At 45.9% G+C, this 55,918-nt stretch carries 61 protein-coding genes and 7 pseudogenes (1 of these 68 cut by a window edge); 44 read left to right on the forward strand and 24 right to left on the reverse strand.

Annotated elements, in window-relative coordinates:
* Positions 1 to 833 precede the first annotated feature (833 nt).
* The 5 genes from JCM19039_RS13460 to JCM19039_RS27400 all read left to right on the forward strand — a co-directional run bounded on the left by JCM19039_RS13460 (position 834) and on the right by JCM19039_RS27400 (position 3,822).
* Positions 834 to 1,334: an MFS transporter gene (locus JCM19039_RS13460; protein ID WP_042428032.1), complete on the forward strand. Its 501-nt coding sequence runs from the start codon at positions 834 to 836 to the stop codon at positions 1,332 to 1,334.
* A 29-nt stretch (positions 1,335 to 1,363) separates the two neighbouring features.
* Positions 1,364 to 2,035, forward strand: a complete 672-nt coding sequence (locus JCM19039_RS13465; RefSeq protein ID WP_042428035.1) for an MFS transporter — start codon at positions 1,364 to 1,366, stop codon at positions 2,033 to 2,035.
* Positions 2,032 to 2,637, forward strand: a complete 606-nt coding sequence (locus JCM19039_RS13470; RefSeq protein WP_052398798.1) for a PadR family transcriptional regulator — start codon at positions 2,032 to 2,034, stop codon at positions 2,635 to 2,637. The genes JCM19039_RS13465 and JCM19039_RS13470 overlap by 4 nt, the downstream gene beginning before the upstream one ends.
* 92 nt (positions 2,638 to 2,729) lie before the next feature.
* Positions 2,730 to 3,659, forward strand: a complete 930-nt coding sequence (locus JCM19039_RS27395; RefSeq protein WP_307190260.1) for a hypothetical protein — start codon at positions 2,730 to 2,732, stop codon at positions 3,657 to 3,659.
* Entirely contained in the window at positions 3,580 to 3,822 is a 243-nt protein-coding gene (locus JCM19039_RS27400) for a GNAT family N-acetyltransferase (RefSeq protein ID WP_307190269.1), read from the forward strand. The genes JCM19039_RS27395 and JCM19039_RS27400 overlap by 80 nt, the downstream gene beginning before the upstream one ends.
* A gap of 1,172 nt (positions 3,823 to 4,994) precedes the next feature.
* On the opposite strand, the gene JCM19039_RS13485 is transcribed toward JCM19039_RS27400, so the two are convergent.
* Complete coding sequence (locus tag JCM19039_RS13485) at positions 4,995 to 6,149, reverse strand: acyl-CoA dehydrogenase family protein (protein ID WP_042428038.1); 1,155 nt, start codon at positions 6,147 to 6,149, stop codon at positions 4,995 to 4,997.
* Between the two features lie 93 nt (positions 6,150 to 6,242).
* On the opposite strand from JCM19039_RS13485, the gene JCM19039_RS13490 reads away from it, so the two are divergent.
* The gene (locus tag JCM19039_RS13490) at positions 6,243 to 6,866 is read left to right on the forward strand and encodes an HAD family hydrolase (RefSeq protein WP_307190270.1); all 624 of its coding nucleotides are present in this window, start codon (positions 6,243 to 6,245) and stop codon (positions 6,864 to 6,866) included.
* Between the two features lie 570 nt (positions 6,867 to 7,436).
* Here JCM19039_RS13490 and JCM19039_RS13495 read toward each other — a convergent pair.
* From JCM19039_RS13495 to JCM19039_RS24465, 7 genes and pseudogenes are all read right to left on the reverse strand, one after another.
* Positions 7,437 to 7,685 (reverse strand): DUF1450 domain-containing protein, encoded by a 249-nt coding sequence (locus JCM19039_RS13495; protein WP_042404436.1) that lies wholly within the window; start codon positions 7,683 to 7,685, stop codon positions 7,437 to 7,439.
* An 8-nt stretch (positions 7,686 to 7,693) separates the two neighbouring features.
* Positions 7,694 to 8,191, reverse strand: a complete 498-nt coding sequence (locus tag JCM19039_RS13500) for a hypothetical protein (protein WP_042428044.1) — start codon at positions 8,189 to 8,191, stop codon at positions 7,694 to 7,696.
* Between the two features lie 84 nt (positions 8,192 to 8,275).
* A pseudogene (locus JCM19039_RS28005) lies at positions 8,276 to 9,727 on the reverse strand (glycoside hydrolase family 32 protein).
* A 12-nt stretch (positions 9,728 to 9,739) separates the two neighbouring features.
* Positions 9,740 to 11,146: a sucrose-specific PTS transporter subunit IIBC gene (locus JCM19039_RS13510; protein ID WP_042428047.1), complete on the reverse strand. Its 1,407-nt coding sequence runs from the start codon at positions 11,144 to 11,146 to the stop codon at positions 9,740 to 9,742.
* Between the two features lie 15 nt (positions 11,147 to 11,161).
* Positions 11,162 to 11,656 (reverse strand): PTS glucose transporter subunit IIA, encoded by a 495-nt coding sequence (locus JCM19039_RS13515; protein ID WP_042428049.1) that lies wholly within the window; start codon positions 11,654 to 11,656, stop codon positions 11,162 to 11,164.
* A complete protein-coding gene (locus JCM19039_RS13520; protein WP_052398799.1) occupies positions 11,650 to 12,510 on the reverse strand; it encodes a substrate-binding domain-containing protein in 861 nt (286 codons plus the stop codon). Before JCM19039_RS13520 ends, JCM19039_RS13515 begins: the two co-directional genes overlap by 7 nt.
* 29 nt (positions 12,511 to 12,539) lie before the next feature.
* Positions 12,540 to 12,674 (reverse strand): LacI family DNA-binding transcriptional regulator, encoded by a 135-nt coding sequence (locus tag JCM19039_RS24465; RefSeq protein WP_193744241.1) that lies wholly within the window; start codon positions 12,672 to 12,674, stop codon positions 12,540 to 12,542.
* Positions 12,675 to 12,834: 160 nt separating this feature from the next.
* Between JCM19039_RS24465 and JCM19039_RS23240 the strand changes: the two genes are divergently transcribed.
* The 5 genes from JCM19039_RS23240 to JCM19039_RS13545 all read left to right on the forward strand — a co-directional run bounded on the left by JCM19039_RS23240 (position 12,835) and on the right by JCM19039_RS13545 (position 16,628).
* Entirely contained in the window at positions 12,835 to 13,428 is a 594-nt protein-coding gene (locus JCM19039_RS23240) for a DUF1259 domain-containing protein (RefSeq protein WP_193744242.1), read from the forward strand.
* An 83-nt stretch (positions 13,429 to 13,511) separates the two neighbouring features.
* On the forward strand, positions 13,512 to 13,733 hold the full coding sequence (locus JCM19039_RS13530) for a hypothetical protein (protein ID WP_042428052.1): 222 nt from the start codon (positions 13,512 to 13,514) through the stop codon (positions 13,731 to 13,733).
* Between the two features lie 810 nt (positions 13,734 to 14,543).
* Positions 14,544 to 15,356: a hypothetical protein gene (locus tag JCM19039_RS13535; RefSeq protein WP_052398801.1), complete on the forward strand. Its 813-nt coding sequence runs from the start codon at positions 14,544 to 14,546 to the stop codon at positions 15,354 to 15,356.
* 79 nt (positions 15,357 to 15,435) lie between these two features.
* Positions 15,436 to 16,296, forward strand: a complete 861-nt coding sequence (locus JCM19039_RS13540) for a serine hydrolase (RefSeq protein ID WP_042428055.1) — start codon at positions 15,436 to 15,438, stop codon at positions 16,294 to 16,296.
* A complete protein-coding gene (locus tag JCM19039_RS13545) occupies positions 16,293 to 16,628 on the forward strand; it encodes an HIT family protein (RefSeq protein WP_042428058.1) in 336 nt (111 codons plus the stop codon). The genes JCM19039_RS13540 and JCM19039_RS13545 overlap by 4 nt, the downstream gene beginning before the upstream one ends.
* A 25-nt stretch (positions 16,629 to 16,653) precedes the next feature.
* Here JCM19039_RS13545 and JCM19039_RS23880 read toward each other — a convergent pair whose 3' ends face one another.
* Positions 16,654 to 16,797 carry a lmo0937 family membrane protein gene (locus tag JCM19039_RS23880; RefSeq protein ID WP_152549159.1) on the reverse strand — a complete coding sequence of 48 codons (144 nt, stop codon included), beginning with the start codon at positions 16,795 to 16,797 and terminating at the stop codon, positions 16,654 to 16,656.
* A 182-nt stretch (positions 16,798 to 16,979) separates the two neighbouring features.
* Between JCM19039_RS23880 and JCM19039_RS13550 the strand changes: the two genes are divergently transcribed.
* From JCM19039_RS13550 to JCM19039_RS13575, 6 genes are all read left to right on the forward strand, one after another.
* A complete protein-coding gene (locus tag JCM19039_RS13550; RefSeq protein ID WP_042428060.1) occupies positions 16,980 to 17,336 on the forward strand; it encodes a VOC family protein in 357 nt (118 codons plus the stop codon).
* A gap of 163 nt (positions 17,337 to 17,499) precedes the next feature.
* On the forward strand, positions 17,500 to 18,222 hold the full coding sequence (locus JCM19039_RS13555; protein WP_042428063.1) for a class I SAM-dependent methyltransferase: 723 nt from the start codon (positions 17,500 to 17,502) through the stop codon (positions 18,220 to 18,222).
* Positions 18,219 to 18,863, forward strand: coding sequence for an HAD family hydrolase (locus JCM19039_RS13560; protein WP_042428066.1), 645 nt, complete (start codon positions 18,219 to 18,221; stop codon positions 18,861 to 18,863). Before JCM19039_RS13555 ends, JCM19039_RS13560 begins: the two co-directional genes overlap by 4 nt.
* A 55-nt stretch (positions 18,864 to 18,918) precedes the next feature.
* Complete coding sequence (locus JCM19039_RS13565; RefSeq protein ID WP_042428069.1) at positions 18,919 to 19,722, forward strand: hypothetical protein; 804 nt, start codon at positions 18,919 to 18,921, stop codon at positions 19,720 to 19,722.
* Positions 19,723 to 19,762: 40 nt separating this feature from the next.
* Positions 19,763 to 20,335, forward strand: coding sequence for a TIGR00730 family Rossman fold protein (locus tag JCM19039_RS13570; RefSeq protein WP_042428072.1), 573 nt, complete (start codon positions 19,763 to 19,765; stop codon positions 20,333 to 20,335).
* A gap of 7 nt (positions 20,336 to 20,342) precedes the next feature.
* Complete coding sequence (locus JCM19039_RS13575; protein WP_042404026.1) at positions 20,343 to 20,537, forward strand: hypothetical protein; 195 nt, start codon at positions 20,343 to 20,345, stop codon at positions 20,535 to 20,537.
* On the opposite strand, the gene JCM19039_RS13580 is transcribed toward JCM19039_RS13575, so the two are convergent.
* The gene (locus JCM19039_RS13580; protein WP_052398802.1) at positions 20,502 to 21,230 is read right to left on the reverse strand and encodes a 1-acyl-sn-glycerol-3-phosphate acyltransferase; all 729 of its coding nucleotides are present in this window, start codon (positions 21,228 to 21,230) and stop codon (positions 20,502 to 20,504) included. The genes JCM19039_RS13575 and JCM19039_RS13580 overlap by 36 nt on opposite strands.
* A 140-nt stretch (positions 21,231 to 21,370) precedes the next feature.
* Here JCM19039_RS13580 and JCM19039_RS13585 point away from each other — a divergent pair, with 140 nt between their 5' ends.
* From JCM19039_RS13585 to JCM19039_RS13600, 5 genes are all read left to right on the forward strand, one after another.
* Positions 21,371 to 21,823 carry a DinB family protein gene (locus tag JCM19039_RS13585; RefSeq protein ID WP_042428075.1) on the forward strand — a complete coding sequence of 151 codons (453 nt, stop codon included), beginning with the start codon at positions 21,371 to 21,373 and terminating at the stop codon, positions 21,821 to 21,823.
* A 214-nt stretch (positions 21,824 to 22,037) separates the two neighbouring features.
* Positions 22,038 to 22,307 (forward strand): hypothetical protein, encoded by a 270-nt coding sequence (locus JCM19039_RS13590; protein ID WP_042404027.1) that lies wholly within the window; start codon positions 22,038 to 22,040, stop codon positions 22,305 to 22,307.
* A 415-nt stretch (positions 22,308 to 22,722) separates the two neighbouring features.
* Positions 22,723 to 23,364, forward strand: coding sequence for a thioredoxin domain-containing protein (locus JCM19039_RS13595; RefSeq protein WP_042428078.1), 642 nt, complete (start codon positions 22,723 to 22,725; stop codon positions 23,362 to 23,364).
* 83 nt (positions 23,365 to 23,447) lie between these two features.
* Complete coding sequence (locus JCM19039_RS24470; RefSeq protein ID WP_193744244.1) at positions 23,448 to 23,594, forward strand: hypothetical protein; 147 nt, start codon at positions 23,448 to 23,450, stop codon at positions 23,592 to 23,594.
* A 1,211-nt stretch (positions 23,595 to 24,805) separates the two neighbouring features.
* A complete protein-coding gene (locus JCM19039_RS13600; protein WP_238545063.1) occupies positions 24,806 to 25,153 on the forward strand; it encodes an NUDIX domain-containing protein in 348 nt (115 codons plus the stop codon).
* On the opposite strand, the gene JCM19039_RS13605 is transcribed toward JCM19039_RS13600, so the two are convergent.
* Complete coding sequence (locus JCM19039_RS13605; RefSeq protein WP_042428083.1) at positions 25,150 to 26,643, reverse strand: BCCT family transporter; 1,494 nt, start codon at positions 26,641 to 26,643, stop codon at positions 25,150 to 25,152. The genes JCM19039_RS13600 and JCM19039_RS13605 overlap by 4 nt on opposite strands.
* A 292-nt stretch (positions 26,644 to 26,935) precedes the next feature.
* Between JCM19039_RS13605 and JCM19039_RS13610 the strand changes: the two genes are divergently transcribed.
* Entirely contained in the window at positions 26,936 to 28,174 is a 1,239-nt protein-coding gene (locus tag JCM19039_RS13610; RefSeq protein ID WP_042428085.1) for a dicarboxylate/amino acid:cation symporter, read from the forward strand.
* A gap of 40 nt (positions 28,175 to 28,214) precedes the next feature.
* On the opposite strand, the pseudogene JCM19039_RS22205 reads toward JCM19039_RS13610, so the two are convergent.
* Positions 28,215 to 29,149 (reverse strand): annotated as a pseudogene (locus tag JCM19039_RS22205) (arsenic resistance protein).
* Between the two features lie 79 nt (positions 29,150 to 29,228).
* Here JCM19039_RS22205 and JCM19039_RS13625 point away from each other — a divergent pair.
* From JCM19039_RS13625 to JCM19039_RS13635, 4 genes are read left to right on the forward strand one after another with little or no spacing between them, the layout of a single operon-like run.
* Positions 29,229 to 30,251: a YjiH family protein gene (locus JCM19039_RS13625; protein ID WP_307190261.1), complete on the forward strand. Its 1,023-nt coding sequence runs from the start codon at positions 29,229 to 29,231 to the stop codon at positions 30,249 to 30,251.
* A complete protein-coding gene (locus tag JCM19039_RS27405) occupies positions 30,203 to 30,598 on the forward strand; it encodes a hypothetical protein (RefSeq protein WP_307190262.1) in 396 nt (131 codons plus the stop codon). Before JCM19039_RS13625 ends, JCM19039_RS27405 begins: the two co-directional genes overlap by 49 nt.
* Positions 30,599 to 30,649: 51 nt before the next feature.
* Positions 30,650 to 31,939 carry an aspartate aminotransferase family protein gene (locus tag JCM19039_RS13630; RefSeq protein WP_042428094.1) on the forward strand — a complete coding sequence of 430 codons (1,290 nt, stop codon included), beginning with the start codon at positions 30,650 to 30,652 and terminating at the stop codon, positions 31,937 to 31,939.
* Between the two features lie 54 nt (positions 31,940 to 31,993).
* Complete coding sequence (locus tag JCM19039_RS13635) at positions 31,994 to 32,257, forward strand: hypothetical protein (RefSeq protein ID WP_042428097.1); 264 nt, start codon at positions 31,994 to 31,996, stop codon at positions 32,255 to 32,257.
* A gap of 4 nt (positions 32,258 to 32,261) precedes the next feature.
* Here JCM19039_RS13635 and JCM19039_RS13640 read toward each other — a convergent pair whose 3' ends face one another.
* Positions 32,262 to 32,669 (reverse strand): hypothetical protein, encoded by a 408-nt coding sequence (locus tag JCM19039_RS13640; protein ID WP_152550219.1) that lies wholly within the window; start codon positions 32,667 to 32,669, stop codon positions 32,262 to 32,264.
* 64 nt (positions 32,670 to 32,733) lie between these two features.
* The gene (gene smpB / locus JCM19039_RS13645; RefSeq protein WP_042428102.1) at positions 32,734 to 33,207 is read right to left on the reverse strand and encodes an SsrA-binding protein SmpB; all 474 of its coding nucleotides are present in this window, start codon (positions 33,205 to 33,207) and stop codon (positions 32,734 to 32,736) included.
* A gap of 79 nt (positions 33,208 to 33,286) precedes the next feature.
* Here smpB and JCM19039_RS13650 point away from each other — a divergent pair, with 79 nt between their 5' ends.
* Complete coding sequence (locus JCM19039_RS13650; RefSeq protein WP_042428105.1) at positions 33,287 to 33,988, forward strand: nucleotidyltransferase domain-containing protein; 702 nt, start codon at positions 33,287 to 33,289, stop codon at positions 33,986 to 33,988.
* Here the strand turns inward: JCM19039_RS13650 and JCM19039_RS13655 are convergent.
* The 3 genes and pseudogenes from JCM19039_RS13655 to JCM19039_RS13665 all read right to left on the reverse strand — a co-directional run bounded on the left by JCM19039_RS13655 (position 33,983) and on the right by JCM19039_RS13665 (position 36,937).
* Positions 33,983 to 35,053 (reverse strand): branched-chain amino acid aminotransferase, encoded by a 1,071-nt coding sequence (locus JCM19039_RS13655; RefSeq protein WP_042428107.1) that lies wholly within the window; start codon positions 35,051 to 35,053, stop codon positions 33,983 to 33,985. The genes JCM19039_RS13650 and JCM19039_RS13655 overlap by 6 nt on opposite strands.
* A gap of 429 nt (positions 35,054 to 35,482) precedes the next feature.
* Positions 35,483 to 36,360 (reverse strand): annotated as a pseudogene (gene htpX, locus JCM19039_RS13660) (zinc metalloprotease HtpX).
* A gap of 8 nt (positions 36,361 to 36,368) precedes the next feature.
* Positions 36,369 to 36,937: pseudogene (locus JCM19039_RS13665) on the reverse strand (LemA family protein).
* 145 nt (positions 36,938 to 37,082) lie between these two features.
* On the opposite strand from JCM19039_RS13665, the pseudogene JCM19039_RS27410 reads away from it, so the two are divergent.
* The 5 genes and pseudogenes from JCM19039_RS27410 to JCM19039_RS13685 form a co-directional block, all read left to right on the forward strand.
* Positions 37,083 to 37,673: pseudogene (locus JCM19039_RS27410) on the forward strand (acyl-CoA dehydrogenase family protein); the annotation flags it as partial.
* Positions 37,674 to 37,792: 119 nt separating this feature from the next.
* Entirely contained in the window at positions 37,793 to 38,239 is a 447-nt protein-coding gene (locus tag JCM19039_RS27415) for an acyl-CoA dehydrogenase family protein (RefSeq protein WP_307190263.1), read from the forward strand.
* Positions 38,240 to 38,608: 369 nt separating this feature from the next.
* Positions 38,609 to 38,995, forward strand: a complete 387-nt coding sequence (locus JCM19039_RS13675; RefSeq protein WP_042428111.1) for a DinB family protein — start codon at positions 38,609 to 38,611, stop codon at positions 38,993 to 38,995.
* 169 nt (positions 38,996 to 39,164) lie between these two features.
* Positions 39,165 to 41,204, forward strand: a complete 2,040-nt coding sequence (locus JCM19039_RS13680) for a catalase (RefSeq protein ID WP_042428114.1) — start codon at positions 39,165 to 39,167, stop codon at positions 41,202 to 41,204.
* A gap of 938 nt (positions 41,205 to 42,142) precedes the next feature.
* Positions 42,143 to 42,391: a hypothetical protein gene (locus tag JCM19039_RS13685; protein ID WP_042428116.1), complete on the forward strand. Its 249-nt coding sequence runs from the start codon at positions 42,143 to 42,145 to the stop codon at positions 42,389 to 42,391.
* Positions 42,392 to 43,738: 1,347 nt separating this feature from the next.
* Here the strand turns inward: JCM19039_RS13685 and JCM19039_RS13695 are convergent.
* Positions 43,739 to 44,029, reverse strand: a complete 291-nt coding sequence (locus JCM19039_RS13695) for a hypothetical protein (RefSeq protein WP_042403859.1) — start codon at positions 44,027 to 44,029, stop codon at positions 43,739 to 43,741.
* 96 nt (positions 44,030 to 44,125) lie between these two features.
* Between JCM19039_RS13695 and JCM19039_RS13700 the strand changes: the two genes are divergently transcribed.
* The 4 genes from JCM19039_RS13700 to JCM19039_RS13715 all read left to right on the forward strand — a co-directional run bounded on the left by JCM19039_RS13700 (position 44,126) and on the right by JCM19039_RS13715 (position 48,276).
* Positions 44,126 to 44,569 carry a MarR family winged helix-turn-helix transcriptional regulator gene (locus JCM19039_RS13700; RefSeq protein WP_042428122.1) on the forward strand — a complete coding sequence of 148 codons (444 nt, stop codon included), beginning with the start codon at positions 44,126 to 44,128 and terminating at the stop codon, positions 44,567 to 44,569.
* 175 nt (positions 44,570 to 44,744) lie between these two features.
* Positions 44,745 to 45,692, forward strand: coding sequence for a ring-cleaving dioxygenase (locus JCM19039_RS13705; protein WP_042428218.1), 948 nt, complete (start codon positions 44,745 to 44,747; stop codon positions 45,690 to 45,692).
* A 21-nt stretch (positions 45,693 to 45,713) separates the two neighbouring features.
* Positions 45,714 to 46,385, forward strand: coding sequence for an NAD(P)H:quinone oxidoreductase (gene wrbA, locus JCM19039_RS13710; protein ID WP_081829453.1), 672 nt, complete (start codon positions 45,714 to 45,716; stop codon positions 46,383 to 46,385).
* Positions 46,386 to 47,322: 937 nt separating this feature from the next.
* Positions 47,323 to 48,276, forward strand: coding sequence for an alpha/beta hydrolase fold domain-containing protein (locus JCM19039_RS13715; RefSeq protein WP_042428125.1), 954 nt, complete (start codon positions 47,323 to 47,325; stop codon positions 48,274 to 48,276).
* On the opposite strand, the pseudogene coaA reads toward JCM19039_RS13715, so the two are convergent.
* A pseudogene (coaA, locus tag JCM19039_RS13720) lies at positions 48,240 to 49,180 on the reverse strand (type I pantothenate kinase). The gene JCM19039_RS13715 and the pseudogene coaA overlap by 37 nt on opposite strands.
* A gap of 86 nt (positions 49,181 to 49,266) precedes the next feature.
* Here coaA and JCM19039_RS13725 point away from each other — a divergent pair.
* The 6 genes and pseudogenes from JCM19039_RS13725 to JCM19039_RS13745 all read left to right on the forward strand — a co-directional run bounded on the left by JCM19039_RS13725 (position 49,267) and on the right by JCM19039_RS13745 (position 54,390).
* Positions 49,267 to 49,776 carry a GNAT family N-acetyltransferase gene (locus tag JCM19039_RS13725; protein WP_042428128.1) on the forward strand — a complete coding sequence of 170 codons (510 nt, stop codon included), beginning with the start codon at positions 49,267 to 49,269 and terminating at the stop codon, positions 49,774 to 49,776.
* Between the two features lie 13 nt (positions 49,777 to 49,789).
* A pseudogene (gene lhgO / locus JCM19039_RS13730) lies at positions 49,790 to 51,006 on the forward strand (L-2-hydroxyglutarate oxidase).
* Complete coding sequence (locus tag JCM19039_RS25650) at positions 50,991 to 51,557, forward strand: hypothetical protein (protein WP_238545048.1); 567 nt, start codon at positions 50,991 to 50,993, stop codon at positions 51,555 to 51,557. The pseudogene lhgO and the gene JCM19039_RS25650 overlap by 16 nt, the downstream one beginning before the upstream one ends.
* Before the next feature lie 118 nt (positions 51,558 to 51,675).
* The gene (locus JCM19039_RS25655) at positions 51,676 to 52,071 is read left to right on the forward strand and encodes a hypothetical protein (RefSeq protein ID WP_238545049.1); all 396 of its coding nucleotides are present in this window, start codon (positions 51,676 to 51,678) and stop codon (positions 52,069 to 52,071) included.
* Positions 52,072 to 53,467: 1,396 nt separating this feature from the next.
* Complete coding sequence (locus tag JCM19039_RS26610; protein WP_255343667.1) at positions 53,468 to 53,596, forward strand: FAD-dependent oxidoreductase; 129 nt, start codon at positions 53,468 to 53,470, stop codon at positions 53,594 to 53,596.
* Positions 53,593 to 54,390, forward strand: coding sequence for an NAD(P)/FAD-dependent oxidoreductase (locus JCM19039_RS13745; protein ID WP_255343668.1), 798 nt, complete (start codon positions 53,593 to 53,595; stop codon positions 54,388 to 54,390). Before JCM19039_RS26610 ends, JCM19039_RS13745 begins: the two co-directional genes overlap by 4 nt.
* 16 nt (positions 54,391 to 54,406) lie before the next feature.
* Here JCM19039_RS13745 and JCM19039_RS13750 read toward each other — a convergent pair whose 3' ends face one another.
* Genes JCM19039_RS13750 through JCM19039_RS24475 form a run of 4 tightly spaced genes read right to left on the reverse strand, consistent with a single transcriptional unit; the run spans position 54,407 to position 55,325 of the window.
* A complete protein-coding gene (locus JCM19039_RS13750; RefSeq protein WP_042403867.1) occupies positions 54,407 to 54,607 on the reverse strand; it encodes a hypothetical protein in 201 nt (66 codons plus the stop codon).
* Positions 54,582 to 54,746 (reverse strand): YvrJ family protein, encoded by a 165-nt coding sequence (locus JCM19039_RS23245; RefSeq protein WP_152550220.1) that lies wholly within the window; start codon positions 54,744 to 54,746, stop codon positions 54,582 to 54,584. Before JCM19039_RS23245 ends, JCM19039_RS13750 begins: the two co-directional genes overlap by 26 nt.
* A complete protein-coding gene (locus JCM19039_RS13755; RefSeq protein WP_042428138.1) occupies positions 54,739 to 55,143 on the reverse strand; it encodes a sigma-70 family RNA polymerase sigma factor in 405 nt (134 codons plus the stop codon). Before JCM19039_RS13755 ends, JCM19039_RS23245 begins: the two co-directional genes overlap by 8 nt.
* Positions 55,144 to 55,148: 5 nt before the next feature.
* Positions 55,149 to 55,325 carry a hypothetical protein gene (locus JCM19039_RS24475; protein ID WP_193744245.1) on the reverse strand — a complete coding sequence of 59 codons (177 nt, stop codon included), beginning with the start codon at positions 55,323 to 55,325 and terminating at the stop codon, positions 55,149 to 55,151.
* 362 nt (positions 55,326 to 55,687) lie between these two features.
* Here JCM19039_RS24475 and JCM19039_RS13760 point away from each other — a divergent pair, with 362 nt between their 5' ends.
* Positions 55,688 to 55,876, forward strand: coding sequence for a hypothetical protein (locus JCM19039_RS13760; protein WP_042403871.1), 189 nt, complete (start codon positions 55,688 to 55,690; stop codon positions 55,874 to 55,876).
* Positions 55,877 to 55,909: 33 nt separating this feature from the next.
* Here the strand turns inward: JCM19039_RS13760 and JCM19039_RS22210 are convergent, their stop codons facing one another.
* On the reverse strand, positions 55,910 to 55,918 hold the end of the coding sequence (locus JCM19039_RS22210; protein WP_081834529.1) for a GNAT family N-acetyltransferase. Its footprint extends 312 nt past the window's final position; 9 of the gene's 321 nt are visible here — the last part of the coding sequence; its start codon lies off the right edge, out of view; the stop codon is at positions 55,910 to 55,912.

Raw genomic sequence — 55,918 nt, forward strand, 5'->3', positions numbered from 1 at the left:
CAGAGCACAAAGTGCAACATCGGTGGTCAAAGTGCGCACCCCGTGTTTTCTATGCAGTCCAGACTATAAGTGCAACATCGGTGGCCAAAGTGCGCCCGCTGTGTTTTCTTGATACTGCAGAGCACAAGGGTAACACTAGCCCACGCTTCTGGGTGCCAGATTGAGGTGCTGGAAACGTCACAAAAGCTGATTTTTGTGACGTTTCGTCGAGGGGAATGGGTAATTCTTAAACAGAATCGTCACATAAACTTCGCCAACGGTCACAAAAAGTAGCGTAAGTGACAATTGGAGTCAATGAATGCCCAATATCTGGCACGAATGGTCACATAAAATAGGTCCTTGCACTCCCCAGCCGCCATCCCGCTACAGTCGAAGGGTATGAAGTTTGTAGCAGAGTGCAGTGGCGGGCGCAAACTGTCACAAACCCCTAATTTAAGTGACAGTTCAGGAAGCGAAACGGACGAATTAGGACGGCAAATGCCTGATAAAGAGTCCGATCAGTCACAAAAAAAATATATAAGACGATTAATACCTTAAAAAGCCCCTTTTGAAAGGCAGATGGTCACATCAAAGAGTCATAAAAAGCGACAGCTCTGTTCTTAACGCGGCCCGCGGTTCACGCTTTTTCTCAAGTAGTCGAATGTCTGGTGTTTACCGTAACGAGCCTTCGGTTTCCTAAAACGAGGGTAAGGAACGGTTTTTGAGCAATCTCAACCATTAGCCCAGTGAGTTTCCTTCATTCACATGTGGAAAACAAAAATTACCTTGCTTTTTCTTTTGTTTTTATATATAAATATTTATATATAAAACTTACATAAAGAGGAGCGGTTTTCATGTGGACTTCGGCATTTAAGGTGTTATTTACGAACCGATTACTCACATTATTTGCAGATGCATTGTTATTTTTTGCACTATTAAAAGAAGTGGAACAACGTGTGAGTGACCCGACGCTGTTCGTGTGGTTTTATGTTGCGTATTACGTGCCTGTTTTGTTTTTATCGTTACCAATCGGTGCTTGGATGGAGTCCAAACAACTCAAGCGAGTCATTCGGTTTTCAAACGTGGCAAGGGCTGTTTGCTTGTTGCTTATCGTATTCCTATTACCAGTACTTCCTCTCCTTTATGTGCTCATCTTTTTAGCGGTGCTGAGCGTGTTGGATTTATTTTTCTTGCCGGCGAGCCAATCACTTTTGCCTAGAATCGTTCCCGAACCGCATCGCCCTCGAGCGAATTCATGGTTTCAAATGGCCATTACAACTGTTCGAATTATTGCACAAGTGTTTGCGGGCATAGCATTATGCTCAATGTACCTGTCACCTATTTGCTTGTCGTAGCGATGGTCTTCCTAGTTGTGGCGGGGGGGATGGCTACAAAATTACCAGCTGTTCGAAATGTTGAATCCAATTGTGAAACCCTTCGTTTGCAAATTGTTGCCGGTTTTCGTTATATGCTCTCCCACACTAAACTTAGGTGGCTATTTGCTTTCGTATCCGTAGGTATGTTTGTTGCGACGTCATTTGAGCTTGTGATTATACACTTTCTCACTGAAACCGTTCGGGTTGGGGTTGAGAACATCGCTTGGGTGAGTGTGAGCAACATCATTGGCATCACCGCCGGCGCTTGGTTGGCACCTAAACTGATGGTGCGTCTGGAACGGAAATGGTTGCTTTTTCCACCGTTTTTATTTTTGGTCATGACGTTCGTTGTGCTACTGTTCGTGACGACGCTATCCGTTCTTCTGCCGTTTTTTATTCTGCAAGGGTTTGCCATCGGTGTGTTTCAAGTAACTGCTGTTACACTCATCCAAGAGTGGACAGACCGTAAATACTACTCCCGAGTGTTTGCGTTGTACTTTTTGGCGACGAGTGGGATGATGTTACCAAGTGTTTTGGTGAGCGGATTTTTATTAGCGGTGAGCACATTCCAAGTGACGGTCACGATTATGGGTTCAATTCTATTCATAGCAGGAATCCTAGGCGTTTGCTTATTTCCGTACATTGGTAAATCTAACAACAGGAAGGAGAACGCTTCATGAGTCTGAAACACGGTTTACTCGGACTATTATCGACGTGGGAAGCAAGTGGTTATGATATAAAACAAGAGTTTGACGGGTTTGTAAGCGTATTTTGGCACTCGAACCTATCGCAAATCTATCCTGAACTCGCCAAGCTTGAAACGAACGGATGGATTCAAAGTCGACTCGTTCAACAAGTCGGTAAGCCCGACAAAAAATTGTATCAAATTACAGCGGCTGGAAAAGAAGAGCTAGAGACTTGGTTAAGCCAACCACCTGAGCTTCCAAAACGAAAAGACACGTTTCTTATGCAAACGTTTTTTAGCGATCAATTATCAACCGATGAAGCCCTTTTTCAACTGCAAACATTTGAGCGGAAACAACGCGAAAAAATTGATGAGATGGAGAAGTTTCTAGACGATACACTACAAGGTATTCGCACCCGTCAAGCGATTAAGAAACGAATTGTTGTCGCCGCAAGTGTGTATACACATGCAATTGAGCAAGAAAAGCTGCACTTAGCGTGGGTCAAAAATATGATGGTGACGTTAGAGAAAGCCCGAAGTATTTGGATGATGACGGAGAGGAGCTCACGTTTGAAGAGTTTGACCGATTGTTTTTGAAATAGAAGAAGACGTAAACAGATGACCGGGAAACCAGTTTTTCAAAAAGGTACAGACAATTTGTTATAATGAGATAAGGGGTGGGGGTTCAAATGAAAGTAATCACACTATGTGGGTCGACGAAATTTAAAGAACAATTCGAGCAGGCGGAGCGAGCGTTAACACTTGAAGGACATGCTGTCATTAGTGTTGGTTTTTTTGAGCAGTCTGAAGGCATTGAAATTACCGACGAGCAAGTACAAATGTTCGGACAAATTCATTTTAAAAAGATTGATTTGGCAGATGAGATTTTTGTCATCGATCCAGGGGGTACATCGGAGAGGCGACACGTAAAGAAATTGACTATGCACACAGCTATGAAAAGGCCGTTCAGTATTACTCAGAAAGTGGGATGGACGATGATTCGTAGGTTAACTCAAGCAGATCATGAAGAATGCTTTGCTCTATTGAAAACAAAGGCAGCAGAAAATTTATTTATTATTGGTGATATTGAAGCGTTTGGGTATGAACAGGATTTTCAAAGGTTATGGGGAGAGTGGGATGAGCGAGGCGAGCTTATTGCGGTTCTTCTTAAATACCGGCAAAACTACATTCCTTTTGCCGTCGCACCGTTTGATGCACTGGCATTTTCAGAAATCATGCTCGAAGATTCTGAGTTTCATATGATGAGCGGGCTGAAAGAAACGACTGAGAAGATCGAGCCGTATCTCGGTGCATATAAGCGAAAACGAGAAACGTATTATGCGAAGTGTACAACCGTTAAGAATGATTTCCGTGACGTGTCTGTAGTAGAGCGAGCGACAGAGGCTGATGCCGAGCCGATTGTAAACTTGTTAAACAGCATCCCGGAATTTGACCAATCGGTCGACGTGACTGCTAGTGACAAGCGTAAAGATGAAAGATGGTGTATCACGCTCAGTATACGTACAAGTTGGCGGACGAATCGTCTCGACAGCTTCAACAGCTGCAGAAAATACCGTCTCAGCCATGATCATTGCAGTCGGCACACATGCAGATTATAAGCGAAAAGGGTATGCCTCCCAGTGCATGCAAGCCCTTTGCCAAGAGCTAATCTCAGAAGGAAAAGAGCTTTGCTTATTTTATGACAATCCCGAAGCGGGAAACATTTATAAGCGTATCGGATTTAAAGATATCGGTTTTTGGATGATGTATACATATGAATGAGTTGGTGACATTTTGAACAGATTAGCGGCTTAGGGTTTATGGTGATTACTAATTCTAGATAAGTTGAACGAAAGAATTTCACTGAATCCGATGACCGAGATCGGTCTTTACAGGCAAACGCTCACCGATTGTCTGTTGAAGTGCGTTTCACTTCTACAACTTTGTTGCCGATCGTTGTTCGTCACTGCAAAGGTTGCGGGCAACACGGAAAACGTTTGCCGAAAGGTAAAAAGGCGTGACCGATGGTCACCACCTGGCGAAAGCATGTGATGACCTGTCACGTATGTGACAATCCAGCCCTCAAACCGGGCACTTTCGGCCCTTAACGGTCACATATATCGCGATTTGTGACCATTAACTCCGTTTATGTGCGCATCCACGTTTAAAACGATGATTTTTCCTTTCCAAACTGTCACAAATATGAACTTATGGGGCATTTGGACTTCTTTCCACATACCTTAGCCAGTAGGCAGAAACGTGAACCGTGCCGCCCTTTTGCTCTAAAGTGCATAGAAAACACGGTTGCTGTCTTTTAGCCACCGATGTTGCCCTTGTAGTCTGGACTGTCAAGTAGACACAGCGAACACAAGCGTGAGCGCAGGGTGAGGTGATGTCGCACTTATGCTCTGGAGTGCATAGAAAACACGGTGGACGATCTTTGACACCGATGTTGCCCTTATAGTCTGGACTGCAAGCATCCTACTGCAGTGGAAACTGTGCTCGAGTTGCGACCGAACTGTTCTCAAGTTGGGGAATATCGCAAGAAAAGCGGCATATTTTCATAAACTAGGGAACAGAATGCGCAAACTCGGTAACAGATTAGAATGTCTCGTGTATATCCCCGCGCGGAAGTACCCACAAGACGTCGGCGCGAGCCGCGCCGAACCGAGTGCCGTTTGGATTCGTCCCCGCTGAGGCCGGCTGACAGGTTGCTCGTTCCCTTAACATTGAATCTGCGCTCCAATTGGAACAAAATTGCGCGCAGAACGTGTGAACTTGTGCACTAAATGGCACCGCGCTACCCTTCCAACCCAACACCTAACAGCACAAATCAGGAAAATCTTAAGGTCATTGTATTTAGCATTTGATTTGTTCCAAGGTTGATATGCAAGAACCGAAATCGCACCATAGATTGTTCTATGGTGCGATTCTCATTATCTGTATACGTACATCTACATGCCGAGATGTTTGGCAATGATGGTTTTCATAATTTCATTCGTTCCGGCATAGATGCTCGCGACAGGGACGTCCCGGTAGCGCCGGGCAATTTCATATTCTTCCATATAGCCGTACCCTCCGTGCAGTTGCATGCATTCCCCGGCGACTTTCTTCGCAAGGTCAGTCGTCCACCATTTTGCCATCGACACTTCGTTCACGATGTCTTCCCCGTCGATATGTTTAACGATGAGTTGATCCACAAACGTCCGACCGATCTGAATCTCAGTAGCTAGTTCTGCTAGTTTAAACTGGGTGTTTTGGAACGAGCTGACCGGTTTACCAAACGCATGGCGTTGTTTCACATAATCTAAGGTAAGTTCCAACATCCGCTCACAAGACGCCATCGCGCTAATCGCAACAGTGAGACGTTCCTGCTGCAGCTTGTCCATGAGATAGTAGAACCCTTTGCCTTCTTCACCGAGTAGGTGAATCGCAGGTACTTCGCAGTCTTCGAAAATCAGCTCAGACGTACCACCGGTATGTTGTCCGACTTTTTCTAGTTTTTTGCCTTTTTTGAACCCAGGGACAGGTTGTTCAGTAGCATCAACGACGATCAGGCTCAATCCTTGATGGGCTTTTTTTGCGTTCGAATCGGTTTTGCAGACGACAACAACGAAGTTGGATAGACTGCCATTTGTAATAAAAATCTTCTCTCCATTTAACACGTACGAATCGCCGTTTTTGACTGCGGTCGTAGTAATGGCTGACAAATCTGAGCCTGTACCGGGTTCGGTCATGGCAACCGACGATATGAGTTCTCCGGTTGTTGCTTTTGTTAGCCATTTTTGCTTCTGCTCTTCTGTCCCAAAGGCTTCAATATACGGCATGACAATGTCATTGTGGACGCCGGGACCCATGAGGCCTGTACCCACTCGCTCGAGCTCTTCCCCAAGGATCGCAGAGTAGCCGAAGTCAGCTTCGATGCCGCCGTATGATTCGTCTGCCCACGGGCAAAGGTACCCTAATTCGCCGAGGTCTTTCCAAAAGGAAAGCGGGACTTCTTTTTCTCGTTCCCATGAATCAAAGTAAGGTCGAACGTTTTTGTCTAAATATGAGCGGAGTGACTTTTGAAATAATTCATGACTTTCAGTAAAAAACGGGCGTGTCATCTTCATCTCCCCAATCATTCGTGATGTATTCACTGTATTTATTATACAATAGAGTGAGTATAGAGAAAGGAGTGAAGACCAATCGATAGCATCATTTTTGACCTAGATGGAACGCTTTGGGATTCGAGTGAGACCGTTTTAAAAACGTACAATCAAGCCATTAGTGCTCACCCAACACTAGAGCAGCCCATAACGGTAGAACAATTAGGGAGCACGATGGGCTTGCAAGCGAAAGAAATTGGAGAAAAGCTCTTTCCACAGTTAGACGAACAAGAACGAATGCAATTACTCGGTGAAGTAGAACGTAAAGAAAACGAACAACTTCTTCTGGAAGGAGGCAGATTGTACCCACAACTGGAAGAAGTGTTGGCTGAACTGTCCTCCTCCTATGCGCTCTACATCGTTAGTAATTGCCAAGAAGGGTACATTGAAGCTTTTTATGCGTACCATCAACTCGGGAAGTACTTTAAAGACTTTGAAAACCCAGGGCGCACCGGGCTATCAAAAGGTGAGAACATTACGCTTGTCATGGAGAGAAATCAGCTTCACTCCCCAGTGTACGTCGGCGACACAGTCGGGGATCAGAAAGCGGCTCAGCTAGCAGGAATTCCGTTTATTTATGCTGAATATGGCTTCGGTGAGGCGGATCATTTTGATCAGAAAATCAAACATCTAGCCGAGTTGCCAAGTGCCATAAAACAAATTGAGAAGTCGTAAACGACTAAAACCCGGATGGCCGTTGATAGGACATCCGGGTTTTTATGGAGGATCGAGAAGGTGAGGCGGCGACCTTCGCCACTCTACGTTTAATTGGTAAATTATAGGAGAATGGTGATCTAGATCACGCCCAAAATGATCTAGATCACGTTAAAACGCTGGTATTTTCCAGTAACTGTGCGATCTAGATCATTTTCATGTTGATCTAGACCATTTTTTACTGTTTTCAGCACCGCCGGTGCTGACGGCCGTTCGTTTTTGGGAGTTTTTAGGAGAATGGTGATCTAGATCACCCTACAACAACGCACTTTACCTTATACTCGGCGATCTATGACCGTTCGTTTCTTCAACCCCGATTAGTCATATCAACCTTAAGAGCTAGCAACTATCGACACCGGAGGTGCAGAAGATAAACCGAACGGCATGCCGGCGTCTAGTTAGCCCTTTGTGACAGAGAAGGCTCGTGCAGATTCTGAACGGACGGTTAATGTAGTGACAACCGCAAGAACTAGCGCATTTCTCTCGTATAACATCATCTCCTAATGAAAAACCCGCTGCATGAGCAGCGGGTTACATGGAGTAAAGTTCGAGCTCCACTTCGATGCGGAACTTGAGTTTTTCGAGGCATTCTTCGGGCGTGTCGCCGAAAACCCGATTGCCGTTTACGACGGCAAAGGGGCGTACCGCACAAAGTCCGCATTGGGAGAGGCATTCGTTTGTGACGACATCCACTTCGGGGTACTTGTCTTCTAATATGGCTTCAACGTCTATATTCGTCATCGAACTGCTCTGGCAGAGCTCGACGATAATTATTCCCATCAGATCACCTACTTCGTTGTGCGTTTAGGGGGATAGAGATGGACGACTCGGATCATGACGAACAAAATGTAGACGATGCTCATCACGATCCAGACGGTTTGCAACCAATCAACGGTCGTTAGAATCATAATGCTCAGCCCGATGACTGGGATGATGGAAGCAAAGGCAGAGATTTTGTACAACATAAAAAAGCTCATTTTCCGCTTTACAATTCGAGCGTACATCATCAAAAACAGTGTAATGAATACGAGTGGTGTGAGAATGGTAAGTACGAAAAACGGATAATACAAAAATGTGAAATACACAAAAAAGATCGGCAAGGCGAGTTCTGCAGCCATATTCTCGCCGGAAAGCACCATCTGAAGTCCAAGCGGAATGCTCACGATAAACAAAATAAAACAAAGAAACACAATTGGCAATCCGAAACCTTCCCGGTTAAGCGTAAAAACCGCTTGCTTTTCGGGAAGCCGGATACTTAGTCGTAGAAATTCAAGGATTGTTTTCATAAAGGCTCGCCTTTCTGAGCAGTGATTATACGTTTAGTATACTAAATGCACGAAAGGGGATGCCATAAAAAGAAACCCTCCGAGCTAGAGGATTTCCCATTGTGTTCCTTGGATTGTCACATTTGTGTCGTTTGTAAATGTGTTAAACCCGGTTGCGTCTTCACTCGGGAAGATCCGACTTGTGAACACGGCTTCGCCACCGTTGACGAAAATTTCTACGGAGGAGTGGTCCATGAAAACGTGGAGGGTATGGCAATGTTCAGTAAGGGTGAGTGCGGGTGGTGCCTTCACTCGTTGCAGGTACTTCGCCTGAAAGGCTCCGGTCGAGTGTGAGCTGTTTCGTTTCCATGTCATAGGTGAGTACCGTTTGCTCGGACTCGCTCGTTCTCATGTTGATCCCGTACGTACTCGACGTCTCTACCGGTGTGAAAGTGACGTATGCTTCGTAAACATGACCAAATGTCCTCGTTGTTGTATCTGAGAAATGCGTAGAAGCTCCCCGTTGTGTCGTCAGTTCGGCAACGGGGTTTTGCAAGAGGCGATCACCTGAAATCGTTAGTTCACGAGGGATGGTGAGGCAATGTGCCCATTCGTCTCGCTCAGTCGGTACGGAACGGTCAGGCAGCCCCATCCACCCGATGAGAATTCGTCGGCCGTCTGGACGGGTTGTTGTTTGCGGCGCATAAAAGTCAAACCCGTGATCAAGCTCTCTAAAAGGGCCGTGGCTCATCGAGCCGTCAGAAACGTTTAGCTTTGACCCGAGAATGTATCCGCTTTGGAAAATGTTTCGATAAGCATCGCCTTTTGCCTCTAATCCTTGGGGGCAAAAGAGTAACACACCGTGACTGTCGAGTTCAAAGTAATCGGGACATTCCCACATGTATCCAAATTTACCGAGGGATGTATTTATTTCTCCGACGAGTGTCCAATCTAAGAGATCAGTAGAGGAGTACAGCAACGCGCACCCGGTGATGTCTTCACGTTGTGCACCGATGACAAAGTAATACTGATCATTTTTTTGCCATACTTTTGGGTCGCGCACGTGTTCAGTGTAGCCTGGCGGCGAACCTTCGACAACGGGCGAAGATAGTTTTTCGATGCTGCCGTCTGCTTCATAATTGCAAGACACTGGTTCGGTGTTCGCTCCCAATTGGAATCTCTCTCGTTTCCTGTGTATAACAAGTACAATTGCTCATCAACAACAATGCCACTGCCCGAATACGCACCATGACTTTCAAACGATTCTTCTGGTTCAATGGCGACCCCTTGACCTTGCCACAAAACGAGGTTTGTTGATGTTGTATGATACCAATGTTTAAGCCCATGAACGGCTCCGTATGGAAACCATTGGTAAAAGAGATGGTACTGCCCGTTATAAAAGCAGAAGCCGTTTGGATCATTGAGCAAGCCCGTTGGCGGCTGAATATGATAGTGTTGCCGCCAAGGAGCGTGATCTACGACGTGCAAAAGTCGGGATTCTTCAGTTTTTGACATGGCAGAATACGGTCGGTATCGTTCCTCTTTCGTCCACTCCATCTGATCACCTCATTATGCTTCTTCGATTTGTTTCTTTTCCTTATCTGAATAACCAAACAGCCACGTGAGTACAAACGCAACCGCGATGGCAATGCCGTTTGCAGCGAGGTAGAGAAGAATCTGTCCGTCGAGATATAACAGCGTACCTGGGATAACGGTAATGGCCATACCTGTCCCCGCTAAGCCGACGAGTGAAGCGAAGAAACCACCAGCCGCGCCACCAACGAGACCCATAATAAATGGTTTTCCGTAACGAAGATTCACACCGAATATGGCGGGTTCGGTAATGCCAAGAAAAGCTGAGAATGATGAAGGAAGAGCGAGAGCCTTTAGCTTCTTTTCTCGGGTTTTCAGACCAACAGCTAGTGCTGCAGCCCCTTGTGCGGCAATGGCTGTCGTAATGATGGCGTTAAATGGATTCGCCCCAAGCTGATTCAGGAGCTGTACTTCTAGAAAGTTAAAAATGTGATGCACACCGGTAATGACAATGAGCTGGTGGAAGAAACCGATTACAAGACCGCTAATGCCGAATGGAATGTCAAGAAGGTACAATACCGCACTCATCACCGCGGATTCAAGTGCACTAAATACGGGGCCAATCGCAAACAGAGCAAGGACGATCATAATAAACAATGTTAAGAAAGGAGTAACAATTAGATCCAACGATTCGGGTACTCGTTTCCGGATTGCTTTTTCTAGCTTCGCGCCTAAGAAACCTGCAATAAATGCTGGAAGAACGGAAGCTTGATAGCCCGATACTTCTAAAAATCCAAAGAAAACGATCGGGTCAGACACTCCTTCTGCGACCGCCCATGCATTTGGCAGCGCAGGGTTAACGAGCATCAGTCCAAGAACAATCCCAATGACTGGGCTACCTCCGAAAACACGAAACGCGGACCAAGCGATAAGTGCAGGTAGGAAAGCAAAGGCGGTATCGGTAAGGACTTCAGTGAATAGCAAAAAGTTTTCTGGAATTGTCTCTGGCGTGAGACCGAACCAAGCGAGAATTTCTTCTTGCATGAACAGACCACGAAGTCCCATAAACAGTCCCGTTGCAACAAGCACAGGAATGATGGGGACGAAAACATCTCCAAATGTTCGGATGAGTCGTTGAAACCAGTTTCCTTGCTGCTTGATCTGTTGCTTTTGATCATCGGTGCTCACTTCTGCAATGCCAAGCTTCTCGAACTGTGCGTAAATTTGGTTGACGGTCCCCGTCCCAAAGATGACTTGGTATTGCCCTGAATTGTAGTACGCCCCTTTTACCTTTTCAATGTCTTCAACGGTTTCTTGGTCAATCGCCTCTTGGTCATGTACCATCAGTCGAAGCCTCGTTGCGCAATGAGCGACAGATTTGATGTTGTCTTTGCCGCCAATCGCGTCGATGAGCTGTTCCGCAATCTTACGATTATTTGCCAATTTTGACCCTCCCTATTAAGAACCTTGATAATGAACGATCATGTCTTCTCCAGCGCGAACGTCTACGTTTTCTTCTGTAATCGTCAACACTTCATGGTCGGCGCCTTCGGTAATGATAATTGGGGTAATGAGACTTTCTGCGTTTACTTTTACATGTTCCACGTTAAAGGTGATTAACGAATCACCGACGTTCACTTTTTGCCCCGCTACTACATGACTTTCAAATCCTTGACCATCTAACTGCACGGTTTCTAACCCAATGTGAATCAAAATGCCAAGACCCGTTTCTGAAGTGATACCGATGGCGTGTTTCGTTGGAAAAACTTGTTCAATCTTGCCATTTACAGGTGAAACAACTTGACCGTTCTCTGGCATGATTGCAATGCCTTCTCCCATCATTCGCTTGGAAAAAGTCGGATCTGGAACGTCATCAAGACTCACTGTCTTTCCTTGAATGGGTGCATAGATTTTCTCTTCACGTCGTTGTTTTCCAAACAATTTTTTTAGCATGTAGACCACTCACTTTCATCGTTTTTATTGTGGGAAGATCGCAAGATTAGCGACGTTTCCAACAATTCGTGGCGGTTTTCAATCGGCTGTTCATTAATTTGCGCAAGCAGTTTTTCCGATGCACGGACCCCGATATCAAACACAGGCTGATGGACAACACTTAGCGGCGGGGCGGTAATGTTCGCCCATTCATAGTCATCAAAGCCAATGACGGCGACTTCACGTGGAATGTGGATGTTTTGTTCCTTTAAATAAGTAATTGCTCCGATACACATGAGGTTGTTTGCCACAAACAATGCTGTAATCTGTTCGGTTTCAAACAGATGTTTGCATGCATTGTACCCTCCTTGAACGTGCGAATCACCACTTTTAACGAGGGCAGGATTGTAAGGAAGTTTCGCCTCTTGAAGTGCTCGTTTATATCCGGAAGTTCGTTCGACTGTCGTGCTCAATTGATTCAGCCCAGTAATCATACCGATGTGCTTGTGGCCGGTTGATAGGAGTTCGGATACTGCTGAAAAAGCCCCTTCTTCATTGGCAACGGTTACTGAAGGTTGGTCCATTCCTTTAGGAACTCGATCAATGAAGACGATGGGAACATCTTCAGGAAGGTACACCTGTATGTCTTTTACGTCCAGCGCACTTGTAGCGACAATTAATCCGCTCACTTGTTGGGAAGTAAACGCTTGCAGTTTTTGGATTTCAACGTCTACTCGCTCGTTCGTGTTGCCGACGAGTAGTTGGTACCCTGCTTTCTCTAACACGTCTTCAATCCCTTTCACTACAGATGTGAAAAAGTGATTGGCTAGGTCAGGGACGATGATGCCGATCGTGGATGTCTTTTGGCTGCGCAACGTTTTCGCCGCATGGTTTGGAATATAACCTAATGTTTCATCGCCAGTTGAACACGTGTCGCGGTCGTTTCTGCTACATAGCGTGTTCCGTTAATGACGTGGGAAACGGTCGCTGTAGAAACGTCAGCTTTCTGTGCAACATCACGGATGCTCGGTTTGTTCATGGAATCGCTTCCTTTTATAAGGTTATGATATACGTAAACGATTACGTAATCGTTTACGTATATCATAACGAATCGTTCATAAATGTCAATCATTTTTTTATGTTCACTTCGTCATAGGTGTCAGCACGCGCACATAAGCAGTAAGAAGGAGGCGATGTGCATGACCGATGCTTGGCAACAATATGTGAACGACGTGCGGACGTGGTTGAATCAAATCCAATCACACAGTGAAACCGATTCCGCGTTGGAAAAGGAAGCAATGAATTTCAAAGCGGAGCTTAGAGATCTTGAGGAAAACGATGAGCACTACATCCAAAAACGTATGGAGGACATATACAACAATCTGCACGTGCGTGAAGATCGAAGATGTAAAGCTTACGGGGAAACGCTAGGGGGTACAGGTAGGGATGCGGATGGTGTGTGCACAGTTGAGCTGAAACGCCATTTCAATACGACGATTGATGGAAAGAGGAGTCGTAGTGCAACTCCAGTAGGGGTAACCTTTGAGTCTGTCGATGAAAAAGGGCAAGCGTTAAATTTAGCTGAAGTAGCAATTGTGCAATCAGAAGTCGGGCCGTTTCTTAGAGCTCTGGCCCGTCAAGGATTAACGGTCTCGGCTTTACACAATCATTGGATCAATATCGATCCATTTATTATGTACGTGCACATTCAAGATGTGTCAGAACCGGTCAAATTTGCGGAAAAACTACATGAAGCGTTCAAGTCATTAAACAGAATGCCCGTCCAAAAATGACAATCATGTAAGATAGACGAAAGAAAGATCAATGCCTCTCCTTACTTGGCGCACGTAAGCTGATCATTAAGGAGGGGCATACGATGAAAGAATGGTTTTTGCGAGCTTTAAGTACACTAGGTAAGTTGAACGAAAGACATTCACTGAATCCGATGACCGAGAACGGTCTTTACGGGCAAACGTCTACCTATTGTCTGTTCATGTCCATCTCACTTCAACAACTTCGTTGCCGATCGTTGTTCATCACGGCAAGAGTTGTAGGCAATACGGAAAACGTTTTACAAAGGTTCAAAGTGGTGACCTAGGGTCACCACTTGGCACAAGCATGTGATGACCTGGCACTTATGTGACAATCCAGTGCTCGAACCGTGCACTTATGGCCCTCAATTGTCACTTATATCGCGTTTTGTGACCATTGACTCCGTTTATGTGCACATTCACGTTTAAAATGATGATTTTTCTTTCCCGATTGTCACTTAAACGAATATATGGGGCATTTGGACTTCTTCACACACATCGTAACCAGTAGGTAGAAAACACGGTGGTTGTACCCTGACCACCGATGTTGCACTTGTGCTCTGGAGTGCAATCAACCACTTGCACTGGAAAGCAAAGACTCGTAGCGCGAATCAGGAACACATTCAGTTCATCCCAAATCGTAGGTGTGACTGGGGTGCACATGAGAGTCAAATACTTCGTCCAAAATGAACTTGTGGATAGGGTGAACCCGCTCATCTCGAAAAGAACTGTTATCTGTAATTGTTGAGGCGTCTTTTGAGATGGACGGGGACAGATACGAGTATGCGACATCGGGTGTTACAGAGAAAGGAAATCACAGGGAAATCACATTCTCTGCAAATAACCATTGCAACCTGGCGCTTACTTGGGATTGGATACGAAGCGTACATATGTACAAACGTGGAAGGAGGTTGAGGAAGCGGATGTCCCTGAAGAGGCGAGGGAACAGTTGTGCAATCAATGAAAGGAGCATTATTTCCTGGGCAATATAATCAACTATCTTAAAGTGTAGTGATCATTTGAAATATATCCTCCAGCAACAGAAAAAACTCACTTTTCGATTAATTTGTGGTAGAGTGAATAAAGGAGGGGATCGTATGTTTGCTCGTGAAACGAAATCTTGGATAAAACGAAATGCAAGACCTTTGGAACATGCGCGTTGGCAGTATTTGTTTGAAGGCAGGTCTTCGGCATCTGTGCTAGAATGCTTGACAGCATTTCAAAATGAAGATGGAGGGTTTGGTCATGGATTAGAGCCAGATGTTTGGTTGCCAAATTCTTCTGCCATTGCCACGTGGTCTGCGGGTCAAATTTTACTTGAAGTTGAGGCCTCTCCGAATGAGCCGGTTGTTCAGCGGATGTTGACGTACTTGATGAATGCTTATGATGAATCGATCGGTTTATGGCGAACAGTCACCCAAGAGTTTAATGACTATGCTCACGCACCGTGGTGGACGTATTCAGAAGAGGCGCAGCAATTTTGGATGTACAATCCGTCGGTAGAACTAGCGGCATTCCTCATCCACTGGGGCGAGCAAGGTGGCCAAGAAGCACGTTTAGGATGGCGTGTCATTGAAAAGGCAACGGATCGAATTCTCAGTTGTACGGAAATGGATTTTCATGAAATTAATAATTTCCAAAATATGTTAAACGTTGTCGGTGATGATTGGGAACGAGGGAAAGATGTAAAAGCAAAACTGCATGAGCTGGTCCACGAAGTGATGAACAAAGAGCCAGACACTTGGGAGAATAGTTATAGCCCGACACCATTGCAACTTATTTCGAGTCCAGAAGATGAATTGTACCCGACGTACGAAGGGCTTGTTGAGGAGAATTACGTTTTCTTAAGAGACAAATACTGCCTTCTGGTGTGTGGGACATCCCTTGGGATTGGGGAGATGATGCGTTGAATTTTGTCGTTGCAAAGGAGCATTGGAAAGGAATTCAAGCAGTAAATCACATAAAAACACTTCGGACATTTGCTGCGTTATGATCAACAATATTAAAGGGAAGATGGACAAGTATGGGGTTCCTGCGGTTAGTTTAAGCACGTGTACACACGGGAAAGTATCCAGTTTAACGATTGGTGCACTTGATTACCAGTTGTTTCACGCATGTTCAATAAGCAAAATGATGACGGCGTTGCTCGTCGTCAAGCTGGAGCAGTTTGGAGAGTTGGATCTCGATGTGCACGTAGTTCGTGGCTGTACGCTCCGGCAATTACTCGTCCATCAGACAGGTCTTCAAGATATTCCCGGACATGATTCATCGAAGCCGTTTTCAAGCCAGTCGCTACAGTATACAGAGTCACGTAGATTTGCATATGCAGATAGCAATTATTGTTTCATCCAACAATACCTTGAAAAAAGGTTTGGAATACCGTATCGGCAATTGGTAGAGTCCTACATATTTGATGAATATGAGATGTCAAATAGCCGTTTCCCTATCCGTCAAGATTTGGATTTAGTGCACGGGACTTTGGTAAACGAAGATCAAAGACAAATGCCATTGCCAGACCCTTCATTTCACGCGGCTGAAGGGTTGTGGACGACAGCAGCCGACCTTGGACAAATGACTGCTCAACTGATGGGGAGAGATGAAGAGCTTTTCATTCAAATGTGCACACCGTTACCGTCAGCACCGTGGGCGGGGTTAGGTATATTTTTCGAAGGAGATGTTGTAAATTCACTTGGATGGGGAGAGGGTTTCCAAGGGATGGTCGTGCTTGACCGCAAGACGAAAGTTAGTGCGATTGTGTTGACGAACCATAATTCAGGCAGGCATCAACGTGAAGGTTTCATTGGTGACGTTGTGGATTATTTATTGAAGAGAAGGGAAGATTTACATTGACTGAAGATTTTTATTGCGATGAAGTGCTAAGTGGCAACACGGAAGTAAATAAGGTGTATGAAACAGAGCTTGTGCTGGCGTATTATCATACGAAACCTTATTACCCCGTACATATCGTTGTTATCCCGAAACGCCACATCGGCTCATTACTCGATCTTGAAGAAGCGGATGATGTGATTTTGTTGCAAATGATGGATGTGGTGAAGGTCGTTGCAGCAAAAGTGAAAGAAGAATACGGGGCGTGCCGAGTGCTGACCAACCTCGGAAACTACCAAGACTCGAAGCATTTGCACTGGCATGTGTATTTTGGAGAACCGCTTCACAAAAAGTAAAAAAGCCAAAAGGTTTCCCTTTCGGCTATAATCTTCGACCCGTAACGAGCTGTACGATCAATACAATGAGTGCGACGACGAGTAAAACGTGGATTAATTGGCCGCCAAAACTTCCAATAAAGCCGAGTAGCCATAAAACAATGAGGATAAGAATTAATGTCCAGAGCATACGATGTCCTCCTCTCGTTGTCCAATTTGTAGATTGTATGACAAGGTGTCCAATAGAATGCATTATTTATTTCTACAAGGAATTTCTCAAACGTTCATCGATAGGGGTGCTCATGACTTTTATTCATCAGGCAGGTTCGCTACAATAAACGTGATATAAAAGGATGAAAGTGAGGATTTAATTTGGAGCCAAGAATTTCAAGTGTCACGATCTTTGTGGATGATCTTTCCCGCTCATTTGAGTTTTATCGACGGTTGTTTGAAATTCCACATGAACAGATGGTTATCCATGAAGATCATGTGGCGTTCTTTTTTGAGAATGACCTCTCGCTCGTTTTATTAGAAAATGTGGGAGCAAAAGCGAGTCAGATGATGCTTACCCATGCTGCTGAATTTGCAGATGACGTTGATGCGATTTTGCAACGAGTGGTCGCTGCAGGAGGGCAAGTTGTACAATGGCCAGAGAAGGATGCTTCTAGTTACGCAGCCCTTTTTGAAGACCCAGATGGCCACTTATGGGAAGCGATTGCGTGGATGTAATGGACGAGGTGAACGATGCCTTGTTCATCGTCCCGTTCGATCTTGACAAAGGAATTGTGCGAAGAAAGCAGGATTTTGTAGTTTTTTGACGAAAAGCAGTATATAAATACGGCTGTAACTCACTTCGTAAGGTGAGATTCGTCATGAAAGAGAGTGAACGTTTGTGGAAGATACGTTTGAACATCCTGTAGATCTTTTTTTATCAGAATACATAAAAAATACAGAAGAAAAGATGTACAACATATTAGATTTGGCTTGTGGGGCGGGGGATTACTTGATTAAACAGTCGGGTAACTTTGCGAAAGAACGGATGAACTGGCACGGTGTGGATTCGTCCCCATATTTATTAGAGCAGGCAAACGGTCGAGCATCGCAAATTATCTATCGGCACGGCTATGCAGAGGACCTCCCTTATGATAGAGAATGGTTTCACTATGTGGCGATGTACGATGCTTTTCAGTATTTCATTCAAAAAGAGCAAGCCTTAGATGAAGTGCACCGCGTATTGAAAGATAATGGCAGACTGACGATCGGTAATACTTCTCCTGAAGATATGAAACAATGGTGGATCTATCACTACTTTCCGGAGGCATATGCGATTGATTTTGAACGGTATTGGACGAAACATCGGCTCGTTCAGGAGTTAGAGGACCGAAATTTTCAAGTGCAAATGACGATCAATCATCACGTGGAAGTGCTCTCTTTGCCGGAGATTGTGGAGCGTTTAGAGGCAAGGAATTATCCTATCTTGTCGATATTGAATGATCGTGATTATGAAAAAGGAAGAGCGCGTGTTGAAGCGGATTTGCTGCACGAACCTGATAAAACGATAAAAAGTGAGTACACAGAAATGATCTGTGTGGCAGACTTAGGGGTGGAAATATGAAGGCTTTTATCTTTGATTTCGATGGGACATTAGCGAATACGTTGCCATTATGTTTTGATTGCTTTCGGCGCGTATTTAAAAAATTTGACAATCGAGACATAACAAATGATGAAATCATCGGAATGTTCGGTCCGACTGAAGTGGACATTTTACGAAAACACTTGAGAACCGAGCAGAAAGAGCAAGCGGTTCATGATTTTTTGAGCTGTTATGAGCGGGATCACGAGTTGTATATTCACCCAGATGAGGAGATCATTCGTGTGATTCGTTCGCTAAAAGAAGCAGGTTATCGGTTAGCAATCGTGACGGGAAAAGGAAGAAAAGCTTTTGATCTCACTTTTGAAAAAGTTGGATTAGAGACGTTTTTCGATGTCACGATTACCGGAGATGAGGTGCGTCAGCCTAAGCCACATCCTGAAGGGATCGAACGTGCCATGCAGGTGTTAGGTGTTGAGGCCACTGAAACGATGTATATTGGTGACAGCTCGGCTGATGTAGAAGCTGGGAGAAGAGCGGGGACAGAAGTCGCTGCGGTTCAATGGTTACCTGTTTCACAAACAGAGCAATTTGATGAGCAAACGGTTCGTGTATGGCACACGCTCAAAGATCTTGAGCAGTTTGAAGCGAGTCGACGTGAATGAAGATTTTCGATACAGTACCTTTTTTTGTTAGCTTGTATGAACCGTCACTTGCGTTTTGCACAACTATCAGCGTGCATTTTCCGATACGTTTAAAACGTACCGAAAATATCATTGCAAAAACACGATAGAACAAAAAGAGTTGGCGCTATCGGAATACTCCATTGACCACATCAAACGTGTGCATAGAGAAATTATTCCGATTATTGAGCGGTCAGCCCGAGCGTATGAAGAGCAATACAACCTCGTATTTCCGATTTCTGTGCAGCTGATTGTCGGCGTCTATGGCTCAAATGCGTATGCAGAGCGAGAAGTTGTCCCAAACATAACTTTCGCACTTGAACAGTTACCCGCAGATAAAGAGAGTCTATCAATAATCGTCGCTCATGAACTTGGGCATGTTGCTCACCATATGCTTACGGATCAAAAAGGGTGCGATTGGAGAGAGAGGATGTGGCATGATCCACGAATCTCCGCTTTTCAAGAAGGAGCGGCGATGCATTTTTCGAAACAAATCGTTACGGGTCTCCCTCATTTTATGTATTTCTCATTCGACGCGCAGCAAGATGATGGCTACAATAAATCGTTGACGCTGCTTCCGAGTATCGCCCGTGCGTTCTTACATGATCTACAACAGGAGTCAAGTACTCAAATGGTTCGAGAATGGTTTTCCATTCGTGGTGGTAAACAATTTCAGATTCCGCGATTAGGGTATGTCATCGGAGAGCAGTTTGTGGCAACTGAGATCGGCCGGTTAGGGGAAGAGCGGGCATTGACTTTGTGGACGGACCCTAACTTTCTTCAGTTCATGAACAGCTGGTTGGAAGAAGTGTGTGAAAATGAATTTAAGAACAGATCATGATAAAATGGTACGAAATGAGAGATAAAGGCAGGCTACAACAATGAATGTCCAATCACTGGCAGTTTTTTGCGGATCTAGTTCAGGGACCGATCCGATTTATATGAACGTCGCCCGCGAGCTTGGGGAGCGACTTGCAGAACAAAAGAAGACACTCGTCTACGGTGGTGCACGAGTCGGTTGCATGGGTGCAGTCGCGGACGGTTGTTTATCCAAAGGCGGTAAAGTATATGGCGTGATTCCTGAGCGCTTAACGAATGTTGAAATTGCGCACGCAGGGCTCACAGAGCTTCATATGGTTGAGACGATGCACGAGCGTAAAGCGAAGATGGCCGAGTTAGCCGACGCGTTTGTCGCACTTCCAGGAGGTGCGGGGACGTTAGAAGAGTGGTTTGAAGTGTTCACATGGGCACAACTTGGCTATCATGAAAAGCCCGCTTGCATTTTAAATGTAAATGGTTTTTTTGATCCGCTTCTTGAGATGCTCCAGCATACGATTGAGCAAGGATTCATGAAGCCGGAGTACCGAGATACGATCCTCGTCGCCGATTCCCCTGACCAGCTTATTCAGATCGTCGAAGATCACCACGTCAAACCGGTGTCAAAATGGGAGTAATTATTTCATGGTAAACGGTTGGCTTATTCTATTATTACTCATTGGTTCTGCGCTTACGATTGGCGTCACACTTGCCATCGCTAAAAACCCAGGGGAAGACCGGTATAGTAGCGAGAGTAGTTTCAATCTACTCACGTTAATGTACACCGTCGTCGTCCCGATTGTTTTAGTGTTGGTGATTGCCATTCTTTTCTTTCTCTAGCCGTAGAGGTGCGGCAATGGTGTTTTCGATCACCTCGTTAAACTCGGCAGTCGTCCCGTATTGTTTAGGATTCAAAGGAGGGTGGACGTGAATATTCACCCGAGCGGGTTTTATTTGCCCGTTGTTTTCTTCCAAAATTTTATAAGAACCATCAATCGTGATCGGCAGAACGGGGATGCCGATCTTTTTTGAGATTCTTGCCGCTGAATTGCTAAATTCTCCTAAGAAATTTCCTTTGCTGCGATGACCCTCGGGGAAAATGCATACCGACTTCCCAGCTTGAACCATCTCGCCTGCTTCCTTTAATTTTCGAATGGCTTCACGTGGTTTTTCTTGATCCAAGAAGATACATTGCTTATACGTCATCCACGTGCCGAACAACGGAACGTTCTGCAATGATTTCTTCGCAATAAAGGATAAATGAATATTCACGTGACTCAAAAGCAGCGGGATGTCAAAGTTACCTTGGTGATTGGAAACGTATAAATACGACTCGCTTTCCTTTACGTTGTGTTGGCCATAAACGGTTACATCGGTGTTTGCGATGCGTAACGTTCGATCTGATAATTTTTTGGTCAAGCGGTTTGCTTCATTATATGCCTGCTCGCTAGGCTTACGACGAAGCCAAAACATGTTAGGAATGATCAAAAGTAAAAATAGTGCTGCGTGCCCATAGGCGAAAATCGTTCTCATGGTGTGTCACTCCTCGTTCGTTCTACGCTAGTACTATATCCTGTTTTTAATCCATGCGTAAAGGGCGAGGCAAAACGTTAGTAAATAACAGAATTTTCATTTAAAATAAAAGTATACATTTCGTATATTGGAGGATCTCGATGGCACAGACATTTGCATCTTTAACGAACTCGATGGTAGCGATTGAAAAGCTGTATGAAGTTGGAGAATATCAACTCATCCAACCGATGAGAAAAGGGAAATGGTCAGTCCGCGAAGTGGTTGGTCACCTAGAGTCTTGGGACACGCACATTCTTAGCGAATGGGTACCTGCGATTGAGGAAGGTGCGCGGTTATCGGCGTTTCCTGATCATGATACGTTTAATCATGAGGCAATTGAAATGCGCAAAAACCTCGATGTGAAAACGAGTCTTGATCAGTTTCTTACAACGAGAAAGAAACTAATCAGTCAGTTGTTAGCGATTGACCCGAATGTACGGTTTACAATTGGTGATGGCAAACGGCAATTTTCCGTTGAAACGTTCGCAAAAATGTTTGCGAAACACGATCAACATCACATGAAACAGATCGAAGAATTCCTAAGCAACGAATAGCGACAAACAGATTTTTAAAAAGGTATTGACATGGCCTGAAAATAGGAGTATCGTAATCTCCGGCTCAACAAATAAAGATTGTCGATAAAATGTCACATTGATTTCGACGAGAGCCCGATTTCCGTGCTGCTGGGCATAGTTATGGCCGGATTACGTATTGGCTGCATAAGCTGTAATTGCAGTAGCGCGAGACTGTAATGTTGGGGGATTAGGGATGAAATACTTCGAGTTTTTTGCGCCATTTTATGCTTTGATTAAAGCGCCAACGAAAAATAAGGCAATGAGTATCTACAAGAAAAGAGTATGGGAGAACGGGCCTGAAGACTGGAGAGAATGTTCCAGAGATTACGCACTCATGCGTTTTGCCATGGATCATCATCCTGCGACCACTGATATTCCGGTTACTCTCAACGAATTCACAGATACCGATGCTGACGTATTAATTGTTACATGTCAGCCTGCAAACTTAAAAAACGCAAACTAACAACTCACAGCCGCCCCTTTATGGGCGGCTGTTTTTGTGAGCTTCTGGGTAAGATAGAGGTGTTGAACGGTAGATTTTCCTTATTTTCTCTGTTCGTGCTTGTGTGAGACCGTTTTTGCTTCCAAAAGAGCTTGGATTGGAAACAAAATCACCCACTATTCCCGTTTTGGCCTCGTTTTTGTTCCAATCCATGGACGTCTGTTTCCAAAGACACGTTTATGGAAACAGACCGACGAACGACTGTCTTCTTTTATTCCTTAAGTTTGAATCACGCGGCTTGCGAAGAATAAGGTCGTATCAAATTGAGTGAAATCATTATTTCACCTTACAAATTCACATGTAAAAAAGTTGTCAAACGAAAGGCTATCAAAGAATGGTGAAACGGGTATGATGGACGAGAGGGAGTGGTGTACATATGAAATGGTTAGTCACATCTACCGTAGGAGTTATTGTGCTTGTCGTTGCTGGATTTCTCCTTTTTAATTCGTCTGGAGGCACTCAAAATGTTACGGAACTTTTGCTTGAAGGACAGCCAATCCTTGGTGATGAAGAGGCAAATGTGACCATTATTGAATTTGGGGACTACAAATGTCCAGCGTGTAAAGTATGGGATGAAACGGTTTTTGAGAACTTGTACGAAGAGTACATCCAAACCGGTGACGCAAATTTCGCCTTCATTCACGCGCCATTTCACGGTGGAGAGTCACTTCTTGCGGCATTGGCTAGCGAGTCGGTATGGGATCGTCATCCCGATGCATTTTGGGAGTATCACAAAGCGATTTACGACTTCCAACCAGAGAACGTTGCCCATGATGAAGAATGGGTAAGTGCAGAAGTGTTACTCGGTATTGCGGAAGATATTGAAGCGGATATTGATGTTGCACAACTTGCTAGCGACCTCGTTGAGCAGACATATCAAGAAGAAGTCGAACAAGATATTGATCTTGTTCAAGAATACAATGTTGAACGGACCCCGACGATTATAATTAACGGAACGCTCATTGAAGATCCATTTGACGAAACATTAATAAATGAAACGATCGAATCTGAACTGTGAATTGGATTTGACAAACGTTAAATTGTCCCTGTTCGTGCTTGATCTTTGCTGCGCACGGATGCTCGTTACTCACGAGCATCCGTATGACATCGGTCGACGCTTTTGGCGTTCGGGTCGATCTCGATGTAGAAGATCGAATCGCCGAAAAAACAGTTCCGACTGTGTTTAACCTGAATGGTCACATAAAAGAGGTAGAGAAACGAATTGCGGTTTACGTCTATATAAGTTGAACGAAAGAAATTCACTGAATTGGATGACCGAAATGGGTCTTTGCGGGTGAGTGCTTGCATATTGTCTGTTGAAATTCATCTCGTTGCACTTCGACAACATCGTTGCCGATCGTTGTTCCTCACTGCAAAGGTTGCGGGCAACACGTAAAACGTTTGCCGAAGGGTAAAAGCTGTGACCGAGCTCACCACCTGGCACAAGCATGTGATGGCCGGTCACATATGTGACAATCCAACCCTCAAACCGGGCACTTTCGGCACGCAACTGTCACAAATCGCAATTTTTGTGACAGTTGACACCGTTTATGTGCGCATTCACGTTTAAAATCATGATTTTTCTTTCTCAAGTGTCACATTAATGAATATATGGGGCATTTGGACTTCTTTCCACACACCGTAGCCAGGGAGGGCGCTGAAAAATTAACGTGTCTCTTCTTAAGTGACTCGTTAACTCGACGTATGGGCTAGATCTATGTGGGGATTCCTGCTGAAAATTCTTCATTTATATCAAGCGAAACACTTTTATATGATTTTTAATTTCTCTTTTTCAGTGACCTCTAGCCAGGAGGCAGGAACGTGAACCGTGTTGCCTTATGCTCTGGAGTGTCAAGAAAACACGGTGGTCGCCTTTTGGGCACCGATGTTGCCCTTATGCTCTGGAGTGTCAAGGAAACACGGTGGTCGCCTTTTGGCCACCGATGTTGCCTTATGCTCTGGAGTGTCAAGAAAACACGGTGGACGCCTTTTGGCCACCGATGTTGCCCTTATGCTCTGGAGTGTCAAGGAAACACGGTGGCTGTCTTTTAGCCACCGATGTTGCACTTATAGTCTGGACTGCAAGCATTCGCCTGCAGTGAAAAGCAACAACAAACTGCGCAATTAGGAAAATGTAACGTTCATTCTATATAGTTACAAGTTGGCGTTTACCCGTAAGTCGCGGGCGCCTTTCCGACGCCGATGGGATTTTGGGCAATCTTTTTCCAAGAATGCAGTGATGTTCTTTGCGTCACGATAAATCACGGGTACACGTGTGGAACTTCACGATTCTCAGTCACCGTTTTAAACGTTCGAACATGTTATAATGTGAGGATGACGATAGAAAGGCATGATAGGAATGACGCGTCTCAGCAGAAAGTAACGGCGTATATAACGCGAGTGGTGAACGAAGATGTGCAGTTGTTGACGATGACGTCCAATGATACAACTTGGCTGGAGTGGAAGTTCCAGGAGGAACCGTCGATGCTGGCGAGAATTTGGAAACGGCTCTATTTCGTGAAGTGAAAGAAGAAGCTGATCTCACTGATGTTAAAATCATATCCTACTTAGGGGATAACGAATATATTTCAAGAACGACAGGTGAGCGAATTATTCGGCATAACTATCATATGTACTTTAACGGCCAATCACGCGATGCATTTCAAGTCATTGTTGAAAGTAATGATAAAGATAACGGTTGGCTCTATGACTATGAATGGGTTTCTCTTAGTCAAGGCGAAGAGCTAAAATTAGCCGATAAATTACAGCCTGGTCTCATTCAGTTACGCAAACGCATTCTTCATTAAGAAGAAGTGCGTTTGCGTTTTTCGTTTTTCAACGCTTTAAACAGTGACAAAACCATTAGAATCATGATGATTGAAAAAGGAAAAGCGGCGACAATCATCGTGTTTTCAAGGGCTTGCAAACCGCCGGAGTAGAGTAGAATCGTAGCAATTGCTGATAGAAGTAACCCCCATGTCATCTTGACTCGTGTCGGTGGATTCGTTGAACCGTTTGTCGAGTGCATGCCGAGAACGAACGACGCCGAATCGGCAGATGTGATAAAAAATACGGCAATTAATATTATTGCCAAAATCGACATAATGGTTGGAAATGGCAAGATAGTCAGAACGCCAAATAGCATTTCCTCGGTTGCAAGTTCATGTAACCCTAGGTTCAATGTTTGTTCAGCGTGAATGGTCGTTCCACCGAGAAAAGCAAACCAAATAAAGCTTAAAATTGATGGAACGAGCAACACACCAACGGTGAACTCACGAAGGGTCCGGCCTCTGGATACGCGAGCGATGAACGTGCCTACATAAGGAGCCCAAGCGATCCACCACGCCCAATAAAAAATCGTCCAGTCTTCTGTCCAAGCGCGTAAATCGCTATTATCGGGAGCGGCACGAAAGCTCATCTCCGGGATGGTTTGTAGGTATTGACCGAATGACTGGGTGAGAATGTTTAGGTTAAAAAGTGTCGGCCCCGTAATAATGACAAAAATAAGTAAGAAAGCGGCGAGCAACATATTCGTGTTACTTAAATATTTAATGCCTTTATGAATGCCTGTATAAGAGGATAGCAAAAATAACGCTGTGATCACGATAATGATGAGCACTTGAAATAGGAAACTTTCTCCAATTCCTGTCATAAATGTCAACCCACCGTTAATTTGTGTCGCCCCGAAACCGAGCGTTGTCGCAACGCCACAAACGGTTGCGATAATTGCTACAACATCAATGATTTTTCCTGTCGTGCCGCGCGTATTCATTAATGGTGAAAGTGTAGCGCTAATTAGACCTGGAGCATCTAGCCGGAACTTAAAGTAAGCCAGGCAAATCGCCACGATCGCATAAATTCCCCAAGCGTGTAGGCCCCAATGGAAATACACGTGACTCATGGAATCCAATACGGCAGCATCTGAACCTTCAGTCGTTGTCGGGGCATCAATAAGGTAATGAGAAAGCGGTTCTGCAGCTCCCCAAAATACGAGGCCTGTTCCCATCCCAGCGCTAAACAATAGCGCAAACCATGTTATATAATTAAATTCAGGTTTGTCTGTATCTTTCCCTAATTTAATCTTACCGTAAGGCCCAATGATAAAGAAAAGACAAATGATCACAAAAATAAATACAATAATCAGATAATACCAGCCGAATGCTTGAGAGATAAAGTCTTGCGCATGAGCGGTTGTGGTTTCGAGCATACTAGGATTAAGCGCACCGAAGATAACAATCAGTAGAATAATCGTAGCTGATAAATAAAAGACTGGACCAATTCTCTTATTTTGTCCCATTGTAACTCCTTTGAGATGAATGTATTTGAAATAACATTTCAGACCTTACCCTTTTATACCCTAGTTGTCACGGGGCAAAACAAATTTTATGTTATATTCAGAAAATATTTTTTGCGTAATTCTTAGAAAAAAATGTGGACAAACACTTTCACTACATAATATGATGTATCTACTGTTCAAAAGAAAAGCACTTCGTTCTCTTATGATCGATTTAACAGAAAAGATTATATTGTGAAACGATTAAGAAATATTTTAGGATAGGTCTTTGTCGTGCGTAAGGGGAGGACTTTTAATGAGTTTAACGAAAAAAATTATTATTGCTTTAATCGCCGGCCTTGTTGTCGGTCTTTCTTTAAATGCATTTCTTTCAGAAGATGCATTTTCAAACATTGATTACTACGTGCTTAGTCCGATCGGGGACATCTTCTTACGAGCGATCTCCATGCTCGTCGTTCCGCTCGTGTTCTTTTCACTCGTTTTAGGTGCAGCGAGCATGAGCGATGTAAAAAAACTTGGCCGCATTGGCGGCTTTACGATGGGCTTTTACTTACTAACGACACCGATTGCGCTAGGCATAGGGATTGGTGTTGCGTACCTACTTCAACCAGGTACAGAAGGTCTCATGCAGCAAGACATGGAAGGGTATGAACCGAACGAAGCGCCACCAGTGATGGAAACGCTCATTAACATTATTCCTTCTAACCCAGTAGAAGCGTTAGCATCTGGAGAAATGCTGCAAATTATTGTTTTTGCCCTCTTAATCGGATTTGGAATTGCGATGCTCGGTGAAAAGACGAAAGGGTTGCTCGACCTTGCTAGACAAGCAAACGACGTCATGATCTGGCTCGTAAAGATTGTCATGTTGCTTGCCCCATTTGGTGCATTCGCGCTCATTGCTTCAGCCATCGGAGAACTCGGCTGGAATGCACTTGAGTCGATGTTTATGTACATGCTAGCCATCGTACTGGCATTATTCATTCAAATGCTTGTCGTTTACGGGGGAATTGTTTTCTTCTGGGGGAAGAAAAGTCCTCTATGGTTTTTCAAAGGGTTTATGCCGGCAATGGCGGTCGCGTTTAGTACGTCGAGCAGCAGTGCGACACTGCCAGTGACGATGAAGTCCGCAGAAGAGAACTTAGGCGTGCCTAAACAAATCAGCTCCTTCACGTTACCGCTCGGTGCAACGATTAACATGGACGGAACCGCAATCATGCAAGCGGTGGCTACCATTTTCCTTGCCCAAGTGTACGCTGTTGATTTAGGCGCTACGGAACTACTCACGATTATATTAACCGCGACACTCGCAAGTTTAGGAACGGCTAGTGTACCTGGTGCCGGTATTATTATGCTTGCCATGGTGCTACAGTCCGTCGGCATACCGCTCGATGGCATTGCCCTCATCCTTGCCGTTGACCGTATTCTAGACATGACACGTACTGCCGTGAATATTACCGGTGATGCAGCAGCTTCTGTTGTCATTACAAAGATGGAAAAAAATCGTGGAGAAACGTTTGACGAAGAAAAAGCATAAAGAAAAAAGCGTCCTCACTCATGAAGTGTGGACGTTTTTTTTATACTCTCGAACGGAGCAACACGCGGGCGAGGAGGGCGAGAATTGGCAACTCGATTAGCGGCCCAATCACAAGTGCCAAAGCGACGAGGGGAGTGTCAGGAAATACGGCGACAGCGAACGCAAGTGCTACTGGGGAGTTGCGCGCAATAATCGTCATTTGTAAGCTCACAGAATCGGCATAATTAAACCGACAAAGCCGGTTCGTCCATTTTCCTACGAAGAAATTAACGATGAAAAAGAGAACGATGGGAATGAATAATAGACCGATCACTTCCATACTTTGAACCAACAGGCTCCCTTGAGACGCAAACATTGCGACAATCGCAATCATGAGAAAATACACTTGGGCACCATCCAAACGCGTATCCATCCCTCTACCTTCTTTTCTGACAGAAAGAAACGAGTCACTCCCGCTGCGAGAAAAGGGAGCGCGAAGACGATGACGATGCTCGATAGTAAGGTTTCAAAAGAGATGAGCTGGAAGCTTCCAGCAAAAACGAGTATATAAATAGGAAGTAAGATGATTTGTAATAGTAAATTCATTGGCAGAACAGATGTGGCAAGGGTAACGTTCCCTTTGGCCATCGCTGTAAAGATCAGATACCAATCTGTGCAAGGTGTGACCATGAGCAAGATGAAACCGATCCAAAGTGCTGGATGGTCTGATAGAAATAGTGCACCGAGACCGAATGCGAGCAGCGGGGACCAAAGAAAGTTGATCCCAATCGATGTTGCCAAAAACGTTTTACTCTGCCACGACGCACGTATAGACTGTAACGGGATCGAGAGAAACAGTCCGTAAAGCATCAGTACAAGAGCGGGCACAATGAAAACGTCTGCATTCTGTTCGACAGCAGAGAACTGCCCTAGCAGAAGTCCAAGTAGGATGGCAAGTAGAATAAAAAGTGTCTGGAATTTATTGAGGTTGTTCATAGTTTTCATTATACAACAATTTACAATTGCATACTTATCCTAATTGTTGTATATTAATGAATAGAAATGAGGGAGCACAATGAATTCTACGACATCAACAAATGAAACGTTATCGATATATTCTAAGATGAAATTTTTGATTCCAACGATGATAGGGGCGATGTTATTCCTCATCCCACTTCCGGTCGGAGCGGATGGTCAATGGTTAGTCCTTATTGCGGTAATGGCGGATGCCGTATTGGCGTGGACCGAACCGGTCATCGTGGAATTGCTCGTGGCTGTGTTATTGTTTTCGGGCGTGGCGTCTCTTTTAGCGACGGTTGCAAAACCGGAATGGCTTATGCAATCAAAGCTGCATCCGCTTTTCGTTGTCCATCCAATATGGCTCGTCATGCGACTTGTCGGTGCGGCATTTGCTGTCATGGTGTACTTTCAGTGGGGCCCGGCGTTTTTACTAAGCGAATTTACTGGCGGTGAAGTATTAACGAACTTGTTGCCGACACTCGCTGTCTGGACGTTTATTATGGGTATGCTATTGCCGTTGCTCGTCGATTATGGGCTAATGGAATGGCTAGGAACGATGGCGAATAAAGTGATGCGTCCTTTGTTTCAACTGCCTGGACGTGCTTCTGTCGATTCTGTTGCTTCGTGGATGGGAAATAATATGGTAAGCATTCTTATTACAATTGATCAGTATGAGAATGGCTATTATTCTAAGAAAGAATCAGCGGTCATTGTGACCAACTTTACGATCACAAGCATTGGTTTTGCTTTAATTATTGCGTCCTTACTCCAACTTGAACAGATGTTTTTGCCGTTTTACGCAACCGTACTCGTTGGTGTGTTTGTAGCAGCGGTCATTTGCCCACGGATCCCGCCGCTTTCATGGATGAAAAATGAATATTATGAGCCGGTGGGAAAGCAAATTAAAGAGGAGGCTCCAACAGACACGTCAACGTTTTCATGGGCGTGGACGAAGGCGGTTGCCAAGGCCGATGGTGCGGACAAGCCGACGAACATTGTGAAGAAAGGGGTATACAATGCGGTGGATATTTGGTTAGGCATGTTACCGATCGTGATGGCGATCGGTACACTCGCCTGATCGTTGCGGAATTCACAACGTTTTTCCAGTGGATCTCCTATCCGCTCGTCCCGGTATTGGAATGGATGCAAATCCCAGAGGCGGCACAAGCGGCGCCAGCACTTCTCGTTGGGTTTGCCGATATGTTCTTGCCGGCCATTCTTGCAAGTGGAATTGAAAGCGAGTTGACCCGCTTTGTTGTCGGTGCGGTATCGTTGACGCAACTCATTTACTTGTCTGAAATCGGTGTGATGCTTATCCGTTCGAAGATTCCAGTGAACTTTTGGCAATTGCTCGCGCTATTCATTATTCGTACGATCATCACATTACCGATTGTTGTGCTCATTGCTCACTTTATCGTATTCTAAGTATAATAGAAGATCGAGTTTCGTCATGTGAAGAAAAGGAGTCTGTTTACGTTGTCAACGAACTGGAACAATCTTTTAGAGAAGTTACCGGAACGTCTCGCGCCGAGTATGGCAAAGGACCATCCGAATTTGCCTGTTGTTAAAGAAGAAGGAGTCTACTACTACGGTGTGGACAAAAAGAAATATCTTGATTTCACGTCGGGTATTGCCGTAACGAACGTCGGTCATCGTCATCCAAAGATTGTACAAGCGATTAAGGATGCAGCCGATGAACTAACCCACGGTCCGATCGGGGTTATTCAGTACGAATCGATTTTGAAGTACGCCGATGAGCTGGCGAACGTCATGCCTGGTGATCTTGACTGTTTTTTCTTTGGAAACAGCGGTACAGAGGCAGTTGAGGGCGCGTTAAAGCTTGCACGTCATGTGAAGAATAAGCCGTATGCCATCTCGTTTACGGGAGGTTTCCACGGACGTACGCTCGGTTCATTATCGGTCAGTACGTCAAAAGCGAAGTATCGTAAGCATCAGCCGGTAGGCGCTTCGTACCAGGTTCCTTACTATGATCCGTCAGACGATGAACAGGCGGCAATTAAGAAGCTGGATGCCCAATTCAATCAGCTATTTGCTCATGCGGTTGATGTTGAGGAAGTGGCTTGTGTCATTATGGAGCCGGTGCTTGGTGAGGGCGGATACGTAATTCCGCCAAAGAGCTGGGTGCAACGCATTCGTGAGATTTGTAATGAAAATGATCTGCTTCTCATTTTTGATGAAGTGCAAACAGGGTTTGGAAGAACGGGAGAATGGTTTGCCTCTAATTTGTTTGATGTCGTGCCTGACATTATGGCGATTGCGAAGGCAATGGCGTCTGGTCAACCGATTAGTGCGACCGTCGCCCCGCACAAATTGATGCAACAGTGGCCACTTGGAAGCCATGCGACCACTTATGGAGGCAATCCAATTGCGTGTCGTGCCGGGCTTGCTACACTAGAGATTCTAAAAGAAGAGAACTTGTTGCAAAACGCAAAAGAAGTCGGCGCGTACGCAGCAAAACAGTTGGACCAACTCAAAGTCAAGTATCCAGTCATCGGTAGTATCCGTGCGGTTGGGTTGATGATTGGCATTGAGATTGTTCATCCTGAATCCGGTGAGCCGGACGGAGAGCTAGCGATGAATATTCTTGACCGTGCACTCGAAGAAGGCGTTCTCTTTTATTTTTGTGGCAACAAAGGAGAAGTCATCCGTATGATCCCACCTCTTACGGTAACGAAAGAACAAGTGGACGACGGCCTCTTGATGCTCGGCCGTGCATTAGAGCGAGCAACGAAAAAATCAACATAAATGCCGTATGAAAGCCCCCTTGTCCTCATAGGAATGAAGACAAGGGGGCTTTTTATGGCGACATTCACATTTATTCTCGTGTTCCAATTGGTAATCTTTCTTGCGCTGCTTGGCGCGCTGCTTTGGATCGGACTGCGCATTAGTCAGAATTCCCCCGTGAACATACGCCGGGCTCTGTTCATAACCGTTATTGTGGCGATGGTTGCCGTGATGGTAAGCGATGCCGCGACGCACGGGTTCTCAATTGCGGGCTATTATTTATTGCCTGTCATCGTCATCCTTGTATCACTCGCCATGCTCGTGCAAATAAAGAAATGACGCTTTAAGCCGTATGCTCTGTGGTGCGTGCCTTCATTATCCGGTGATTACCGAGGACGAGTAGACCGGCAATGATAATCGGAACACTCATCATTAAGGAGCTAATCAATAGTTGTCCATCCAATTCAGGGAAAATACTTATTCCTAAAGAGAGGGTGAGGGCAACAAAACCGGTAATGAGGAGCTGTTTAGCCGCGCGTCCTTTCTTTTTATGAATGTTGAATGTACCTAACGCACCGATCGTCACCAAAGCGATAGGCACGATAAGGATCCCAGCCATGACAAGAATTAGCATCCAACCACCTTCTGGAACGATAAAAGCCGCCAATCCAGATATAAAAATAATGCTAAACATAAACGTGACGATCTGAACGAGGCTAAGCACTGAGAGAATGAGTTGCGTCACATACATGGTGAACTCTCCTTGAATACGTGGTTTTTTCGACAGTAAAAATAAAAGAGGCAACGAAGCCTCCTTATTCCATACCTTTCATCCGTTGACCCATTACTTTTTCCATCTGTCGTTTTGCATCTTTCTTCTTCAACGATTCGCGTTTGTCGTAGTTCTTCTTCCCTTTTCCTAATCCGATAAGAACTTTTGCGAATCCGTTTTTAATGTAAACTTTCAGCGGGACAAGCGCATACCCTTGTTGCCCTGCTTTACCTGTAAGTTTCTTAATTTGTTGTTTATGCATGAGAAGCTTTCGCGTTCGCACAGGGTCGTGATTATGACGATTCCCTTGTTCATAAGGATTAATGTGCGCTTGATAAAGAAGCACTTCGCCGTCTTCAATGCGTGCGAAACTTTCTTTAATGTTCATTTGACCTGCACGAATGGATTTAATCTCCGTTCCTTTCAGGACAATGCCAGCTTCAATTGTTTCTTCAATAAAAAATTCATGATTGGCTTTGCGGTTTTGAGCGAGAACTCGGCTATCATTTTTGGCCATAGAGGTGCATCCTTTTTTCCATTGTCGTTTCTTCATCGTAGCAAAAAAGCGGGGTACCTGCAACGAAGAAGGTGGTACAATGGGGCGAGGAGGTGATCGTTTGCATCCGCACGCAACCCATATTATGCAAAAATATATCGGAAAATTGAAACAAAAATTTCCGAACGAGTTAATCGGCGTATACGTTCACGGATCATTGGCGCTCGATGAGTATCGTCCAGGCGTGAGTGACATCGACTTTGTGACGGTCATTAGCGAGCCGTTCACATGTGAGCAAATCGATCAGTTAGGCTTTTTGCATCACCCGGAAATAGAAGGGGTATATGTGCTCGCTGACGATGTAGGTAAAACGAGCAGCTCTGTTGTTTACGTTAATGGAGAGGAGATTGCAATGATTAGGGGTGTGCCACCCGTGACGTGGTGGCTGTTAGAAAAGAAAGGCATCCGATTGTACGGTCCGTCATATGACGTGTTCCAAAGCAAAACGACCGACGAACAACTCGTTCACTATGTGAAAGAGAATATGAATACATACTGGCGTCATCATCCAGCACCAGTAACAGAGGAAGATGTGTACTGGTGTTTGAGTGGGGTGCTCAGGCAATGGTATACGCTCGAACACCGAGACATCATATCAAAACGAGCGGCGCTCGTTTTCGGGTACGACAAACTGCCTGGCCAGTGGCATGATTTACTCGGTGTAGAGCCGACTTCGAAGCCGATTAACGACAAAGAGCATGCACATCGGTGCATGCTCCACATCATCGATCAAGCGTTATAATTGTACCGTCCAACCGAACGGGTCTTCGATACGGCCCGTTTGAATACCGGTAATCGTATCATACAACTTTTGGGCAGTCGCGCCGGTTTCGTAGTTGTTAATCGTTAGCTCTTCGTCCATGTATTGAAGTAGACCAACCGGTGAGATGACAGCGGCCGTACCTGTACCAAACACTTCCTCGAGCGTCCCAATTTGATGAGCGGCACGAATTTCTTCTAAAGAGATTCTCCGTTCGTGCACCGGCATGTTCCAGCTCTCGAGCAGTTGGATGACACTTTTTCTCGTGACCCCTTCTAAAATCGTTCCGTTAATCGCAGGCGTATGAATCTCACCATCGATTTTGAAGAACACATTCATACTGCCGACCTCTTCAATGTATTTTTTTTCGAGGCCATCCAACCAAAGCACTTGGGACCGCTGATGTGCCGTCGCCCGGTCTTGTGCCTTGTACGCCGCACTGTAATTGCCGGCGGTTTTTGCTGAGCCCGTCCCCCCAGGTGCTGCACGCGTGTAATGGTCTTCCACGAAAATGCTGACCGGATTCATCCCTTCAGGATAGTACGAGCCAACTGGTGACAAAATCACCATAAACGTATACGTTTGTGAAGGCGCAACGCTTAAATTCGCTTCCGTTGAAATCACGAATGGACGGATGTACAAAGAAGTGCCGTCTGCAGTCGGAATCCAGTCTTTCTCAATCGTTACGAGCTCTTTTAAATAGCTGAGTACCGCCTCTTCATCGAGGGGAGGAATACTTAGGCGGTCATTCGATCGGTTCAGTCGTTGCATGTTCTCCTCGGGTCTGAATAAACGCACCGTTCCGTCGTCACCAACATACGCTTTCAACCCTTCAAATACCGTTTGTCCATAATGAAAAACCATCGCCGCCGGGTCGAGCGTTAACGGCTCATATGGGACAATCCGTGGGCGAAACCACCCTTTATCCGTGTGATAATCAATCATAAGCATATGGTCAGTAAAGTATTTACCAAAGCCGAGTGCGTGAGGGTCGGGCTTTGCTTTTTTGGACGTTGTAGGAATTACTTCTAAAGTTTGTTGTGTCATGCAAGAGCCTCTCCTTGTCAGAACATTCTTTTTCAATCACTATATCATGAATGCATACCATTGTGTGGCAAAAAAATAGACAAGCAGACTGTTTGGATTGCTGGATTTTAGGATAGGCAGGTGAGGGGGGCGTGATTTAGATCATGAATCTCCTATATTGTTCCAAAACAAGTAAAGGTTATGCCTGGGTTGTAGAGTATTTGACGCAGAAACGATCTAGATCGCCCGCTCTACCACATATTGGGGCAGAATTACGCGATCTAGATCGTTTAGGGTGTGATCTAGATCACACCCTAAATACTTCCAAATCCGAGCAACCATCGGCACCTCTGGTGCCGAAACAAAACCGCACTTTCGTCGGCATGGCTCATGCCGACAGGTCGTAGGCACTTAGGATCCATTTGGCCTAACCGTCTTCTCCAACCGGCGCTACATGTTTTGCAATCGTTCAATCCGGTTTTTGGGAGGTGGATGGGAGGAGAATAACCCCGCCACTTTTTTCTTTAAAGGGTCCGCGAAGTACAAAGAAGCAGAAGTGCCTGATGCTTCTTGGACGGGGCGTTCAATCCCTGTAATCTTGCGGAGTGCTGAGGCGAGCGCATGTGGATTTCGCGTCAGTTCAGCCGCGGATGCATCCGCCAAGTACTCACGATTTCTCGAGATCGCTAGTTGAATCATCGTTGCAATAACCGGTGCGAGAATAATGAGCACGAGGGCAACGATAAGCATGAGTGGGTGTTGTTTGTTATTGCCACCACCGCGGTTAAAGATCATCATCCTCATACCGATGTCGGTAAGAATGGCGACAGCACTCACAAGCGCCACGGCAATTGTTGATAAACGAATGTCGTAGTTTTGAATGTGCGCCACTTCGTGGGCAATAACGCCTTCCACCTCTTCGTTATTGAGTGTATCAAGTAGACCCGTCGTCACCGCAACCGCCCCGTTTTTCGGAGACGTGCCGGTTGCAAATGCGTTCGGGCTCGGGTCTTTTATAATGAATAGCCGTGGCCGCGGAATCCGAGCAACCATCGCCATGTTGTCAACCGCTTCCCACAAGGGATATTTTCACTTCGGTCTTTCACTTCATGGGCATGATTCATTCTCATAACCACGTTCGTACTCGACATAATCATCATCAGCGTATACCCACCACCAAGTACAATGGCAATAATGATTCCTGTGAAGATTTCACCGGTGGTAAAGTACGTAATGGCTGCGCCAACGAGCAATACAAAAATGACAAAGCCCGTTACAATGAACACGGTTTTCGTTTTATTTTGTCGGATCTGTTTTAGTCGATTCATACGCCCTCTTAGAATTGAACCTGGACATTTTGACGTGCTTCCTCTGGTGTTTCAAGCATTTCATATTGCATAAAGTTGTGAACACCCGCAACAAAGTTCGTCGGAATCGACTGGACGGCAATATTGTAATCGCGCACGGTTGAGTTGTACGATTGCCGCGCATAAGCTAGCTTATTTTCCATCGCTGTTAACTCCTCTTGCAAGCGAAGAAAATTCTCATTCGCCTTCAAATCCGGATAATCCTCACGAAGTGCAAACAACCGGTTTAATGTCCCTTCTAACTCATTGTTCGCGTGCACTTGCTCATTACGCGTGGCATCTGACGAAGTCATCTTATTTCTCGCCTCAATCACTTGTGTTAGAGTCTCTTGTTCATGTTTCGCATATCCCTTTACCGTTTCAACGAGGTTCGGATCATGTCGTACCGTTGCTTTAACATGTTGTCAATCTGAGCCCAAGACTCCTCTGCCCACATGCGATATTTCACGAGACGGTTATATGAGCTGAACCAAAAGATTCCAACGCCCACAACCCCGACAATAATCACACCTAGCAAAATTACTAAGATCGTTGTCATAAATGTATCTCCCTTCCAAAATGTGTGCTTATCCCTATACGAGACACAGATCACTTATGTTTCATATTTTATCACTACATTCCAAAACCATGTAGCTGAATTATTCCGATAGATTTAGTACAATTTAATGAAAGGAGATGATCCGATGAGCGATTTATTCACATACACCAACCAAAACGAGCGAAAAGAAGCCCTAAAAGAAATCGTTGAAGATTTCAAAGCCCGTGCGGAACAGCATGATCGGGCAGGTAGCTTTCCTCACGAAAACTTTAAAACCTTACGAAATAGTCGTTACCCCGGACTCACCGTCCCGACCCGGTTTGGCGGTAAAGGGATTTCACTGACAGAAATGCTTGAACTGCAAGAGATCATCGCCGAAGCTGATGGATCGACTGCCCTCTCCATCGGCTGGCATATGGGAATTATGAAAAGCCTCGGTGAAAACGAGACGTGGCGTGATCACGTTTATCGTGAAGTTGCAGCTCACGTTGTCGAGCGAGGGGCGCTATTAAATAACGCCGCCAGTGAACCGGCGACCGGCAGCCCGACCCGTGGAGGTCGCCCTGAAACAACCGCTACGCCCGCAGACGGAGGTTACGTCTTGAACGGGAGAAAGACCTTCACGACACTCGCACCAACGCTCGACTACTTCGTCGTGAGCGCCGCGATCGAAGGCACAGAACAAGTCGGAAACTTCCTCGTTCGCGCCGGCCTGCCCGGTGTGCGTGTGGACAATACATGGGACACACTCGGTATGCGCGCCACAGGCAGTGACGACCTCATCTTAGAGAACGTCGCTTTGCGTGAAGAAGACTACGTTGAGATGCTTGGTGGGGGTCCGAAACCACCCGCGGGATGGCTTTTGCACATCCCTGTGACGTACTTAGCATCGCTACGGCCGCTCTTGCCTATAGTGCCCATGCCGCCAATCACTACTCGCCGAATAGCATCGATGGCACGATTGCCGACTTGCCGAACGTGCAACAAAAAATCGGCGAGGCCGAATTACTTCGCATGCGCAGTCGCCACTTTTTATATAGTGTCGCCCGGAAATGGGATGAGAGTACGAGCGCTGAGCGCGAGCAGATGCAAGGAGAACTCGGCGCTGCCAAGCATAGCGTCGTCAATGACGCACTGTCGATTGTCGATCTCGCCATGCGCGTCGTTGGTGCAAAAAGCCTCGCCGCGGATAACCCGCTCGGCCGCTACTACCGCGACGTGCGCGCCGGCCTGCACAATCCGCCAATGGACGACATGACCATCATTCAGCTCGCAAAGTCCACATTCGAGCGTCATCCGTAGTCAGGCGGGATGGGGGCGGCTGGGGAATATTAGGAGATCCGTGATCTAGATCGCGTAAATCAGCCCAATATCTGGTGAACCGTGCGATCTAGATCGTTTTTAGGTCATACCGGCAGGGATCGGGGCAAGATCTTTGCTCGATTTATCATCATTTAGGAAATCTGCGATCTAGATCTCCCGCCGCGCCCCAATCTGAAGTGCCAATAACCATGCCGAGGAAAGAGCGGTTTTGTTTCGGAACTAGCAATGCCGATTGCTTCAGTGTGCCTCTTCGCACCACAATTGCCTGTGAAGAATTTGCAGGAAAACACGCATCGGTGTTGAATTGTTTCTATTTAAAGCGGTATGGGAGGGGCGTGTGCTTTTTCGATGGGAACGAAACAGGTGTTTCTTAGGCAACTGTTGGCATGTCATGATGAGAACCATTGGTTTGCTTGTCTGCAGCAATCGCTAATGGGGGTGACAGAAGAGCAGGCAAATTGGAAAGAATCGACGTCGAGCCATAGCATTCATCAAATTGTCAATCATCTAATTACGTTCAATGGGCGGTGTTTGGACCGTTTCAATGGCGAACCGGTGCCGCCGATTGAGGGACGTAATGATGATACATTTCTCAATGGAGATGACTTGGATTGGGACGTGTCGGTCGCGACATTGACGACAATTATGGACGATTGGCTCCTTAGAATTCAAGGCACAACCGACCGGGATTGGGAACGAAATATTCATGATCGCACGTCGGAAACGTGGGGATGATGTTTACGAACATGATGCTTCACACGAGCTATCACATTGGGCAAATTGTTCATATCCGAAAACAGCAAAATGCATGGGATGTAGAGGAAGAAATCTACTGACGACCTGCGAAAAGGAGCGGGTCTTTTTTTTATGAGCAGAAATATACATCATATTGGAGGTGTATGTAATGGAACGGAATTGGAACAAAAAAGACGAACAGTTAAAGAAGTTTACGCAAAATAACGACGGCGAAGAAATGGCATCCAATGAAGGAACGAAAATATCGAACGACGAGAATACATTAAAGGCGGGTGAGCGCGGACCTACGCTTCATGAGGATTTTCTTTTTCAAGAAAAGCTGGGGCATTTTGATCGGGAGCGCATACCAGAACGTGTCGTACACGCCCGTGGGTACGGTGCCCACGGGGAATTTCGGGTGTACAAATCGTTGGCGCATTTAACGAAAGCCTCCTTCTTGCAAGACCCAAACAAGGTTACACCTGTATTCGTGCGCTTCTCACAGGTGGCAGGTTCTCGGGGCGCCAACGAGACCAATCGAGATGTACGGGGATTTGCGGCAAAGTTCTATACCGAGGAAGGAAACTTCGACCTCGTCGGAAACAACATTCCAGTTTTCTTTATTCAAGATAGCATTAAGTTTCCGGACTTGATTCATGCGGTGAAGCCGGAGCCGCACAATGAGATTCCGCAAGGGCAGACGGCGCACGATACGTTTTGGGATTTCATCGGCAGCAATACGGAGTCGGCACACATGATGATGTGGATCATGTCGGATCGCACGATTCCTCGAAGTTTTCGAATGATGGAAGGGTTTGGGGTGCACACGTTTCGGCTAGTGAACCGTGAAGGTACGTCCCATTTTGTGAAGTTTCACTGGAAACCGGTTCTCGGTGCACATTCATTGACGTGGGATGAGGCGCAAAAGATTGGCGGAGCCGACCCAGATTACCATCGTAGAGATTTATGGGAAAATATTGAGATGGGCAATTTTGCGGAGTATGAACTGGGGATTCAAGTGATTGCGGAAGATGATGAGTTTATGTTTGATTTTGATATTTTGGATGCGACGAAATTGTGGCCAGAGGAAGAAGTTCCTGTGCAGATCATCGGAAAGATGACCTTGAATCGCAATGTGGATAATGTGTTTGCAGAGACGGAGCAGATTGCGCTCCATCCAGGACAAATTGTACCGGGCATTGATTTTTCTAATGATCCATTGTTACAAGGGAGAATTTTCTCGTATGCCGACACGCAACTTTACCGGGTTGGGACGAACTATCAAGAGTTGCCAATCAACCGTCCGGTCTGCCCGATCCATAACAATCAACGGGATGGGCAAGGCAGAATTACGATTAACCAGGGGCAAGTCGCGTACCATAACAATTCGTTGGCGGACAACACGCCATCGGAAGTGCCGCCAGAGGAAGGCGGGTTCAGCACATATCGTTCCACGGTAAAAGGCTTCAAAGAACGAAAGACAGCGCCGAGTTTCAAAGACCATTATTCTCAAGCTCGCCTATTTTGGAACAGTATGAGTCCTGTTGAAAAGGATCACATTATCGAGGCGTTTTCCTTTGAGCTCGGGAAAGTGAAAACACCGTTCGTCAGGCAGCATGTGGTCAATATGTTAGGAAGAATCTCTTCAGAGTTAGCGGCAATCGTTGCAAAAGAAGTGGCAGTGAATCGACCGAAAGAGAAACAGGTCGATGTGACAGAATCATCGCCAGCACTGAGCCTCATGAATCAAGTGCGGTATCCGAACACACTCAAAGTCGGAGTCATTATTGACAAAGGATTTGCCGGCTCTTTGACTGAAGGCATCATCGCACAGCTCGAAGAGGCTGAACTGATCCCTGTCTTTATCGGTGAAGAGCTCGGAGACGTTCAAGGCACAGACGGGGTGAGCGTATCCATTGATGATACGTTCTTAACCGGCTCTCCACTTTTATATGACGGTCTGCTCGTCGTTGGCGGCAAAGAGCCGAGTCGCTACTTTGAGCGCAAAGCCCGGACATTCATTCGCGATACGTACAATCATTTCAAGCCAATCGGAGCCCTCGGTCAAGGAGCGGAAATCGTCGGTTCGACGGGCATTACCGGCAAGCCTGGTGTACTGGTCGAGGAGAACGACACGAACTTCGCGGACGACTTTATTTCAGCGATGGCAACGATGCGCTTTTGGGAGCGTGTGTACCGGAAAGCGTAGATCGCAGAATACGTGTGCACCGTTAAGCTGAGAGAACGTGCCCGAACGCTCAACAATGATGTGGAGCGTTCGGGCTTCTCGTGCGAACAGCAGTAAAGGGAGTGAGCACGTGGGGAAGCATGACGAGCGTGGGATATTATTAGCTAAATGTGGATGTGAGGCCCATAACGTCATCGGAGTACCAGAATATGGGAACGTAAAGCCGAAATGAGGCTCATAACGGCATGAGAGTACCAGAATATGGGAACGTGAGGCCGAAATGAGGTTGGTAGCGGTATCGGGGTACCAGGATATGGGAACGTGAGGCCGAACCGAAGTTCATAACGGCATGAGAGTGCCAGAATATGGGAACGTAGGCCGAACCGAGAATCGTAACGGTGTTAAAGTACCAGAATATGGGAGCGTAAAGCCGAACCGAGGTTTGTAACGGCATGAGAGTACCAGAATATGGGGATGTAATACCGAAACGAAGTTCATAGCGGTATCTAAATACCAGAATGTGGAAATGCAAGGCCGATACGAGAAAGACCTCCTTGATAACATCCTAATGCTTGTCCAGTCTGCCTCGATGTGACTTTTATTCAGAGGGGAAACAGCCTAAATCTTTAGTATATATAACAATCGCCACCTCCGGTGACGAAGCAAAACCGACCAGTCATATCAATACTCGTGCGAGACTCTCAATCTGGGTTAATATTACAAAGAAGAGTGATTGTTTAGTGAGAGAACCCGAATAGTTATCAAGGTTGTTGTATGCTTCTGCAGTATTTAGAAATCTATAAGTCTTATAATTATAATTTTTTAGAATATATGCTATTCTAAAAGTGAGATTTAATGCTTATGTAGAATAGAGTCTTAATATCATTGATTAATGAGGGGTATGGTACCAACTCCAACATTCGAGTAAATCTATTTTTAATGAGGTGGGGTGAATCTACATGTACAAACTCGTAAGCGCTTCATTACTCGCACTCGTTGCAGCATTTGTATATATGGGTGCGTATTTAATTGGTTTCGTACAAATTGGGCTTTCCCAAGGTAGTCCTATGGGGGTTGAGCGGTCGATTGAAATTACACATGACCATTTTGGCTATTTGTTCACAACCGCAATTTTGATCGGAATTATAGCTCTACTCCTTTTCCTATGGGGCGTCGTCGATGAAGTGATGAGTAGCCGGTCTACATAGCGATATGAGTTGCACGAAAGAAATTCACAGAAAACGATGATGCTCTTTCACGAGTAAACGCCTAGCTATTGTTTGTCTAAGTTCGTCTTATTTCACTTGGACAGTCTCAGTGCTAAGCGTTGATCCGTCTCTGAGGTGGTAGCGGAAATAACCACATGAACGCTGATCATCTCCTGGCGCAAGCATCGTTACGACCTGCGCCTTTTATGTGACAATCTATATAGGATGGACGTAACATTTTCTTCATTTGCACGGTGTTATTGTACAGTTTGTGCTAACTGGAGTGCAGATTCAATGCTGGAGTGCCAATGACACGTCGGCCCCGTCGGGGCCGAAACGAAACCGCCCTCGGTTCGGCGCGGCTCGCGCCGACAGGATATGGGTACTTCGGGGCGGCTAGGAGGCCTGTGTGGAACGAAAGTGAGAGCCTTTGGGATTTCGTTCCGGCTAGGAGGCCTGTGCGGAACAAAATGGAGAGCCTTTGGGATTTCGTTCCGGCTAGGGTGTCTGTGCGGAACAAAATGGAGAGCCTTTGGGATTTCGTTCCGGCTAGGGCGCTGTGCGGAACAAAAATGAGAGGCAGCACGATTTCGTTCCGGCTAGGACGTCTGTGCAGAACGAAAGTGCATGTCGGAATCATGCCCACCTGCCTTTAAAATCGCTGGTTACAGTCTGACGGAGCGTCAAAATAGCAAAAAGCCTTTGGGCTATATATTTTCTAACAGGGTGTAAGCATAAAGGGGAAGCCGATGGATGCTTTTTTTGAAAACAACCCCACCTAAAACTGCAGAAAGGACGTGACAGAAAGCGTGTCGACGTCCTTACTGCAGTTTGTTATCGTATGCTTCGCTTTCACTATACTGATCCCAGCGAGTGTCGCTTGTGCTATATAATATACTTCGCTGTCGGAGGGGTGCTAAGTGCCTTTTTGCGCGCAGATTCTAGGCTGAAGTGCCAACGACACGTCGGCCCCGTCGGGGCCGAAACGAAATCGCACTCGGTTCGGCGCGGCTCGCGCCGACAGGATGCTAGGTTTTTAGCTTTGAAATGTAAAGGATAGTTCTTTGAACCCGTTTCCTCATGGGATTTGGGCACATGTGGGCAAGACGAACGACCGTTCTGCGCGAGAGTTTCCCCCATCTGCGCAGGAGTTAGCGTCTGTCCCTGATTTTAAGTAAATAGACCGCTGTCCCTCAACTTGAGCACAGTTTCCAAAAGTGTCACTCATGTGATTCCTTGTGTTTGTTTCTCCTTCGGGTGAATAAGCCGACTGCATCTTGAGCAATGTATAGGGGCTACACGGCTCTTTTATGGGATTCTTATCAAACGTAAAAGCTATACGAAACGCTATTTCTGTTTGTCGATTTCTTGCTGAACAACCGCAGCGAGATCGGTATTGCCAAACATCATGAGTACCCCGAGTACGGTTTCATTGGCAATGGGTTCAGCTTCTTCTTTTGGCACCGCAAGTGCAAAGGTTTGCACGTGTTCTGGATGAATTTCTTGTTGTGGATAAGCCTCTTTATAAAGTGCTTGTGGATCGAGGTCGTGGTTCGTACACCACTGTGAAAAAACAAGAATCATCACGTTCTCATCTTGCTTGAAGTTTTCAACTACTTGTTTCTCGATCTCATTCATAGGATCACTCTTCCATTTTTATTTCGATTTCGAGATATTTTCATGGATGCCTTGAACCTTGCGTGTTATACTAGAGATGGAAAGGAGTTTACTATGATGTTTAATGAAAATCAAGAGCGTTCGCTAAAGTTATTTGTTGTTCTTACGAGAGCGCTTGAAGCGATAAAGAAGAAAGTGGAAATTGATATACGCTCGCACGGTTTAAATCCTACGGAGTTTGCCGTCATTGAGCTTTTATATAATAAAGGGGATCAACCCGTTCAAAAAATCGGGGAAAAGGTGTTAATTGCAAGCAGCTCCATTACGTATGTTGTGGATAAGCTTGAAAAACGGGGCTTTACTGAGCGAAGGCCGTGTCCGAGTGACAGAAGAATCACATACGTCACATTAACGGAAGCTGGGAAAACCTTTATGGACGAATCTTTTCCGTGTCATGTTGAAGCCATTGAAAACATTATGGAAGGGCTGTCAGCATCGGAGAAAGACGAAGTCATTCAACTGCTCAAAAAGCTTGGAGGACACGCCAAAAATCTTTCTTAAAAAAATCCCTTGACGTTTCATTGGATTTTTTGATACAATTATCTCGAATTAAAGATAAACGAATTGGAGTTTTTTTTACTCATATATCTCAATTTCATACTAAATGAATTCGTTGAATACAAATAACCGAGTTTGGTTTGGTTATATTATTCGTAGGAGGTGTCTTAGCTTGAGTATGCACACGAAAGGTATACACCACATCACTGCGATTGTTGGAAAACCTCAAGAAAACGTGGACTTTTATGCAGGTGTTTTAGGGTTACGCTTGGTGAAGAAGACGATAAACTTTGATGATCCTGGGACGTATCATCTTTACTTTGGAGATGATCAAGGAAGTCCAGGAACGATTATGACATTCTTTCCTTGGCCAAATGCGATGCCAGGACGGATTGGTGGCGGGCAAGTAGGAACGACAGACTTTGCCATCCCGCCGCGAACGATGGATTTTTGGAAGAAGCGATTGGAGAAATTTGACATTGACTACGAGCAAGTGACTCGACTCGGGGAGACGCACTTGGCGTTTACTGATCCTCATGGTTTACAACTCACTCTCGTTGAACAAGAACATGGCAGAAATAACCCGTGGCCATTTAATGGCGTGTCGGATATTGAAGCAATTAAAGGATTTGCAGGTGCCACGCTCCTGTCAGTGAATCCGAATGAAACGGCACAATTGCTAGAGCAAACGATGGGTTACGAAAAAATGACTGAAGATGATGAGTGGATTCGCTTTACATCCAAAGGAGACATTGGAAACATTATCGACCTGAAAAAAGAAAACGTCGGACCGGGTCGGATGGGCGTTGGCATGGTGCACCATATTGCATTTCGGGCAAAAGATGATGACGACCAACTCGAGTGGCAGTCTCATGTCGCCGATGCAGGTTATCAAGTGACACCGGTTCAAGACCGACAGTATTTCAATGCGATTTATTTCCGGGAACACGGGCAGATTCTTTTTGAAATCGCAACAGACCCACCAGGCTTTGCTCATGATGAATCGTATAAAACAATGGGTGAGCAGCTCAAGTTACCCGAGTGGTATGAGCCAAAAAGAGAACAGATCGAATCGCAACTGCATCCCGCCGAAGTTCGGACAATCAATCACCTTAATTCCGATTAGGAGGTGTGAAGGAGAATACGCATGGGTTTCTTAGCACGATTATTTGGGAAAGAAACGATAGAACCAGAAAAAAAGGAGACAGATAACATGGTAAAAGTAGCCGTCGTATATTACAGCTCAACAGGAACTAATTACAAAATGGCCAACTGGGCAAAAGATGCAGCAGAGGCCGAAGGTGCAGAAGTAAAGCTCGTCAAAGTTCCTGAACTCGCACCAATGGAAGCGATCGAGTCGAATCCTGCCTGGAAAGCTCATTATGAAGCAACGAAAGATGTTCCGGATGCAAAAATTGATGACCTTGATTGGGCAGACGCAATCATTTGGAGTGTACCGACACGCTTTGGTAACGTCCCTGGTCAAGTGAAACAGTTTATTGATCAAGCGGGTGGTCTATGGGCACAAGGCAAGCTCGTAAACAAAGTCGTTAGTGCAATGAGCTCCGCACAAAACGCACATGGTGGTCAAGAAGCCACTGTACTCGCGCTATACAAAACAATGTTCCACTGGGGAGCGATTGTTGCTGCACCAGGGTACACCGATCCAGTCACGTTTGAGTCTGGAGGAAACCCATACGGAACGAGTGCAACCGTTGATGGCGAAGGCAACATTCAAGAAAACAAATTGGATGAAGCGATTGCCAACCAAGCAAAACGTACCGTAGCTGTAGCTAAAGCCGTTACGTCAGGCATGTAATACGAACTGCCCGAAAAGGCGATTCCCTCGCCTTTTCGGGCAGTTTTTCGTTTTTTTAGGGCGATTGCGCGCTATGTGCAGGTTTGGATAAGAACTTCCGATTTGTCGCGTAGATACCAGCAGATGCAGCCAAGACGAACGATCGTTCTGCGCGCAACTCGAGCACAGTGTACACTTCCCCTAGCTTACCACGGGTTCTAGGAGAACTTCTTTCGTTCAACTTTTATAATTAGTTTTTTGCACCCTGCACCCACGCAACGCCTATCCTGCACCCAAACTCACCTATGTATAAACCAGACGCCCACCTCCGTTTCATGCTCTTTGCAAGCAATTAATGGGACGGTGGGGGCTGAAGAATAACGCTTCACTTCTCCGTTATTCATTCACACAATCTTATAAGTCCAATCGATGAGGCGGTTGCAAATCATGGTGAGTTCTGACCGCAAATCATTCCATCATAGCAACGTCTACGAGGGGATCGTGCGTTACTGTGCATAAGGATGATTTTACTCTTTCGGCACCGAGCAGGGCGAAAATGTTACCATAGGGCTCCCCTATGGTAACATTTCTCTTCTTTTGCGTGTTTCGTTGTTGGAAATCCAACCATAGAAACCGAAAATTCTACCATAGACGAAACAATGGTAAGATTTTCAGCTGAATCGGCTTCCTAGTTGATAAAATCCTCCCATAGCCCTGCGCTACTCATGAGAATCTTTAAGTAAACGTGTGAGATCACTAATTGAGCATCTTATTTTCTAAGCCTCGCGTTACCGGGAACTGCCCACGTCCCGCCCCCTGAACCCGCCGGAGAGGACATCGCTACATGACCTTCACCGCCCGCGTACATACGTCATGTTCACCGATCATACACTCATGAAGGGTATTCTTTATACACACACGAAATTTAATGATAGAATTTACAAAAAAGGAGGACCTGATGGAAAGTTATCAGAGCAAGTTCTTCAAGCTTGTGCTCCGGCTTTCACGCAGAAAGCAATTTTGGCAAAAGACAGGCGAGGAACTGGAACGGGGCATTCAGACGAGGCGGTTGTTAGAATTTGAACCGCCAGGTGTTGTCGTGCAGGAATTGGATGTGGAAAAGCATGAACAGGACGGTCACTTCTATTACATTCTTCAACCGAAAGAACAAACGAGTGACCTGCACATTCTCTACTTGCATGGCGGGGCATATGTGAATCGAATTACATCGCAACATTGGCATTTTTTAGCACGAATTGTTGAGGCGCTCGATTGCAAGATCACGGTGCCGTTGTACCCGCTTGCACCGGAGCATACGTTTGATGAGACGTATGAATTCGTGTTGCCGATTTACAATGAGCAAAAACCGCAAGTAATTATGGGAGACTCAGCAGGTGGAGGCTTGGCATTGTCATTGTGCCAGTACTTGAAAGAACAGCAATTGCCGCAGCCGGAGAAGGTGATTGCGATCTCGCCATGGCTCGATATGACGATGGAGAATCCGGGGATTCAGAAGGTGGATCGGTTCGATCCGTTTCTGGCACTTCCGGGAGTGATTGAAGCCGGGGAGATGTATGCGGGAGATACGGACCGGACGGACTACCGACTGAGTCCGATGTTCGGAGACTTGCACGTAGATGCGGAGATGACGGTACTGATGGGACGCACGACATTCTCGTGCCGGATGCGCGAAAGTTCGTTCAAAAAGCAAAGTCTGAAGGTGTGGATATTCACTACATTGAGGCGCCGAAATGGTGCACATCTATCCGATTTTCAACTTCCCAGAGGCACTAAAGGCGACAGAACAGATTATCGATATATTAAAAGAAGCACCGAAAGCCCATTCCTAACAAGTGTGAATGGGCTAATCTTCAATTATAGTTTGCGAACGTGGATGGCTTCGACGGCGTGACCTTCGCCTTTGCGTAAAATCAAATCGGCACGGTTTTTCGTCGGCAGGATATTTTCGAGCAAGTTCACCCGGTTCGTCTGCTTCCAAATGCGATCGGCGACTTCTGACGCTTCCTCATCACTCAAGTCGGCATACTTATTAAAGTACGATTCCGCGTTTTGGAAGGCGGTTTGACGAAGCAATTGAAAACGATGTTTGTACCAATGCTCGATCATTTCTTCCTCGGCATCGATATACATCGCATAATCGAAAAAGTCGGAGATGAACGTTTTTGTCTGATTTTTTTCTAATTTAGGAGGTTGCAAGACGTTAATTCCTTCGACGATGACGACGTCAGGTTGGTGTAACGTCTGTTGTTCGTGTTCCAAAACGTTGTATTTCATATGTGAATAGAGCGGTGCTTGTACCGTCTCTTGTCCTGACTTTAAATTTGAGAGAAAGCGAAATAGATACGCAACATCGAAACTTTCTGGAAATCCTTTTTTCGTCATGATGCCGAGTTCTTCCAACTTTTCATTCGGATAGAGAAAGCCGTCGGTTGTGACGAGTTCAACCCGCGGTTGATTTGGCCATTGGGCGATAAGGTTATGAAGAATTCTTGCTGTTGTGCTTTTTCCAACAGCAACACTCCCGGCAATACCGATAATAAACGGCACTTTCTTCGTTTGTTGTTGCAAAAATGTATTCGTATCTCGGTGCAATTCTTGTGATTTCATATAATGCAGACGTAACAAATGGGACAAGGGACATAGATGTCATCAATTTCAGTAAGTGATAACTGCTCATTTAGCCCTTGCAACTCCGTTAAGTCAACGTGATCCAACGAAATGCCGTTTTTTTTACGAAAATCTGACCATAGGTTGCGGTCAAACGATAAGTATGGGGAAAAGTGCGTTGCATTCACAGCAAGACCTCGCTTTTTGTGTATGTGCTTTCATTCAATTGAATCTTACAACATTCGACAGCAGTTGAAAAGGAGAGAATCTTCTTATGGTTTATTTACGAGAAATTCGAGAAGATGATTTACACGGTTTGTATGAGTCGTGCCAAGATCCAACGATCCTTCACCTGACCGGTACGCAGCGGACCTTTACGATGCAAGAAGTCCAACAAGCGTATGCTCAGTTTGATATGGATACGAGTCGCCGTGACTTTGCGATTTGTCACGAAACCGATGGTCAACTCATTGGCGATGTAGCAATTATGGATATTGACGAGACGAATCAGTCTGCCCATCTTAGAATTTCCCTTCATCACGAAAAATGGTTTGGCAAAGGGTACGGAACGAAAGCTGTGCAACTTGTACAAGCCGTTGTGTTCCAAGAACTGCAACTGAACCGACTCGAGCTCGAAGTGTTCTCACATAACGAAAGGGCAATCAGGGCTTACGAGAAAGCAGGGTTTACACGTGAAGGAACACGTCGACAAGCATTGAACCTAAACAATACGTATTATGACCAGCATTTAATGAGCATGTTAGCCGAAGAATATGCTACATAAAGGAGAGAGTAGAATGGACTATGTAATTATTGGCGGCGGCATAGTCGGTGTAAGCGTCGCCTATGCATTACAACAGGCTGAACCTGGCGCGAGAGTTCAGATAATTGAAAAAGAAACAGAGCTCGCTCGTCATCAGACCGGGCATAACAGCGGCGTCATTCATTCTGGGATCTATTACACGCCGGGAAGCTACAAAGCAAAATTTGCGCGCGCTGGTAGTGAGTCGATGCGCGCGTTTTGCGAAACACATCACATTGATGTCGACATTTGCGGCAAAGTGATCGTTGCCACCGACGAGGCCGAGCTGCCGCGGTTGGACCGTCTTTATGAACGAGGCTTAGAAAACGGCTTAGCTGTCGAGAAACTGGGTGCCGACCAACTTAGCGAAATTGAACCACACGTAAATGGCCTCGCTGCGATCAGAGTACCGACGGCAGGCATCGTCAACTATACAGAAGTGACAAACAAACTTGCTGAAATCTTTCAAGAAAACGGGGGGATTGTTACGCTTTCAGAAACGGTGAGCGCCATCGACGAGACGAGAGATCGTGTCGTTGTTACGACCGACAAGCAATCAGTGGAGGCGCGGTACGTAGTGAATTGTGCCGGGTTGCAAAGCGACCGAGTGGCGCGTATGGCAGGGATTCATCTTGATATGAAAATTGTGCCGTTTCGCGGAGAATACTACAAGTTAAAAGCATCGCGGCGACAACTTGTCCGCCACCTCGTCTATCCTGTGCCTGATCCTGATTTCCCGTTTCTCGGTGTCCACTTCACGCGGATGATTGATGGTGAAGTCGAAGCCGGTCCAAATGCAGTGTTGTCGTTCAAACGGGAAGGGTATCGTAAGACGGATATTCGCCTTAAAGATCTCGGGGAAGTGCTGGCGTACCCAGGCTTTCTAAAGATTGCGCGTAAGTATATGAAAACGGGGGTTGGCGAGATGGTCCGTTCCTATAGCAAATCCCACTTCGTAAAAAGCTTGCAACGGCTCGTCCCAGCAGTGACCGCATCAGACCTTGAGCCTGCGCCGAGTGGCGTGCGAGCACAAGCGCTTACCGTTGATGGAAGATTGTCGATGACTTTCACCTCGTGACCGGCAAACGTTCGCTGCACGTCGTAAATGCACCCTCACCAGCGGCGACAGCTTCTCTAGAAATCGGAAAAGAAGTGGCGAGGCGGATGTTGGCTCGAAGAGGATGGAGGAAGAAACAATGGCAGAACCATTAAAAGATATGTATGACCACGAGTTTTTAACGTCTTTTGCACAACGGGTTAGCACCGTAGACGCTGATTTTCATCCGGAACCATTTTTGGCAGATGTCTTCATAGCGGAGTGGGACGACTATTCCTTGCTCACCCGTATGAGGCACATTGCTCGGGTGTTAGGGGAACATCTTTCGGGAACATTTGAGCAATCGTGTGACACGTTAGCTCAAATCGATGAGACGTGCGAAGGCGGCCGCTATCTTTTTTTTCCAGAGTTCATTGCGATTTATGGTATGGACGATTGGGCGTTGTCGATGCGGATGCTCGAGCGTTGGACGAAACTCTCAACGGCGGAGTTTGCGGTCCGGCCGTTTATTTTGAAGGATCCTGAATACATGCTCGCTCAGATGTACAAGTGGGCGCAAGATCGGGACGAGCACGTGCGTAGGCTCGCGAGTGAGGGAACGCGTCCTCGTTTGCCGTGGGGGAAATCGTTACCGATGTTTATCGAAGACCCTTCGCGCACAAAACGAATTCTTGATGTTCTAAAAGCCGACCCGTCCTCTATGTGAGGAGAAGTGTGGCCAACCACTTAAATGATATCTCGAAGGATCATCCCGAGTACGTGCTACGTGTTGCGGCGGCGTGGCAAGGGGAGCACAAGGATACGGATTGGGTGATTCGTCATGCGTGTCGGACGTTGTTGCGACGCTCGGTCCCAGAAGCGTTCGAGCTCTTTGGTATAGTGACCGTCGTCTCGCACAGAACGCGTATATCCGTGTTGAGCCAGCGGAAGTGGCGATTGGTGAAGACGTAACCGTTCACTATGGGTTTGAAGCAACAGCCGAAGCGAAGTTACGGGTGGAGTACGCCATAGATTTTGTGAAAGCTCGGGGAAAAACATCGCAAAAAAAGTTTTTATTAACGGACTCGACGATTCCAGGAAGTACTGGAGTCGAGCGGATGCGCACCCACAGCTTTAAAGATTTATCCACACGCAAGCATTACACGGGCGACCATCGGTTCACGTTATTTATCAATGGGGTTGAGGTCGCAGAAACATCACTGAGAATTATTTTCAATTAAGGGTTGACTTATAATGGAACATACCATAATATAGTAAGTGACATTGATATTCATTATCAATTAGCTTAATGAGAAGGCGTCATAGGCAAAAACCCGATGATGTTTTGCTCTCAACATCCCCTTTATGCAATACCTACTTTGCAGCGTGCCTCGGCTGGGCACGCTGCACTTTTTTGTGTGGAGGAAGCTAATTATAGGTAGCGAGTGCAAATAAGGTCTGCACCAATTGAACGAAAGAATTTCTTCAAGAGCCAATGGTAAGCTTGGTAAAGTGGAAACTGTACTCGAGTTGCAATCGGTCTGTTCTCAAGTTGAGGAAAATCTCAGCAAAAGCAGTCTATCCTCATAAACTCTGGAGCAGATTACCGGGTCACGTATACAATCCCCGCCCCGAAGTACCCACCAGACGTCGGCGCGAGCCGCGCCGAACCGAGTTCGGTTTCGCTTCGGCCCCGCTGGGGCCGACAGGTCGTCAGCGATTTTAAAGGCAGGTAGGCATAATCCGACATGCACTTTCGTTCTGCACAGCCCTTCTAGCCGGAACGGAATCGCGCGGGCTCACAATTTTGTTCCGCACAGACGCCCTAGCCGGAACGAAATCGCGAGGCTCACAATTTTGTTCCGCACAGACCTCCTAGCCGGAACGAAATCGGGGAGTCTCACAATTTTGTTCCGTACAGACCTCCTAGCCGGAACGAAATCGGGGAGTCTCACAATTTTGTTCCGCACAGACGCGCTAGCCGGAACGAAATCGAGTGGGCTCTCACTTTTGTTCCACACAGACGCCCGAGCCGCCCCGAAGTACCCATATCCCGTCGGCGCGAGCCGCGCCGAACCAGAACCGGTTTCGTTTCGACCCCCGGCAGTGGGGGCCGACAGGTCGCTGGCATTCTTTCTCTATGTATCTGCGCTCTAGTTGGGACAAACTGCGATCAAGTTTGGAGAAAACAGCGCTAATTTCGTTAAAATGAGCAAACTGGAGCGCAGATAGGTGAAACTAGACGCAGAACGGTCGTTCGTCTTGCCCGCATGTGACACCCCCTGCGGCGGCAGCTTAAGAGAACCATCCCTTTTCATTTCCACTCCAAAAACTTAGCATCCTGTCGGCGCGAACCGCGCGAACCGAGTTCGGTTTCGCTCCGGCCCCGCTGGGGCCGACAAGTCGTTGGCACTAAAGCTTGGAATCTGCGCTCCAGTTGGAACAAATTGCGCAGGAGTTTTTTGAAACCGGCGCTAAAATCAGTCAAAAGAGCAAACTTGAGCGCAGAACGATCGTTCGTCTTGCCCGCACCCCCTGCGGCAACGGAGGCAGAGAACCATCCTTTGCCCTGCACATTTTGTATTGAATACCCGCATCTTCTCCCGAGCACAATAGGAATGAAGGGAGAGGTGCGGGATGGAATTATATGATGTGATTATTATCGGAGGCGGCATTGCCGGTCTACAAGCGTCCATTCAACTCGGGCGCTATGACCGACGGGTGCTCGTCGTAGACCGAGGACAAGGCGCTCGACCCGATGCTTGAAGTACCGCAACATCCTCGGATGGCCAGATGGGGTGAGTGGCAAAGACCTTCGCCATATTGGCATCAAGCAAGCGGAGGCGTTAGGTGTGTCATACGTGACGGAGAACGTCACTAACGTTCACCGGCATAGCCCGGAACGATTCCAAATCGCTACTGAGAATGGAAACACATTCGAAGCGCGCCGACTGCTGTTTGCGACAGGTGTGTCCGACCAGAACCCGTTTCCCCAACTCGAGCCGTGCTTCGGGTTGAGCGTATACATTTGCCCGGACTGCGACGGACACGAAGTCGAAAACGAACCTACACTCATCCTCGGCTCCGGCAAAGCAGGCGTCCATATGGCCGAGCGCCTTCACCGGTGGACGAGCGACCTCACATACATTAACCACGGGAAAGAACCCATTCGTCAGCAAGATCAACAGAAATTAAATGATCTTAACGTCACTTATATTGAAGAAAGCATTTTACGTCCTCTCGTTCGGAATCGTCAGTTTCGAGGTGTGGAATTGCAGAACGGGGATTCGTTACAAGCGTCCCATGCCTTCATCGCCTTCGGGTCTATTGATGTGCATTCCGATTTAGCTAGGAAGCTTGGGGCAGAACGGATGGAGAATGGCCATTTGATTACGAATGCCAGAACGAAAATGACGAATGTGGATCACATTTGGGCGGCAGGTGATGTCGGTGTGCATGCTGAACAAGTCACGATCGCGATGGGCGAAGGCACACTTGCGCTGTTTGGATTGAGAAATCGTTCGGAGAACGATAAAAATCGTATCATAGCCCGGCTATGATACGATTGTGTACCGATTAGCGGTTTTCGACTTGTGCGCGAAACTCGTCAAAGTTCGGCGCGTTGTCTGAGTTGAAATTCGTGGATAGTTCAGTCAGTTTTAGCCACAACACTTGGCGCAAATCGTCTCGTTCATCTGGGGACGTTTGCAGTAGGCATTTGCGAATTTTTGGTTCAAAATCATGAATCAATTCATCCAATTTCTTTCTCTGAATCATTTTCTTCACTCACTCTCTGTATTAATAGTTGCTCTAATCGTTCGAGGCGACGTTCAAACCGAAATAAAAGGTAAAAGGAAATGACGACAGGAAAACCATAGTTGGCAAACAGTTCAACAAACGTGGTTAGCTCAAACATCACGCTCACCTTCATCCATCACCTTACGCAAATGACGGATGGTGAGTAAACGCATTCTAGACACCGCCTGTTGACTGACTTTCATTTGTTCCGCAATTTCTTTGTTGCTCTGCCCATGCTTATAGTAACCGATAAGAATTTGTTGCTGACTTGGTGTTAGATTCTTGAGTGCTTCTGATAACTTCGGATCTGCACTCCACGAGCTCACATCTTCTGATTCAAACACGTGACCATAGTCTTCATGATATGGTGTGCCTGAACCCAAAAGGTTGTCCAAAATAAGTGGTTGGTCTTCGCCGGTTTTGCGGCGTTTTTGGTCATAGTCAACCGCCGTCCAGTGTAATGATTTTGACAAATAAGCGGTTAACTGAACATTGGCATAGAAACTTTTGAACATGCGGTTTAGTTGCTTCTGATTTTCTTCAGAAGGTTGACAAATACTGCGAATGAAAACTGAACGCGCCCGGGGTCATTTAAGAACTGCTTGATAATCGGCTGCTCAAACAATTCACGATTTTTGTGAATAAATGCTTTCATCTGTGGGCATTCGGTTTCCAACTTCTCAAGTTGAACATGCATAGAACTCACCCCTCCCTGCTTGTATATGACAAAAAGAGAAAATTGGTGTGGGTTGTACAACAAAAAGGGGAACATTAGTTCTTATATCATAACGGATAACCGAGCGCATTGTCCAATGTTGAAAATAACTATTGACACATTATACATGTTGCTGTAATGTATTAAGAATAACATTTCGCGCATCACAAATCGCTGAATCAGATAATGAAGCTGATACATTATATTTTTAATAAGTGGTAAATAATGAATATTCCGACAAAATATGACGTTTTGCATAGCTCGAATGAGGGAATAGGATATTCATGGAAAAAGAGGGGTGCGCATAGAACAGTTATAGAGAGAATAAAAAGAGGTGAGAAAAGATGAGAATGGGAACACTCCTATTGATCATCGCCGGAATGCTTCTGTCCATTTCGTTTTTAGTATTTGGTGTACTAACGAATGCAGAAGTGACGAGCATCGTTGCTCAAGTCATTGGCTTTTCTGGCATGGTCTTCACATTGTTATACGGTTTACTCATTACACGTACAGCAACTGAAACGACCGAATGAAAAAACCCGCGCCGCCTGCGGGTTTTTTTGTTTTTAATCTTG

It is taken from the genome of Geomicrobium sp. JCM 19039 (assembly GCF_000698145.1).
Lineage (GTDB): Bacteria > Bacillota > Bacilli > Bacillales > Marinococcaceae > Geomicrobium_A.

Coding starts and splice junctions, on each gene's coding strand:
- JCM19039_RS13460 (WP_042428032.1), top strand. CDS start 834: ATGTGGACTTCGGCATTTAAGGTGTTATTTACGAACCGATTACTCACA.
- JCM19039_RS13465 (WP_042428035.1), top strand. CDS start 1,364: ATGGCTACAAAATTACCAGCTGTTCGAAATGTTGAATCCAATTGTGAA.
- JCM19039_RS13470 (WP_052398798.1), top strand. CDS start 2,032: ATGAGTCTGAAACACGGTTTACTCGGACTATTATCGACGTGGGAAGCA.
- JCM19039_RS27395 (WP_307190260.1), top strand. CDS start 2,730: ATGAAAGTAATCACACTATGTGGGTCGACGAAATTTAAAGAACAATTC.
- JCM19039_RS13485 (WP_042428038.1), bottom strand. CDS start 6,149: ATGACACGCCCGTTTTTTACTGAAAGTCATGAATTATTTCAAAAGTCA.
- JCM19039_RS13495 (WP_042404436.1), bottom strand. CDS start 7,685: ATGGGAATAATTATCGTCGAGCTCTGCCAGAGCAGTTCGATGACGAAT.
- JCM19039_RS13500 (WP_042428044.1), bottom strand. CDS start 8,191: ATGAAAACAATCCTTGAATTTCTACGACTAAGTATCCGGCTTCCCGAA.
- JCM19039_RS13515 (WP_042428049.1), bottom strand. CDS start 11,656: ATGCTAAAAAAATTGTTTGGAAAACAACGACGTGAAGAGAAAATCTAT.
- JCM19039_RS24465 (WP_193744241.1), bottom strand. CDS start 12,674: ATGAACAAACCGAGCATCCGTGATGTTGCACAGAAAGCTGACGTTTCT.
- JCM19039_RS23240 (WP_193744242.1), top strand. CDS start 12,835: ATGACCGATGCTTGGCAACAATATGTGAACGACGTGCGGACGTGGTTG.
- JCM19039_RS13530 (WP_042428052.1), top strand. CDS start 13,512: ATGAAAGAATGGTTTTTGCGAGCTTTAAGTACACTAGGTAAGTTGAAC.
- JCM19039_RS13535 (WP_052398801.1), top strand. CDS start 14,544: ATGTTTGCTCGTGAAACGAAATCTTGGATAAAACGAAATGCAAGACCT.
- JCM19039_RS13540 (WP_042428055.1), top strand. CDS start 15,436: ATGATCAACAATATTAAAGGGAAGATGGACAAGTATGGGGTTCCTGCG.
- JCM19039_RS23880 (WP_152549159.1), bottom strand. CDS start 16,797: ATGCTCTGGACATTAATTCTTATCCTCATTGTTTTATGGCTACTCGGC.
- JCM19039_RS13560 (WP_042428066.1), top strand. CDS start 18,219: ATGAAGGCTTTTATCTTTGATTTCGATGGGACATTAGCGAATACGTTG.
- JCM19039_RS13570 (WP_042428072.1), top strand. CDS start 19,763: ATGAATGTCCAATCACTGGCAGTTTTTTGCGGATCTAGTTCAGGGACC.
- JCM19039_RS13575 (WP_042404026.1), top strand. CDS start 20,343: ATGGTAAACGGTTGGCTTATTCTATTATTACTCATTGGTTCTGCGCTT.
- JCM19039_RS13580 (WP_052398802.1), bottom strand. CDS start 21,230: ATGAGAACGATTTTCGCCTATGGGCACGCAGCACTATTTTTACTTTTG.
- JCM19039_RS13585 (WP_042428075.1), top strand. CDS start 21,371: ATGGCACAGACATTTGCATCTTTAACGAACTCGATGGTAGCGATTGAA.
- JCM19039_RS13590 (WP_042404027.1), top strand. CDS start 22,038: ATGAAATACTTCGAGTTTTTTGCGCCATTTTATGCTTTGATTAAAGCG.
- JCM19039_RS13595 (WP_042428078.1), top strand. CDS start 22,723: ATGAAATGGTTAGTCACATCTACCGTAGGAGTTATTGTGCTTGTCGTT.
- JCM19039_RS24470 (WP_193744244.1), top strand. CDS start 23,448: ATGACATCGGTCGACGCTTTTGGCGTTCGGGTCGATCTCGATGTAGAA.
- JCM19039_RS13605 (WP_042428083.1), bottom strand. CDS start 26,643: ATGGGACAAAATAAGAGAATTGGTCCAGTCTTTTATTTATCAGCTACG.
- JCM19039_RS13610 (WP_042428085.1), top strand. CDS start 26,936: ATGAGTTTAACGAAAAAAATTATTATTGCTTTAATCGCCGGCCTTGTT.
- JCM19039_RS13625 (WP_307190261.1), top strand. CDS start 29,229: ATGAATTCTACGACATCAACAAATGAAACGTTATCGATATATTCTAAG.
- JCM19039_RS13635 (WP_042428097.1), top strand. CDS start 31,994: ATGGCGACATTCACATTTATTCTCGTGTTCCAATTGGTAATCTTTCTT.
- JCM19039_RS13640 (WP_152550219.1), bottom strand. CDS start 32,669: ATGTATGTGACGCAACTCATTCTCTCAGTGCTTAGCCTCGTTCAGATC.
- smpB (WP_042428102.1), bottom strand. CDS start 33,207: ATGGCCAAAAATGATAGCCGAGTTCTCGCTCAAAACCGCAAAGCCAAT.
- JCM19039_RS13650 (WP_042428105.1), top strand. CDS start 33,287: ATGGGGCGAGGAGGTGATCGTTTGCATCCGCACGCAACCCATATTATG.
- JCM19039_RS13655 (WP_042428107.1), bottom strand. CDS start 35,053: ATGACACAACAAACTTTAGAAGTAATTCCTACAACGTCCAAAAAAGCA.
- JCM19039_RS27415 (WP_307190263.1), top strand. CDS start 37,793: ATGGCTTTTGCACATCCCTGTGACGTACTTAGCATCGCTACGGCCGCT.
- JCM19039_RS13675 (WP_042428111.1), top strand. CDS start 38,609: ATGGGAACGAAACAGGTGTTTCTTAGGCAACTGTTGGCATGTCATGAT.
- JCM19039_RS13680 (WP_042428114.1), top strand. CDS start 39,165: ATGGAACGGAATTGGAACAAAAAAGACGAACAGTTAAAGAAGTTTACG.
- JCM19039_RS13685 (WP_042428116.1), top strand. CDS start 42,143: ATGTACAAACTCGTAAGCGCTTCATTACTCGCACTCGTTGCAGCATTT.
- JCM19039_RS13695 (WP_042403859.1), bottom strand. CDS start 44,029: ATGAATGAGATCGAGAAACAAGTAGTTGAAAACTTCAAGCAAGATGAG.
- JCM19039_RS13700 (WP_042428122.1), top strand. CDS start 44,126: ATGTTTAATGAAAATCAAGAGCGTTCGCTAAAGTTATTTGTTGTTCTT.
- JCM19039_RS13705 (WP_042428218.1), top strand. CDS start 44,745: ATGCACACGAAAGGTATACACCACATCACTGCGATTGTTGGAAAACCT.
- wrbA (WP_081829453.1), top strand. CDS start 45,714: ATGGGTTTCTTAGCACGATTATTTGGGAAAGAAACGATAGAACCAGAA.
- JCM19039_RS13715 (WP_042428125.1), top strand. CDS start 47,323: ATGGAAAGTTATCAGAGCAAGTTCTTCAAGCTTGTGCTCCGGCTTTCA.
- JCM19039_RS13725 (WP_042428128.1), top strand. CDS start 49,267: ATGGTTTATTTACGAGAAATTCGAGAAGATGATTTACACGGTTTGTAT.
- JCM19039_RS25650 (WP_238545048.1), top strand. CDS start 50,991: ATGGCAGAACCATTAAAAGATATGTATGACCACGAGTTTTTAACGTCT.
- JCM19039_RS26610 (WP_255343667.1), top strand. CDS start 53,468: ATGGAATTATATGATGTGATTATTATCGGAGGCGGCATTGCCGGTCTA.
- JCM19039_RS13750 (WP_042403867.1), bottom strand. CDS start 54,607: ATGATTCAGAGAAAGAAATTGGATGAATTGATTCATGATTTTGAACCA.
- JCM19039_RS23245 (WP_152550220.1), bottom strand. CDS start 54,746: ATGTTTGAGCTAACCACGTTTGTTGAACTGTTTGCCAACTATGGTTTT.
- JCM19039_RS13755 (WP_042428138.1), bottom strand. CDS start 55,143: ATGTTCAAAAGTTTCTATGCCAATGTTCAGTTAACCGCTTATTTGTCA.
- JCM19039_RS24475 (WP_193744245.1), bottom strand. CDS start 55,325: ATGCATGTTCAACTTGAGAAGTTGGAAACCGAATGCCCACAGATGAAA.
- JCM19039_RS13760 (WP_042403871.1), top strand. CDS start 55,688: ATGAGAATGGGAACACTCCTATTGATCATCGCCGGAATGCTTCTGTCC.